Annotated in this window: 58 protein-coding genes (1 of these 58 only partly in view); 39 read left to right on the top strand and 19 right to left on the bottom strand. The window is 60.5% G+C overall.

The features are described 5' to 3' along the window. On the bottom strand, positions 1–67 hold the 5' portion of the coding sequence (cydP, locus tag RCH09_RS10915) for a cytochrome oxidase putative small subunit CydP (RefSeq protein WP_326941118.1). The gene continues 146 nt to the left of window position 1, outside the view; the window shows 67 of its 213 coding nt (coding positions 1–67); its start codon is at positions 65–67; its stop codon lies beyond the left edge, outside the window. Between the two features lie 277 nt (positions 68–344). Here cydP and RCH09_RS10910 point away from each other — a divergent pair, with 277 nt between their 5' ends. Then, the gene (locus RCH09_RS10910) at positions 345–1,163 is read left to right on the top strand and encodes a DUF4198 domain-containing protein (RefSeq protein WP_326941117.1); all 819 of its coding nucleotides are present in this window, start codon (positions 345–347) and stop codon (positions 1,161–1,163) included. 28 nt (positions 1,164–1,191) lie between these two features. Here RCH09_RS10910 and RCH09_RS10905 read toward each other — a convergent pair whose 3' ends face one another. Beyond that, positions 1,192–2,226, bottom strand: a complete 1,035-nt coding sequence (locus RCH09_RS10905) for an NADP-dependent oxidoreductase (protein ID WP_326941116.1) — start codon at positions 2,224–2,226, stop codon at positions 1,192–1,194. Positions 2,227–2,547: 321 nt separating this feature from the next. Here RCH09_RS10905 and RCH09_RS10900 point away from each other — a divergent pair, with 321 nt between their 5' ends. Together RCH09_RS10900 and purU are read left to right on the top strand one after the other, a co-directional pair. After that, positions 2,548–3,108: a bactofilin family protein gene (locus RCH09_RS10900; protein ID WP_326941115.1), complete on the top strand. Its 561-nt coding sequence runs from the start codon at positions 2,548–2,550 to the stop codon at positions 3,106–3,108. Positions 3,109–3,313: 205 nt separating this feature from the next. Then, positions 3,314–4,183 carry a formyltetrahydrofolate deformylase gene (gene purU, locus RCH09_RS10895; protein ID WP_326941179.1) on the top strand — a complete coding sequence of 290 codons (870 nt, stop codon included), beginning with the start codon at positions 3,314–3,316 and terminating at the stop codon, positions 4,181–4,183. A 20-nt stretch (positions 4,184–4,203) separates the two neighbouring features. On the opposite strand, the gene RCH09_RS10890 is transcribed toward purU, so the two are convergent. From RCH09_RS10890 to yjgA, 4 genes are all read right to left on the bottom strand, one after another. Beyond that, complete coding sequence (locus RCH09_RS10890; RefSeq protein WP_326941114.1) at positions 4,204–4,596, bottom strand: hypothetical protein; 393 nt, start codon at positions 4,594–4,596, stop codon at positions 4,204–4,206. Positions 4,597–4,800: 204 nt separating this feature from the next. Beyond that, the gene (locus RCH09_RS10885) at positions 4,801–5,478 is read right to left on the bottom strand and encodes an alpha/beta hydrolase (protein WP_326941113.1); all 678 of its coding nucleotides are present in this window, start codon (positions 5,476–5,478) and stop codon (positions 4,801–4,803) included. 33 nt (positions 5,479–5,511) lie between these two features. Further along, positions 5,512–6,132 carry a molybdopterin adenylyltransferase gene (mog, locus tag RCH09_RS10880; RefSeq protein WP_326941112.1) on the bottom strand — a complete coding sequence of 207 codons (621 nt, stop codon included), beginning with the start codon at positions 6,130–6,132 and terminating at the stop codon, positions 5,512–5,514. Beyond that, positions 6,113–6,697 carry a ribosome biogenesis factor YjgA gene (gene yjgA / locus RCH09_RS10875; RefSeq protein ID WP_326941111.1) on the bottom strand — a complete coding sequence of 195 codons (585 nt, stop codon included), beginning with the start codon at positions 6,695–6,697 and terminating at the stop codon, positions 6,113–6,115. Before yjgA ends, mog begins: the two co-directional genes overlap by 20 nt. Positions 6,698–6,778: 81 nt before the next feature. On the opposite strand from yjgA, the gene pmbA reads away from it, so the two are divergent. The 13 genes from pmbA (at position 6,779) to serA (ending at position 20,725) form a co-directional block, all read left to right on the top strand. After that, on the top strand, positions 6,779–8,143 hold the full coding sequence (gene pmbA / locus RCH09_RS10870; protein WP_326941110.1) for a metalloprotease PmbA: 1,365 nt from the start codon (positions 6,779–6,781) through the stop codon (positions 8,141–8,143). A gap of 431 nt (positions 8,144–8,574) precedes the next feature. After that, a complete protein-coding gene (locus RCH09_RS10865) occupies positions 8,575–8,919 on the top strand; it encodes a HesB/IscA family protein (RefSeq protein ID WP_326941109.1) in 345 nt (114 codons plus the stop codon). A gap of 115 nt (positions 8,920–9,034) precedes the next feature. Next, a complete protein-coding gene (gene sufB, locus RCH09_RS10860) occupies positions 9,035–10,471 on the top strand; it encodes a Fe-S cluster assembly protein SufB (RefSeq protein WP_326941108.1) in 1,437 nt (478 codons plus the stop codon). After that, entirely contained in the window at positions 10,468–11,274 is an 807-nt protein-coding gene (gene sufC / locus RCH09_RS10855; protein ID WP_326941107.1) for a Fe-S cluster assembly ATPase SufC, read from the top strand. The genes sufB and sufC overlap by 4 nt, the downstream gene beginning before the upstream one ends. Then, positions 11,271–12,575, top strand: a complete 1,305-nt coding sequence (sufD, locus tag RCH09_RS10850) for a Fe-S cluster assembly protein SufD (protein WP_326941106.1) — start codon at positions 11,271–11,273, stop codon at positions 12,573–12,575. The genes sufC and sufD overlap by 4 nt, the downstream gene beginning before the upstream one ends. After that, positions 12,572–13,816, top strand: a complete 1,245-nt coding sequence (locus RCH09_RS10845) for a cysteine desulfurase (protein WP_326941105.1) — start codon at positions 12,572–12,574, stop codon at positions 13,814–13,816. The genes sufD and RCH09_RS10845 overlap by 4 nt, the downstream gene beginning before the upstream one ends. Beyond that, positions 13,816–14,301 (top strand): Fe-S cluster assembly sulfur transfer protein SufU, encoded by a 486-nt coding sequence (gene sufU / locus RCH09_RS10840; protein ID WP_326941104.1) that lies wholly within the window; start codon positions 13,816–13,818, stop codon positions 14,299–14,301. Before RCH09_RS10845 ends, sufU begins: the two co-directional genes overlap by 1 nt. Before the next feature lie 33 nt (positions 14,302–14,334). Next, on the top strand, positions 14,335–14,895 hold the full coding sequence (locus RCH09_RS10835; RefSeq protein WP_326941103.1) for a NifU family protein: 561 nt from the start codon (positions 14,335–14,337) through the stop codon (positions 14,893–14,895). Positions 14,896–14,918: 23 nt separating this feature from the next. Beyond that, positions 14,919–15,908 (top strand): lipoyl synthase, encoded by a 990-nt coding sequence (lipA, locus tag RCH09_RS10830; protein ID WP_442785030.1) that lies wholly within the window; start codon positions 14,919–14,921, stop codon positions 15,906–15,908. A gap of 74 nt (positions 15,909–15,982) precedes the next feature. Beyond that, positions 15,983–16,333 carry an iron-sulfur cluster insertion protein ErpA gene (gene erpA / locus RCH09_RS10825; protein WP_326941101.1) on the top strand — a complete coding sequence of 117 codons (351 nt, stop codon included), beginning with the start codon at positions 15,983–15,985 and terminating at the stop codon, positions 16,331–16,333. Between the two features lie 77 nt (positions 16,334–16,410). Further along, positions 16,411–19,152, top strand: coding sequence for an aconitate hydratase AcnA (gene acnA, locus RCH09_RS10820; protein WP_326941100.1), 2,742 nt, complete (start codon positions 16,411–16,413; stop codon positions 19,150–19,152). Further along, positions 19,149–19,409, top strand: coding sequence for a hypothetical protein (locus RCH09_RS10815; RefSeq protein ID WP_326941099.1), 261 nt, complete (start codon positions 19,149–19,151; stop codon positions 19,407–19,409). Before acnA ends, RCH09_RS10815 begins: the two co-directional genes overlap by 4 nt. An 86-nt stretch (positions 19,410–19,495) precedes the next feature. Continuing rightward, a complete protein-coding gene (gene serA / locus RCH09_RS10810; protein WP_326941098.1) occupies positions 19,496–20,725 on the top strand; it encodes a phosphoglycerate dehydrogenase in 1,230 nt (409 codons plus the stop codon). 26 nt (positions 20,726–20,751) lie between these two features. Here the strand turns inward: serA and RCH09_RS10805 are convergent, their stop codons facing one another. From RCH09_RS10805 to argH, 8 genes are all read right to left on the bottom strand, one after another. After that, on the bottom strand, positions 20,752–21,465 hold the full coding sequence (locus RCH09_RS10805; RefSeq protein WP_326941097.1) for an ABC transporter ATP-binding protein: 714 nt from the start codon (positions 21,463–21,465) through the stop codon (positions 20,752–20,754). Then, complete coding sequence (locus RCH09_RS10800; protein ID WP_326941096.1) at positions 21,462–22,220, bottom strand: ABC transporter ATP-binding protein; 759 nt, start codon at positions 22,218–22,220, stop codon at positions 21,462–21,464. The genes RCH09_RS10805 and RCH09_RS10800 overlap by 4 nt, the downstream gene beginning before the upstream one ends. Next, positions 22,220–23,083 (bottom strand): branched-chain amino acid ABC transporter permease, encoded by an 864-nt coding sequence (locus tag RCH09_RS10795; protein ID WP_326941178.1) that lies wholly within the window; start codon positions 23,081–23,083, stop codon positions 22,220–22,222. Before RCH09_RS10795 ends, RCH09_RS10800 begins: the two co-directional genes overlap by 1 nt. A 4-nt stretch (positions 23,084–23,087) precedes the next feature. Next, positions 23,088–23,969 (bottom strand): branched-chain amino acid ABC transporter permease, encoded by an 882-nt coding sequence (locus RCH09_RS10790; RefSeq protein ID WP_326941095.1) that lies wholly within the window; start codon positions 23,967–23,969, stop codon positions 23,088–23,090. An 82-nt stretch (positions 23,970–24,051) separates the two neighbouring features. Next, positions 24,052–25,221 carry an ABC transporter substrate-binding protein gene (locus tag RCH09_RS10785; protein WP_326941094.1) on the bottom strand — a complete coding sequence of 390 codons (1,170 nt, stop codon included), beginning with the start codon at positions 25,219–25,221 and terminating at the stop codon, positions 24,052–24,054. Positions 25,222–25,446: 225 nt separating this feature from the next. Beyond that, the gene (locus RCH09_RS10780) at positions 25,447–25,680 is read right to left on the bottom strand and encodes a hypothetical protein (RefSeq protein ID WP_326941093.1); all 234 of its coding nucleotides are present in this window, start codon (positions 25,678–25,680) and stop codon (positions 25,447–25,449) included. A 40-nt stretch (positions 25,681–25,720) separates the two neighbouring features. Beyond that, entirely contained in the window at positions 25,721–27,214 is a 1,494-nt protein-coding gene (locus tag RCH09_RS10775; protein ID WP_326941092.1) for a DUF4331 domain-containing protein, read from the bottom strand. Positions 27,215–27,351: 137 nt separating this feature from the next. Beyond that, on the bottom strand, positions 27,352–28,749 hold the full coding sequence (argH, locus tag RCH09_RS10770) for an argininosuccinate lyase (RefSeq protein WP_326941091.1): 1,398 nt from the start codon (positions 28,747–28,749) through the stop codon (positions 27,352–27,354). 136 nt (positions 28,750–28,885) lie between these two features. Here argH and RCH09_RS10765 point away from each other — a divergent pair, with 136 nt between their 5' ends. Both RCH09_RS10765 and RCH09_RS10760 read left to right on the top strand, forming a co-directional pair. After that, on the top strand, positions 28,886–29,926 hold the full coding sequence (locus RCH09_RS10765) for a sensor histidine kinase (RefSeq protein WP_326941090.1): 1,041 nt from the start codon (positions 28,886–28,888) through the stop codon (positions 29,924–29,926). Beyond that, the gene (locus RCH09_RS10760) at positions 29,923–30,711 is read left to right on the top strand and encodes a LytR/AlgR family response regulator transcription factor (protein WP_326941089.1); all 789 of its coding nucleotides are present in this window, start codon (positions 29,923–29,925) and stop codon (positions 30,709–30,711) included. Before RCH09_RS10765 ends, RCH09_RS10760 begins: the two co-directional genes overlap by 4 nt. Positions 30,712–30,718: 7 nt before the next feature. Here the strand turns inward: RCH09_RS10760 and RCH09_RS10755 are convergent, their stop codons facing one another. The 3 genes from RCH09_RS10755 to RCH09_RS10745 all read right to left on the bottom strand — a co-directional run bounded on the left by RCH09_RS10755 (position 30,719) and on the right by RCH09_RS10745 (position 33,973). After that, complete coding sequence (locus tag RCH09_RS10755) at positions 30,719–32,173, bottom strand: ATPase domain-containing protein (protein ID WP_326941088.1); 1,455 nt, start codon at positions 32,171–32,173, stop codon at positions 30,719–30,721. After that, the gene (locus tag RCH09_RS10750; RefSeq protein WP_326941087.1) at positions 32,170–32,589 is read right to left on the bottom strand and encodes a hypothetical protein; all 420 of its coding nucleotides are present in this window, start codon (positions 32,587–32,589) and stop codon (positions 32,170–32,172) included. The genes RCH09_RS10755 and RCH09_RS10750 overlap by 4 nt, the downstream gene beginning before the upstream one ends. Before the next feature lie 100 nt (positions 32,590–32,689). Then, positions 32,690–33,973 (bottom strand): hybrid sensor histidine kinase/response regulator, encoded by a 1,284-nt coding sequence (locus RCH09_RS10745; protein ID WP_326941086.1) that lies wholly within the window; start codon positions 33,971–33,973, stop codon positions 32,690–32,692. Between the two features lie 582 nt (positions 33,974–34,555). Here RCH09_RS10745 and RCH09_RS10740 point away from each other — a divergent pair. The 19 genes from RCH09_RS10740 (at position 34,556) to RCH09_RS10650 (ending at position 51,686) form a co-directional block, all read left to right on the top strand. After that, a complete protein-coding gene (locus tag RCH09_RS10740; RefSeq protein ID WP_326941085.1) occupies positions 34,556–36,382 on the top strand; it encodes a sensor histidine kinase in 1,827 nt (608 codons plus the stop codon). After that, positions 36,379–36,783, top strand: coding sequence for a response regulator (locus tag RCH09_RS10735; RefSeq protein WP_326941084.1), 405 nt, complete (start codon positions 36,379–36,381; stop codon positions 36,781–36,783). The genes RCH09_RS10740 and RCH09_RS10735 overlap by 4 nt, the downstream gene beginning before the upstream one ends. Further along, entirely contained in the window at positions 36,773–38,290 is a 1,518-nt protein-coding gene (locus RCH09_RS10730) for an HD domain-containing phosphohydrolase (RefSeq protein WP_326941083.1), read from the top strand. The genes RCH09_RS10735 and RCH09_RS10730 overlap by 11 nt, the downstream gene beginning before the upstream one ends. After that, complete coding sequence (locus tag RCH09_RS10725) at positions 38,283–40,313, top strand: ATPase, T2SS/T4P/T4SS family (protein WP_326941082.1); 2,031 nt, start codon at positions 38,283–38,285, stop codon at positions 40,311–40,313. Before RCH09_RS10730 ends, RCH09_RS10725 begins: the two co-directional genes overlap by 8 nt. A gap of 4 nt (positions 40,314–40,317) precedes the next feature. Next, complete coding sequence (locus RCH09_RS10720) at positions 40,318–41,439, top strand: type II secretion system F family protein (RefSeq protein ID WP_326941081.1); 1,122 nt, start codon at positions 40,318–40,320, stop codon at positions 41,437–41,439. A 117-nt stretch (positions 41,440–41,556) separates the two neighbouring features. Further along, positions 41,557–42,129: a type IV pilin protein gene (locus RCH09_RS10715; protein WP_326941080.1), complete on the top strand. Its 573-nt coding sequence runs from the start codon at positions 41,557–41,559 to the stop codon at positions 42,127–42,129. A 23-nt stretch (positions 42,130–42,152) separates the two neighbouring features. Beyond that, complete coding sequence (locus RCH09_RS10710; protein WP_326941079.1) at positions 42,153–42,725, top strand: pilus assembly FimT family protein; 573 nt, start codon at positions 42,153–42,155, stop codon at positions 42,723–42,725. A 4-nt stretch (positions 42,726–42,729) separates the two neighbouring features. Further along, complete coding sequence (locus tag RCH09_RS10705; protein ID WP_326941078.1) at positions 42,730–43,140, top strand: hypothetical protein; 411 nt, start codon at positions 42,730–42,732, stop codon at positions 43,138–43,140. Further along, on the top strand, positions 43,137–43,616 hold the full coding sequence (locus tag RCH09_RS10700) for a type II secretion system protein (protein WP_326941077.1): 480 nt from the start codon (positions 43,137–43,139) through the stop codon (positions 43,614–43,616). Before RCH09_RS10705 ends, RCH09_RS10700 begins: the two co-directional genes overlap by 4 nt. After that, positions 43,613–44,548, top strand: a complete 936-nt coding sequence (locus RCH09_RS10695; RefSeq protein WP_326941076.1) for a DNRLRE domain-containing protein — start codon at positions 43,613–43,615, stop codon at positions 44,546–44,548. The genes RCH09_RS10700 and RCH09_RS10695 overlap by 4 nt, the downstream gene beginning before the upstream one ends. A gap of 22 nt (positions 44,549–44,570) precedes the next feature. After that, the gene (locus tag RCH09_RS10690; RefSeq protein WP_326941075.1) at positions 44,571–45,731 is read left to right on the top strand and encodes a GGDEF domain-containing protein; all 1,161 of its coding nucleotides are present in this window, start codon (positions 44,571–44,573) and stop codon (positions 45,729–45,731) included. Beyond that, the gene (gene pilM / locus RCH09_RS10685; RefSeq protein ID WP_326941074.1) at positions 45,731–46,828 is read left to right on the top strand and encodes a pilus assembly protein PilM; all 1,098 of its coding nucleotides are present in this window, start codon (positions 45,731–45,733) and stop codon (positions 46,826–46,828) included. The genes RCH09_RS10690 and pilM overlap by 1 nt, the downstream gene beginning before the upstream one ends. Beyond that, a complete protein-coding gene (locus RCH09_RS10680; protein ID WP_326941073.1) occupies positions 46,821–47,486 on the top strand; it encodes a PilN domain-containing protein in 666 nt (221 codons plus the stop codon). The genes pilM and RCH09_RS10680 overlap by 8 nt, the downstream gene beginning before the upstream one ends. Beyond that, positions 47,483–48,049 carry a type 4a pilus biogenesis protein PilO gene (pilO, locus tag RCH09_RS10675; RefSeq protein WP_326941072.1) on the top strand — a complete coding sequence of 189 codons (567 nt, stop codon included), beginning with the start codon at positions 47,483–47,485 and terminating at the stop codon, positions 48,047–48,049. The genes RCH09_RS10680 and pilO overlap by 4 nt, the downstream gene beginning before the upstream one ends. After that, the gene (locus RCH09_RS10670; RefSeq protein WP_326941071.1) at positions 48,046–48,372 is read left to right on the top strand and encodes a hypothetical protein; all 327 of its coding nucleotides are present in this window, start codon (positions 48,046–48,048) and stop codon (positions 48,370–48,372) included. Before pilO ends, RCH09_RS10670 begins: the two co-directional genes overlap by 4 nt. Then, positions 48,369–49,682 (top strand): type II secretion system protein GspD, encoded by a 1,314-nt coding sequence (locus RCH09_RS10665; protein ID WP_326941070.1) that lies wholly within the window; start codon positions 48,369–48,371, stop codon positions 49,680–49,682. The genes RCH09_RS10670 and RCH09_RS10665 overlap by 4 nt, the downstream gene beginning before the upstream one ends. A 68-nt stretch (positions 49,683–49,750) precedes the next feature. Further along, entirely contained in the window at positions 49,751–50,353 is a 603-nt protein-coding gene (locus RCH09_RS10660) for a LemA family protein (RefSeq protein ID WP_326941069.1), read from the top strand. Beyond that, positions 50,350–51,189 carry a TPM domain-containing protein gene (locus RCH09_RS10655; protein ID WP_326941068.1) on the top strand — a complete coding sequence of 280 codons (840 nt, stop codon included), beginning with the start codon at positions 50,350–50,352 and terminating at the stop codon, positions 51,187–51,189. The genes RCH09_RS10660 and RCH09_RS10655 overlap by 4 nt, the downstream gene beginning before the upstream one ends. Then, entirely contained in the window at positions 51,189–51,686 is a 498-nt protein-coding gene (locus RCH09_RS10650) for a TPM domain-containing protein (protein WP_326941067.1), read from the top strand. Before RCH09_RS10655 ends, RCH09_RS10650 begins: the two co-directional genes overlap by 1 nt. A gap of 15 nt (positions 51,687–51,701) precedes the next feature. On the opposite strand, the gene phbB is transcribed toward RCH09_RS10650, so the two are convergent. Next, positions 51,702–52,421 carry an acetoacetyl-CoA reductase gene (gene phbB / locus RCH09_RS10645; protein WP_326941066.1) on the bottom strand — a complete coding sequence of 240 codons (720 nt, stop codon included), beginning with the start codon at positions 52,419–52,421 and terminating at the stop codon, positions 51,702–51,704. A 183-nt stretch (positions 52,422–52,604) separates the two neighbouring features. On the opposite strand from phbB, the gene RCH09_RS10640 reads away from it, so the two are divergent. Together RCH09_RS10640 and RCH09_RS10635 are read left to right on the top strand one after the other, a co-directional pair. Then, a complete protein-coding gene (locus RCH09_RS10640) occupies positions 52,605–53,474 on the top strand; it encodes a universal stress protein (RefSeq protein ID WP_326941065.1) in 870 nt (289 codons plus the stop codon). 661 nt (positions 53,475–54,135) lie between these two features. Next, entirely contained in the window at positions 54,136–55,047 is a 912-nt protein-coding gene (locus RCH09_RS10635; RefSeq protein WP_326941064.1) for a Crp/Fnr family transcriptional regulator, read from the top strand. A 260-nt stretch (positions 55,048–55,307) separates the two neighbouring features. Here RCH09_RS10635 and RCH09_RS10630 read toward each other — a convergent pair whose 3' ends face one another. Next, a complete protein-coding gene (locus RCH09_RS10630) occupies positions 55,308–55,751 on the bottom strand; it encodes a hypothetical protein (RefSeq protein WP_326941063.1) in 444 nt (147 codons plus the stop codon). Positions 55,752–55,851 lie beyond the last annotated feature (100 nt).

Here is a 55,851-nt window from a genome sequence, read left to right as displayed (position 1 = left end):
GCAGCGCCTTGCACATCAACACGATCGTGATTTCCAGCCAGAGCGGCAGTGCCGTCAGGCGTCTCATGGCGGCGTCCGTGCAGCCACGGCTTTGACGCGAACCAGGTTGCGCAGCGCCAGCAGTGTCCGGCTTGGCGAATCCATGTTCATCAATGACGTCACCTTGTTCTGACTTTTCAGTCTCTGGTGGAAGCGGGAAGACAAGGAGATGGTAAGCGACAAATGTAACTATGCCATTGATAACGCAGAATCACGCTCGCGAAAAAAAGGCGCATCCGGGGACGCGTGCGCGCCGTATAGAGATCCATACCGGATCGGTATGGTCACGTTGAATCGGGAAGCGCATGGACAACTGGTTGAAAAAAGTATTGCCAACGCTGTTGCTGCTTGTTCCCGGCGTGGGAATGACGCACGAATTCTGGATCAGTGCGACGCCATTTTCCGCCGCGGTCGGCGCGCAGGCGCAGCTGCAGATGGCCGTGGGCGAATACTTCGAGGGAGTCCAGGCAGGTTTTCTCACCAGCCATACCGCGGCGCTGCGGCATTATGCGAACGGTCAGTTGGTCGATTTGATGCCCCTGGTGCCCACCACCGAGGCGGTCGGAGCAATTCCCGTCACGCTTGCGCGAGCGGGGACACATCTGATTGCGTTCGATAGCCATCCGGCGCAAATTACCCTCGCTGCGGACAAGTTCGAGGCCTATTTGCACGACGAAGGACTGGACCGATTGATCCTGCAGCGCAAGATCGGCAACAAATCCGCCGAGCCGGGGCGCGAACGATTCCGTCGCAACACCAAGACACTGCTGCGTGCCGGCGGCAAGACAGACGACACCTTTGCCGTGCGCACCGGCCAGCGGTTGGAAATCCTGCCGCTGAACGACCCGCTATCGCAACCGGTGGGAGCGCCACTGCGGCTGAGGTTACTGTTCGACGGCAAGCCGCTGACGAATGCATTGCTCAGAGCCTGGCACCATCAGCAGCAGCAAACCGTTTCGATTCGCGCCCTGACCGATGCCAATGGCGAAACGAGCTTCAATTTGCCCTACAGCGGCGTCTGGATGATCAGCACGGTGCAGATGATCGCGGCCACCGATTCGGCGGAAGTGGATTGGGACAGTTTCTGGGGCAGCCTTATGTTCGAGGTGCCGGCCCGAAAATAGGCGGGCCGGCCAGCACCCGCCAGGCGTATCAGGCTTCCGGCGCGACCTGCAGCACCAGTTTGCCGAAGTTGCCGCCTTCGAACAGCATCAGCAACGCCTCCGGGAATTTCTCCAGGCCGACGACGATATCCTCGCGCGTCTTGAAGGTTCCCTCCTGCATCCACTTGCTCATGGCGTCGACGCCTTTGTGATAGCGGTCGGCGTAGTCGAACACGACGATCCCTTCCATGCGGGCCCGATTGACGAGAAGCGACAGATAGTTGGCGGGACCCTTCACTGGCGTCGTGTTGTTGTACTGCGAGATCGCGCCGCAGATAACGATCCGGGCCTTCTGGTTGATGCGGGTCAGCACGGTGTCGAGAATCTCACCGCCGACGTTATCGAAATACACATCCACGCCTTTTGGACAGTGCTCCTTGAGCCCGTCCCGCACCGAACCGCTCTTGTAGTCGATACACGCATCGAAGCCGAGTTCATTGACGACGAAGTCGCATTTTTCCTTGCCGCCGGCAATCCCGACCACGCGGCAGCCCATGTGTTTGGCGACCTGTCCGACCGTTTGTCCGACCGCGCCGGCGGCGCCGGATACCACCACGGTTTCGCCCGCCTTGGGCTGGCCCACTTCGAGCAGGCCGAAGTAGGCGGTCATGCCGGGCATGCCGAGTGCGTTCAGGTATTTTGGCAGCGGCGCCAGCTTCGGATCGACCTTGTACAGGGCAGCGGTCTTGTCGTCGGCGGCGCCGGTCCAATAGCGCTGCACGCCGAGCCCGCCGGAAACGAAATCACCGACGGCAAATTTGGCTGACTTCGAGGCAATCACCTGGCCGATCCCGCCAGCCCGCATGACTTCATCAATCGCAACGGGCCGGATATACGATTTCGCGTCGTTCATCCAGCCGCGCATGGCCGGATCAAGCGACAGGTACAGCGTTTGCACCAGCACTTCACCGTCGGCCAGATCGCGCACCGGTTCGGTGGTGAAATGCCAGTCGGTGGCTTTGGGCAGACCCACTGGCCGCGCGGCCAGGCGGAATTGCTGGTTCATCATTGTGCTGGTGGTCATTTGGGTCTCCGGGACAGAAATAAGTGCGAGGACTATAGCGTAATCTGGAACGATCGTGCTTTTTTACTGAAATGTAACAATCTCGGAACTTTTTGATGTAACACAAGCCCAATTTGCGGGCCGGCCTATGGGGCGGCTTGTGCCCAGACTTGTGCACAGAATCACCGTCGTTATCGCTCGTCAAACAGGCCAAATGCATCCTTCGCATCATCCAGTAGTTATCAATACACAGCGGCGAACCGCCTGCGTGTGCGATGGTTTGTCGGCGCGGCCTGTGTTCCTCCATTTTTCTTGACTCATCACGCACTTACAGGAGATACCATGCTTCGATCCGAAACGCTGTTTGGGAAACGCGAAACCAACACACCCAATTCACCGTTTAGCACGGGCAGTAATCTGTCTGGCAACAACACTGGCATTTCCAAGACCTCCGGCCCGGGCAGTACCGCATCGGCCGGCACGTCGCCAGCGTCGCCGAATCCTGCGCCGGCCAGTCCCAACAGCGCATCCAGCACCAATGAAGGTGGCAGCAAATTGATCGTCGGCCCGAACATCAAGCTCAAGGGCGTCGAAATTACCGACTGCGACACACTGGTCGTCGAAGGACGGGTCGAGGCAACCATGGATTCACGCGTGATCCAGATTGCGCAGAGCGGTGCGTTCAAGGGTTCGGCCGAAATCGACATCGCTGAAATCCGCGGCGAATTCGATGGCGAACTGATCGTGCGACAAAAGCTGGTGATTTATTCCACCGGCAAGGTGTCCGGCAAGATCCGTTATGGCAAGGTCGTCATCGAAGAAGGCGGACAGTTGTCGGGTGATGTCCAGGTCGGTGGCGTTGATGCGGCCCGACCACTTGCCGTGGCGAAGTCGGTGGTCTGACACCGCAATACCCACCCGGCAGACCCGCGCGCACATGCTGCGGGTCAGGCCGTTGATCGGCGGTCCTTCGGGCCGTCGAGTGGTTCGTCCGTGAGGCGTCGCCGCACGATCCTTGCCGTGTGCGAATAGCTGTCCAGGAATGCTGGCGGGGCCGTCGCGCCATGCGACAATGAAGCCCGTTTCTCCAACATCCTGCGCTCCGACCATGACTCATCCGGAATATATCCTGACGCTTTCCTGCCTTGATCAACGTGGCATTGTTCATCGTGTTTCCGGCTTTCTGGTCGAGCATGGCTGCAATATCATTGACTCGGCACAGTTCGGCGATGACCAGTCGCAGTTGTTTTTCATGCGGGTACATTTTTCAGCGGACGATCCGTCGGTTAGCGAAACTGCGCTGCGTGCAAATTTCGACGCGCTGGCGGCCAGCATGCAAATGACCGCACAGCTCAATGACGCCCGCAAGAAGCCGAAAATGATGCTGATGGTGTCGAAGATCGGTCACTGCCTCAACGATCTGTTGTTTCGCTACCGCAGTGGCTTGCTGCCGGTGGAGATTCCGGCGATCGTCTCGAACCACATGGATTTTTATCAGCTGGCTGCCAGCTATAACATTCCGTTCCACTACCTGCCTTTGGCTGCCGGCGCTTCGGATGCTGACAAAACTCGACAGGAGCAAAAGCTGCTGGAACTCGTCAGCCTGCACGACATTGACCTCGTGGTACTGGCGCGTTACATGCAGATTCTGTCACCGGCCGTGTGCGAGGCGTTCCGCGGCAAGGCCATCAATATCCACCATTCGTTCCTGCCCAGCTTCAAGGGCGCCAAGCCCTATGCGCAGGCGCATGTACGCGGCGTCAAATTGATCGGCGCGACCGCCCATTTCGTCACCGGCGATCTGGATGAGGGTCCGATCATCGAGCAGGATGTCGAGCGGGTGGATCATGCGATGGGGCCGGAGACGCTGACAGCGATCGGCCGTGACGTGGAATGCGTTGTTCTTGCGCGCGCGGTGAAATGGTTTATCGAACACCGGATCTTGCTCAATGGCGGAAAAACCGTCGTTTTTCGATAACGACGGCTTTCCAGGGCAACTTATTCGACAGTGTTGTCGCCGCCGAACGAAGCCATATCCCCGAAACCGCCTCCGAATCGGTATGGATTACCTCCAATACCGTAGCCGCCACCCCCACTACCGGAGTCGCCACCCGAACTACCGTAGCCGCCACCCGAGCCATTTGAGAGCATTCCGAACAGCATGGATAGCAGTTGCATGATCATATTCATCATCGAGCCCATGTCGCTACTGCTTTTGTCGCCGAATGAACCAGACCCTTGAGAGGGGTTTCCACCCCACTGTCCTTGATCGGGCTGACCAAACCGCCAATCACTTTGAGCCTGGGTTGCCCCATAGCTCAGTCCGCCGCTACCGTAGCTACTTCCCGCATAGTTCCGGTAATCCATGTTGTTGTATGTGCTATTAATCATTTTTTCACCTTATCGGTTGGATGACTGAATGCGACGCGAACTGCGTCATTTCAGGGTGCGAAATGAAGGCGGTCCGGTTCCATGTCCGGCAGAATCAGGGTGGGCAGAGGAGCGCGAGTGCCGCTGGATCGCTGGGGCACACTGACAAACAATCGGGGCGGCGTACTGGAAGAGGCGTCTTGTGAGGCCTTTCCGTTACCCGGATCAGGTAGAACGCAGCAATGTCCTGAACCAGTTGCCGATATCGTCGACTTCCTGCGGGCAAACGGAATGCTGCATCGGGTAGTCGTGCCACTCCACGGCATAGCCCAACGCGATGAGCAAATCGCGCGACTGCTCCGCCCGAGCGAACGGAATCACTGGATCGCCACGCCCATGGGCAAGGAAGATCGGTGTGGCCTGGTTGGCCGGATGACGCTCGCTGGCGAGGTGCGTATGCAACGGGACGTAGCCTGACAGGCACAGCAGCCCCGCCAGCGTTTCCGGATAGCGCAAGCCGGTTTGCAACGCCATGGCACAGCCTTGTGAAAAGCCGGCGAGGATGGTGCGATTGGCTGGGATGCCGAGCGATTTCTGGCGATTGATCAGCTGCTCCACGGCGAATTGCGACTTGCGCAACCCGGCCTCGTCTTCACGCTTGACCAGATCGGTACCGAGAATGTCGTACCAGGCCCGCATCACATAACCGTTGTTGATCGTCACCGGCATGGTCGGCGCGTGGGGAAAGATGAACCGAATCGGCGGACACCCCATCAATTCGAGTTCCTTCACGATCGGCACGAAGTCATTGCCGTCGGCGCCAAGGCCATGCATCCAGATCACGGCCACGGTCGGATTCGGGCCGGTTTCGATTTCGATACTGTCGAGCGGAAAGTGGGTCATGGCGAGTTGAGTAGTCAGTGAGGCAGTGCAGGTTCAGGCGGGCGGGTTGCGCAGCGCGGATTTTGGCCGGAATACCTTGCATACCGCCGCATCGGTCTCGACGTAGGGTCCGCCGATCAGATCGATGCAATACGGGACGGCGCTGAAGATGCCCGGCACCAGTTGCTTGCCGTCGGCGTCTTTCAGGCCCTCAAGCGTTTCGCGAATGGATTTGGGCTGTCCCGGCAGGTTCAGGATCAGTGCCGCATGCGCCGGCGTCTCGCGAATCACCGCGACCTGGCGCGACAGGATCGCGGTTGGGACGAAGTGCAAGCTGATCTGTCGCATCTGCTCGCCGAAGCCGGGCATGACCTTGGTGCCGATGGCCAGCGTCGCCTCGGGCGTGACGTCGCGTCGCGCCGGGCCGGTGCCGCCGGTGGTGAGGATCAGGTCGCAGCGATGCACGTCGGCCAGTTCGATCAAGGCCGCTTCGATGGCGGCCTGGTCGTCGGCAATCAGACGGGTTTCCATCTGCCACGGGCTGGTCAGGGCGCGGCCGAGCCAGTCGCGCAAAGCGGGTAGGCCCTGATCTTCGTAGACGCCGGTTGCGGCGCGATCGGAAATCGAAACCAGTCCGATCCGCAGCGATGCGGGATCAGTCTTCGTCGTCGGCATCGTCGTCGCTTGCAGCAGGGGTGTTTTTGGCCTGGACCTGCTTGAGAATCTGAAACAGCTCGCGATAGGCCTTCGGTGGTTTGTTCTCGGCCTGCTCCTTGCGGGCGTTGCGAATCAGGCCGCGCAGATGCTGGGCATCGAGTTCGGGATTCTGCGACAGCAGGTCGGTCAGGACTTTTTCATCGGTGAGCAGCTTGTCGCGCCGACGTTCCAGCGCATGCATCGCATTGGTGTCGGCTTTGGACAGGCCACGCCAGCTATCGAGCGTGCGCTGGATGGCAGCGAGTTCTTCTTCGTTGAGGGTGCGCATTTTCTTGCCAACGTATTGCAGTTGGCGGCGGCGGCCTTCGTGGTCCTTGATCAGCTGGCATTCGAGGATGGCTTCGCGCACATCCTCCGGCATCGGCACGCGCTTGACGCGGTCGCGCGCTTCGGCGACCAGTTCGGCGCCCAGTTTTTGCAGCGCGGTCATGTCGCGCTTGAGCTGGGATTTGGAAGGGCGGTCGTATTCCTGCTCAAATTCGGTGGATTGAAAGCCGCAGTTTCCGCGATTGGGATTAGGCATGATGAAATGTTAAGGCAGTAAGCCATTCTGTAAACGACTGCTATGATAACCGCTTTAATGTCTCGACCCAGAAAACAGCCCATGAGCAATACCGTGTTTAGCTACAGCCCGGATCAGATGAAACAGCTGGCACAGGACGTGTTGCGCTACGCCCGGGAACGCGGGGCCTCCGATGCCGCCGTCGAAATCAATGAGGGGTTTGGCCTCGGTGTGACGGTCCGCAAAGGCAAGGTCGAGACCATCGAGCAGAATAAGGACAAGGGCATTGGCGTCACGGTGTATCTGGGCGGCGAGCGCCAGACCCGGCGCGGCAACGCCGACACGTCGGATTTTTCCCAGCAAGCCCTGAAGGAAACGGTCGAGGCCGCCTGGAACATCGCCCGCTTCACCGCCGAGGATGACTGCGCCGGCTTGCCCGATCCGGACATGTTCGAGAAGAATCCGCTGGATCTGAAGCTGCACTATCCGTGGCACATCAGCGCGGAACAGGCAGTCGCCATCGCACAACGCTGCGAAGCCGCCGCATTCGCGGTCGATCCGCGCGTGACCAACAGCGAAGGCGCCAGCGTGTATGCGCAGGAATCGCATTTCATCGCCGCCAATTCGCGCGACTTCATGGGCGGCTACGCCTTTTCACGGCATTCGATTTCGGTGTCGCCGATTGCCGGTCGCGGCGCAAAGATGCAGCGCGATGACTGGTACACCACGTCGCGTGATCCCCGCAAACTGTCAAAACCCGAAGCAGTGGGCCGCTATGCGGCTGAGCGTGCGCTGGCACGCCTGAACGCACGCAGCCTGGGCACCCGCAAGTGCGCCGTGCTGTTCGAAGCGCCGCTGGCAGCCGGGCTGGTCGGCACGTTTGTGCAGGCGGTATCGGGCGTGTCGTTGTACCGCAAGTCGAGTTTCCTGCTTGATTCGCTGGGCACGCAGGCGCTGTCAAACCACATCCAGATCGTCGAAGATCCGCATGTGATCGGAGCCGTTGGTTCGGCGCCGTTCGATGACGAAGGATGCCGCACGTTCCGCCGCGAAGTGGTTCGCGACGGGATTGTGCAGGGCTATTTCCTGTCGACCTATTCGGCCCGCAAGCTGGGCATGAAGAGCACCGGTAACGCCGGCGGTTCGCACAACCTGACCTTGACCTCGACGCTGACAGCGCCAACCGATAATTTCAAGGCCATGCTGAAGAAGCTCCACACCGGTTTGCTGGTGACCGAGCTGATGGGCGAGGGGACCAATTACGTCACCGGCGATTATTCGCGCGGTGCCTCGGGTTTCTGGGTCGAAAATGGCGTGATTCAATATCCGGTGGAAGAAATCACGATCGCCGGCAACATGAAAGAGATGTTGCTGCAAATCGTCGCGGTCGGTGCCGATACGCTGCGGCGCGGTACCAAGCAGACCGGCTCGATCCTGATCGAGAGCATGACGGTGGCCGGCACCTGATTCTTGTTACTCGCCAGGGGCTTGCTCGCCGCAAGCGCCTGGCGAGGCCGCCGTTCGTGGCGAGGCGCCTGTTACGCAACAGCGGGTTCCATCGCGAACCCGCCCGTCAAGAGCGGCAGCCTTCCGTTTGGCAGGCCTTGGCGCAGTCGATGACCCGCGCCTGAGCAGTCTTCGGATTTTATTTTCCTTGGTGGATTCCCACCAATTCCCATCAACGCATTCCTGGGTCCTGTGAGACCGCGTGCGCCTGCGCCATGCGGCCACGGCGCGTATGGGCAATCGTTTTCCGGTCCTGATGGCAGTCGTCCAGGTCACCCTTGACGGTCGATACCCACTACGACCACAAGGTTGAGTATTTTACTCAAGTATTGTAGGATGAATTCCCGACTGAATTAGTCAGGTATTGCAGATGACCCCAAAGGCAAATCACGATGGCGATTTCATTTTCAGAACATGCAGCAAAAAAAATCAGCGCCCAGATTGAAAAAAATCGCAAAGGCTTCGGTATCCGGCTAGGCGTCAGGAAAGTCGGTTGTTCCGGCTTTGCCTACACCCTTGACTATGTCGACGCAGCCCAGGACGGCGACCTGCTATTTGAGTCGGGGAATATCAACGTAGTGGTTGATCCCGTTAGCCTGCCAATGATCGACGGTTCTCATGTCGACTTCGTCAAGCAGGGCTTCAACGAAACATTGAAAGTCACGAACCCGAATGCCGAGAGCGAGTGCGGTTGTGGCGAGAGTTTCAACCTGAAAGGAAAAAGCATGGCTGTCTGAAGCGTGACCGAACAGCAGTAAAGGCCATTGCAGGAAATCTTCTTCCTGACGCGGTTCTGTCGGGGCAGTGCAGGATTTTGCTCCCGACCCAAGAAAATGGCGAGGGTTATCACCCATGAGTGCAGTAATTCAACAACTGGTCAACCGACCTTATCCACACGGATTTGTCTCCGATATTGAATCGGACGTGGCGCCCCAGGGGCTGAGCGAAGACACGATCCGCTTGATCTCAGCAAAGAAAAAAGAGCCTGCCTGGCTGCTCACCTTCCGTCTGGAGGCCTACCGGAAATGGCTCACGATGACCGAGCCGCACTGGCAGAGTTGTCACCATCCGAACATCGACTTCCAGTCCATCAGTTATTACTCGGCGCCGAAGTCCAAACCGAGGCTCAACAGCATCGACGAAGTCGATCCGGAGTTGCTGCGCACCTTCGAAAAGCTCGGCGTCCCGCTGCATGAACGCATGGCGCTGGCGGGTGTGGCGGTTGACGTAATTTTCGACAGTGTGTCCGTGGCGACGACCTACAAGCACAAACTGGCGGAGGCCGGCGTGATCTTTTGTTCCATGTCCGAAGCGGTGCTGGAATTTCCTGATCTGGTCAAAAAATACCTGGGCTCGGTGGTGCCGAGCGGCGACAATTTTTATGCCGCGCTCAATTCCGCGGTCTTTACCGATGGCTCGTTTTGCTACATCCCGAAGGGCGTCAAATGCCCGATGGACCTGTCGACATATTTTCGTATCAATACCGAAGAGTCGGGGCAGTTGGAACGCACACTGATCGTTGCCGAAGAGGGTGCCTCCGTGGTCTATCTCGAAGGCTGCACCGCGCCCGCATTCAGCAGTAACCAGCTGCATGCAGCGGTGGTCGAACTGGTGGCGCTTGACCATGCCGACATCAAGTATTCGACCGTACAAAACTGGTATGCCGGTGATGAAAACGGCGTCGGCGGCATCTACAATTTTGTGACCAAGCGCGGTCTGGCGAAGGGCGTGGGTTCCCGGATTTCCTGGACCCAGGTCGAAACCGGAGCGGCGATCACCTGGAAGTATCCGTCGGTCGTCCTGCAAGGCGACAACTCGGTCGGTGAGTTTTATTCGGTAGCCGTGACCAACAACTACCAGCAGGCGGACACCGGCACCAAGATGGTCCATATCGGAAAAAACACGCGCAGCACGATCGTCAGCAAGGGGATTTCCGCCGGCAAATCCAGCAACAGTTATCGCGGCCTGGTCAGGATCACGCCTGGCGCCACCGGCGCACGCAACTATTCCCAATGCGACTCAATGCTGATCGGCGAGGAATGCAGTGCAAATACGTTTCCGTACATCCAGGTGCGCAATCCTTCGGCGCAGGTCGAGCATGAAGCCTCGACCTCGAAGATCGGGGAAGACCAGCTGTTCTATTTTTCACAGCGTGGTATCGATGCAGAGGCTGCGGTATCGATGATCATCAACGGTTTTTGCAAGGATGTATTTCAACAATTACCCCTGGAGTTCGCAGTCGAGGCAACCAACCTGCTGAGCTTCAAACTGGAAGGGAGCATCGGATGACACATCAGACGAGAAGCAGCGACAGCAAGATACTGCTGGAGGTGCGCAGCCTGTGCGCCAGCGTGAACGGTACGCCGATCCTGAAGGATCTCGACTTCACGGTGCGCAGTGCCGAAGTGCACGCGATCATGGGGCAAAACGGTTCCGGCAAGAGCACCTTTGCCAAGGTGCTGGCAGGGCATCCCGCGTATGAGGTCACCGGCGGATCGGTCCTGTTCATGGGACAGGATCTGTTTGCGCTCAAGCCCGAACAACGGGCGCGGGCCGGGCTGTTCCTGGCGTTCCAGTATCCGATCGAAGTACCGGGAGTGATCAACAGCCAGTTCCTGCGCCTGACCTACAACACGGTGCAAAAGGAACGCGGCAATGACGAACTTGATCCGCTGGAGTTCGACGATTTCGTGCGCGAAAAAATGCAGTTGCTGGAGATGAGTCCTGACTTCCTGGATCGCAGTGTCAACGAGGGCTTTTCCGGCGGCGAAAAAAAGCGCAACGAGATCCTGCAAATGGCGCTGCTCGAACCGCGCCTGGCGATCCTCGACGAGACCGACTCCGGCCTCGATATCGATGCCTTGCGTATCGTCGCCCACGGCGTCAACCAGCTTTCGACGCGCGATAACGCGATCGTCATGGTCACGCATTATCAACGCCTGCTTAACTACATCGTGCCGGATTTCGTGCATGTGATGGACGCCGGCCGCATCATCAAGACTGGTGGAAAAGAGCTGGCGCTCGAACTCGAGGAGCGTGGCTACGAGTGGGTCAGCGACGCTTACGAAGCTGCGCAAAAGGTGGTTGCATGAACGCCACTGCCATCCTGGCGCGGGATCGGGCCGCCGACGCCGGCGTCGGCGCGCAGTCATGGCTGGATGCCCTGCGCGCACGGGCGAGCCGGCGCGTTGCCGTCCTGGACAAGCCAACTACGCGTGACGAAGAATGGCGCTTTACCGACCTGTCGCCGTTTGCAACGACGACGTTTGCGCCAGCAATGGGCGCAAGCCCGCTACAGCTTGAGGACATCGCCGGACTTTCTGTCGAGGAAGCGCATACGCGGCTGGTGTTCGTCGATGGCATCCATGCACCACGGCTATCGGTCGTGCCGCCAGAACACGGTATCGTCGTCGCTGACCTGCCGACCGCACGAGCGCATCACGTGCACGCGATCGAGACGCATCTCGGCCGCCATGCCAGCATCGACGATGCGTATTTTGCCGCACAGAATACGGCCGCCCTCGATGACGCCGCCGTCGTCATTGTCCAGCGCGATTGCGCCATTGCCGCACCCATCCATTTGCTGTTCATCGCCACCCGGAAGGATGTTGTCAGCCACCCGCGCTGCCTGATCGTGGCGGAACCTGGCAGCAGTGTTACCGTGGTCGAGGATTACGTCGTGCTGTACCCGCCGGGCGTGCAGGAAGAAGTGCATTTCACGAATACGGTGACCGAAATCGCGCTGGGCGATTCTGCGCAGGTCAATCACGTCCGCCTGCAGCGCGAAGGCAATCTGGCCCTGCACATCGGTCTGTGCGCGGTGTCGCTCGGACATGCCAGTCATTTCGCATCGGTCAGCATCGCACTGGGCGCGCAGATTTCGCGTGTCGACCTGGATGTCGTCCACGCCGGCGAAGGCGCGACCTGCACGCTCGACGGACTGGCGATGATCGCAGGCCGGCAACTGGCAGACACGCACACGTTCGTCGATCACGCCAGGCCGCACGGCACCAGTCGCCAGCTGCATAAATGTATCGCCGGTGGAAGTGCCCATGCGGTGTTCAACGGCAAGGTGATGGTGCGGCCCGGCGCGCGAAAAATCGATGCGCGCCAGTCCAATCGCAATTTGCTGTTGTCCGGCAAGGCGCACATCGACACCAAGCCGCAACTTGAAATTTTCGCCTCCGATGTCAAGTGCACGCACGGCGCGACGGTCGGCCAGCTTGATCCCGACGAAGTGTTTTACCTGCAAAGTCGCGGCCTGAGCGATGTCGCAGCGCGCAAACTGCTGACCTACGCATTCGGCGCCGAGATCATCGAACGCATCCCGGTCGCGTCCGTGAAGCGGCGACTTGCACACCAGTTGCTCGAACAGACGGGTCGCCAGCCATGAACCATGACCGCACCGGCTTCGATGCCCTCGATGTGGCGCGCATTCGTGCGGATTTCCCGATCCTTGCCTTGCAGGTGAACCAGCATGCGCTGGTCTATCTCGACAACGCGGCATCCAGCCAGATGCCACAGCAGGTGATCGACCGTCTTGTGCGGTACCAGACGACGCAGCACGCCAACATCAATCGCGCCGTGCACACGCTGTCCGGCATCGCGACCAATGAATACGAAGCGGCGCGGCGCACCCTGCAACAATTCATCCACGCGCGCGAAGACCGTGAAGTGATTTTTACCAGCGGCACCACCGATGCGATCAACCTTGTCATGCACGGCTACGGCCGCAAGTTCATCGGCCCCGGCGACGAGATCATCCTGACCACGCTGGAGCACCATGCCAACATCGTGCCATGGCAAATGCTGGCCGAAGAAAAGGGCGCGATCATTCGTGTCGCGCCGATCAATGATGCTGGCGAAGTGCTGATGGAGGCGTACCAGGGCCTGTTCAATGCGCGCACCAGATTCGTCGGCCTCACGCACGTCTCGAATGCACTCGGCACCGTCAATCCGGTGAAGCAGATGATTGCGACCGCGCATGAACATGGCGTGCCGGTGCTAGTCGATGGCGCGCAGGCTGCGCCGCACATGGCGATCGATGTGCAGGATCTCGATTGCGATTTCTATGCCTTCTCGGGGCACAAATTATGCGGGCCGACCGGCATTGGCATCCTGTATGGCAAGGCTGCGCTGCTGGAGCGGATGCAGCCCTTCAAGGGTGGCGGCGACATGATCCTGTCGGTGACATTCGACAAAACCACCTACAACACCATTCCGCACAAGTTCGAGGCCGGCACGCCACCAATTGCCGCAGCCATTGGCCTGGCGGCTGCGGTCGATTACCTGTCCGGCATTGGCATGCAGGCGATCAGCCGGCAGGAACAGTCACTGCTCGAGTACGCCACCGGCCGGTTGCAGCAACTGCAGGGCGTGCGCATCATCGGCACCGCTGCGCACAAGGCGGCGGTGCTGTCGTTCGTCATCGATGGCGTGCATCCGCACGACATCGGTACCTTGCTCAACGAGGAGGGCATTGCGGTGCGCACCGGCCATCATTGCGCGCAGCCGGTGATGCAGCGGCTGGGCCTGCCGGCCACTTCACGCGCCTCGTTCGCGTTCTATAACACCATGGCAGAAGTCGATGCCCTGACTGCCGGCATACGGGCCGTGCAGAAAGTATTTTTGTAATGACCGATCCCAGAGCGCTCTACCAGGAAGTGATCCTCGATCACAATCGCAAGCCGCGCAATTTCGGCGTGGTCGAGCACGCCACGCATCACGCGGCGGGACACAATCCGCTGTGCGGCGACCATATCGAAGTCAGCCTTGCGATGCAGGGCGAGACGATCGACCAGATCGCGTTCGAGGGTGCCGCCTGTGCGATCTGCAAATCCTCGGCATCGATGATGACTGTGGCAGTCAAGGGCAAGTCCCAGGCTGATGCCGAGACGCTCGTGCGTGAATTCGTCGCCATGACCACCGGCAAGCTCGACATGCATAGCGAGCATCACCTCGGCCGGTTGAAGGTGTTCGCCGGCATCGCCGCGCTGCCGGTCCGGGTCAAATGCGCAGTCCTGCCCTGGCACACCTTGCATGCTGCGTTCCATGCCATCGGCAGCCTGTCGACCGAAGCCGAGCACGACCCGGTGCACGCGATGATTGGCGACGCGTGATGGCGCCCGACCATTTTTTTGCAGGAGGCAAACATGCCAAAGATTGCTGAAATCGACGACACGCCGAATCCGAACGCCGTCAAGTTTACGCTGCATGAACCCTTGAGCTGGGGTATTGCGCATTCGTACGAAAGCGCGGAGCAGGCCGTGAATGACCCGCTGGCGACCGCCCTGTTCGCGCTCGACCATGTCACCAATGTGTTTTATACCGACCGCTGGCTGACCGTGACTCAGGATGGCGCGGCCGACTGGCCGGCGCTGGTGCGCCAGATTGCAGTACCGCTGCGCGCCGCGCCTGCCGCCGCGGCCCAGTCTGCACAAAGGGTGACTGCCGCCCGCCTTGCCGTGCATGACATGAGCGAGCAGGAGCAGGTCCGCTTTGCCCGCATCAACGACTTGCTGGACCAGCATATTCGTCCGGCATTGCAGGCCGATGGCGGCGACCTGCATGTGCTGGGACTGGCGGGCGACACGCTGAGCATTCACTACCAGGGCGCATGCGGCACCTGCCCGAGCTCCATCGGCGGCACGCTCGCCAGCATCGAAAACCTGCTGCGCTCGATCGAGCCGGAACTTGCCGTGGAGGCTGTGTAATGTCGAATCCAGAAAGTCACGCCATGAGCGTTGAAACCATCACCTTCCGGAATGTCGTCTCGATCCTGCCACCGGCCTTGCCCGGCGACCGGCCCGACCAGCAACGCGGTTCCCTCAAGACCAAGCGCGACGCGACGCTGCCGTCGGCCAGGCTGGCCAAGCCTGACTGGATCCGAGTCAAGGTCGCTTCATCGGGCCGCTTCAGCGACACCAAGGAGATTGTCCACGCCAACCGGCTGGTGACGGTCTGCGAAGAAGCATCCTGCCCGAACATCGGCGAATGCTGGAGCAAGGGCACCGCCACCTTCATGATCATGGGTGACAAATGCACGCGCCGCTGCCGCTTCTGCAATGTCAGCACCGGCCGGCCCGATGCGCTTGATGCCGACGAGCCGGCCCGTCTGGCGCAGACCATTGCGCTGATGAAGCTCAGTTACGTGGTCATCACGTCGGTCGACCGCGATGATTTGCCGGACGGTGGCGCCAGCCATTTTGTCGAATGCATCCGCCGGATCCGGGCCGCCGCACCGGCTACCCGGATTGAAATTCTCACGCCGGATTTTGGCGGCCGGCTCGACCTGGCACTGTCCATCCTTGGCAACGCTCCACCGGATGTGCTAAACCACAATATCGAAACCGTTCCACGCCTGTACAAGGAGGCCCGTCCAGGCGCTGATTTCCAGAACTCGCTGAACCTGCTGGAGAATTTCAAGGCCATGCATCCGTCGATCCCGACCAAGTCCGGCCTGATGGTCGGTCTTGGCGAGACTGATGACGAAATCCTGCAAGTCCTGCGTGATTTGCGCGCCCATGGCGTAAACATGTTGACAATTGGCCAATACTTGCAACCGTCGGCTGGCCATCTGGCGGTGCAGCGTTACGTGCATCCGGATGGATTCCGGATGTATGAGGACGAGGCGCACCGGATGGGCTTTGCCAATGTCGCATCCGGACCGATGGTGCGCAGTTCTTACCATGCGGACGTGCAGGCGGCAGGCGCAGGCGTTGTTTGAACCAGCCTGCCAGGTCGAGTACCAGAATACCCAATATCGCTTCATTTGAACGTTGCACCTACCCGGAGTCCACCATGAATGCCATCGCCGAAATGCCTGCACCGATCCTCTTTACGGATAACGCAGCCGCCAAGGTTGCCCAGTTGATCGCAGAAGACGGCAACCCCGAACTGAAGCTGCGCGTGTTCGTGCAGGGCGGCGGCTGTTCCGGTTTCCAGTACGGTTTTACGTTTGACGAAGTCGCCAATGAAGACGACACCACCATGGAAAAAAATGGCGTGCAATTGCTGATCGATTCCATGAGCTACCAGTATCTGGTCGGCGCCGAGATCGATTACAAGGATGACCTCGAAGGCGCGCAGTTTGTGATCAAGAATCCGGGCGCAACCGCTACCTGCGGCTGCGGCTCGTCGTTTTCGGTATAACTACGGTTGACTGTTGGCTTGTGCTGCCGGTGCAAGCTGCAGCAGTGTGCAGGTCAAGGTAATTTGAAGGAGCTCCAATGAACGACTCATTCGCCACGCGTAACACCCTCGCCATCAATGGCACCGATTACACCATCTTCAGCCTGGCCCGGTTGGGCCAGCAATTCGACCTCGCACGATTGCCGTTTTCGATGAAGATCCTGCTGGAGAATTTGTTGCGTTGCGAGGACGGTATCTCGGTCACCAAAGACGCGATCGCCGCCATCGCACAATGGGACGCCAAGGCCGAACCAGCCACCGAAATCGCCTTCATGCCGGCGCGCGTGGTACTGCAGGATTTCACCGGTGTGCCGTGCATGGTCGACCTTGCCGCCATGCGCGACGCCGTGGTGAAGCTGGGCGGATCGGTCGACAACATCAACCCGCTGATTCCGGCGGAGCTGGTGATTGATCACTCGGTGCAGGTCGATTCGTTCGGCCAGCCCGATTCGCTGGAGATCAATGGTCGGATCGAATTCAGCCGCAACGGCGAGCGTTACAGCTTCCTGCGCTGGGGCCAGAAAGCCTTCGATAATTTCAAGGTGGTGCCGCCGAACACAGGGATCGTCCATCAGGTCAATCTGGAAAACCTCGCGCGTGTGGTGATGGTGCGCGAGATCGACGGTGTCCAGTATGCCTTCCCCGATACGGTCTTCGGTACCGATTCGCACACCACGATGGTCAATGGCCTTGGTGTGCTGGGCTGGGGCGTCGGCGGTATCGAAGCCGAAGCGGCCATGCTGGGTCAGCCGAGTTCGATGCTGATCCCGCAAGTGATCGGCTTTAAGCTCACTGGTCAATTGCCCGAGGGCGCTACCGCGACAGACCTGGTGCTGACCGTCACGCAGATGCTGCGCTCGCTTGGCGTGGTCGGCAAGTTCGTCGAATTCTATGGCGACGGCCTGGCAATGCTGCCCGTGGCCGACCGTGCAACGATTGCCAACATGGCGCCGGAATATGGCGCGACCTGCGGTATTTTCCCGATCGACGACGAGGCCTTGCGTTATCTGCGACTCTCCGGGCGCAGCGAAGAGCAGATCACGCTGGTGGAGACCTATGCCAAAGCGCAGGGCCTGTGGCGCACCGATCAGGAAGCCGAGTACAGCGCAACTCTGCACCTCGACATGGGCGATGTGCGTCCTTCGCTGGCGGGGCCGAAGAGGCCGCAGGACCGCGTGCTGCTGTCGGACATGAAAGGCAACTTCACCACGAACCTGGTCGGCATGATCGCCGGCCGCAAACCGGCCGAACCGGCGGTGCAGCGCTTTGAAGGCGAGGGCGGTACTACGGCGATCGAGCATGAGGCATCGGTGATGGCGTCGAACGTGACGCTTGCCGACCCACAGGATTTCACGCTCAAGGATGGCGCGGTGGTGATTGCCGCTATCACGTCCTGCACCAACACCTCGAACCCGGCAGTCATGCTGGCCGCCGGCCTAGTCGCACGCAATGCGCTGGCCAGGGGCCTGAAGCCGGCGCCCTGGGTCAAGACTTCAATGGCGCCGGGTTCGCTGGTGGTGACCGATTACCTGACCAAGGCCGGCCTGCTGGCGGACCTCGAACAACTGGGATTCTTTATCGTCGGTTACGGTTGTACGACCTGTATCGGCAATTCGGGACCGTTGCCTGACGCGGTATCGCGCGGCATCGAACAAGGCGACCTGGCGGTCGCGGCTGTGCTATCCGGCAACCGCAACTTCGAAGGCCGGGTCCACCCGGAAGTCAAGATGAACTACCTGGCATCGCCGCCGCTGGTGGTAGCGTATGCGCTGGCCGGCACCGTCGACATCGACCTGACCACCGAACCGCTGGGCATTAGCGCCGACGGCAAGCCCGTCTTCCTGCGCGATATCTGGCCGTCCAACAAGGAAATCGGCGATCTGATCGTGCGCAGCATCGGTCCCGAGATGTTCAAGCGCAATTACGCCAATGTCTTTGCCGGCGACAACCGCTGGAACCAGATCGACTCGCCCGACGGCGCAATATTCGCCTGGGATGCCGACTCGACCTACATCAAGAATCCGCCTTATTTCGAGGGCATGCAGATGGCCGTCGGCAGCATCCAGGATATCCATGGTGCGCGCCTGCTCGGCCTGTTCGGGGACTCGATCACGACCGACCATATTTCACCGGCGGGCAATATCAAGGCAGATTCACCGGCTGGACGATTCCTGCAATCGCGCGGCGTCGCGCCAGCCCATTTCAATTCATACGGCTCGCGGCGTGGCAATGACGACGTGATGGTGCGCGGCACCTTCGCCAACATCCGCATCAGGAACCTGATGCTGGGCGGCGTGGAAGGCGGCGATACGTTGCACTATCCCACCGGGCAGAAGCTGTCCATCTACGACGCCGCCGTGCAGTACAAGGCCAGCGGCGTCCCGCTGGTGGTCATCGCCGGCAAGGAATACGGCGCCGGTTCGTCGCGTGACTGGGCCGCCAAGGGCACCATGATGCTGGGTGTTAAAGCCGTGATCGCCGAAAGCTTCGAGCGTATTCATCGCTCCAACCTGGTGGGCATGGGCGTGCTGCCGCTGCAGTTCCTCGACGGGCAGGATGCGACATCGCTGGGTCTGAAGGGCAACGAGATATTTGACATCACCGGCCTGCACGATGGCGCCAGCCGGATTGCCGATATCGTTGCCAGCAGTGATGACGGTAACGAAGTGGCTTTCCAGGTGCAGGTGTTGCTGATGACGCCGAAAGAAGTCGAGTACTTCCGCCACGGCGGCATCCTGCATTACGTGCTGCGCCAGCTGGCGGCGAAGGCGGCGTCATGAGCGAGGCGGCGCTTCTGGGCAAGCTGGTTCTGCATCCGGTCAATGAGCGCGTCTACCGCGTGCAGACCGAACATGGCGAGCATGTGGGCAACCTCAAGCGCAATGCCGGGCTATGGAAATTCAAGGCGATCGGCCATGACCGGCACGGTAATGTCATGCCGGGCTGGGGTCCGCTGACGGAGATGCACAATACCGTGTTCGATGCGCCCGATGAGGCACGCGTCAATTCCATCCTTGCCCCAATGCCGCAAGAATAATCACGGCGGGACTTTCACCTGACCTGCCGTAATCCCTGAAATCCGACGGGTAGTTACCTGACCGTCACCACACATCGGAAATGCGCATGACCCAACTCTCGCTGGAAAAAGACAAGATCCGCTTTCTGTTGCTGGAAGGCGTACACAAGAATGCGCTCGATGTCCTCGCGCGCAACGGTTACATGAATGTCGAATCGTTGCCGACAGCGCTCGACGATGCCGCCCTGATCGACAAGATCCGCGATGTCCACTTCGTCGGCATCCGTTCGCGCAGCCAGATCACGCAAGCGGTGATTGAAGCGGCTGACAAACTGGTGGCGATCGGTTGCTTTTGCATCGGCACCAACCAGGTCGATTTGCGCGCAGCCATGCTGCGCGGCATCCCGGTTTTCAACGCGCCGTATTCCAACACCCGCTCGGTCGCCGAACTGGTGCTGGCCGAGACCATCCTGCTGCTGCGCGGCATTCCTGAAAAAAATGCACTGGTTCATCGCGGCGGCTGGTCGAAATCGTCCGAAGGGTCGTTCGAGGCACGCGGTAAAACGCTGGGCATCGTCGGATACGGCAACATTGGCAGTCAACTGTCCGTGCTGGCCGAGGCGCTTGGCATGCGGGTAATTTACTTTGATGTCATCACCAAACTGCCATTGGGGAATGCCCATCAGGTCGACTCCCTCGATGATTTGCTGGCGCAAGCCGACGTAGTGACCTTGCACGTTCCCGACAACGAGTCGGCCCGGAACATGATGGGCGCGGCACAATTTGCCAGGATGAAGAGCGGCAGCATTTTCATCAATGCCGCACGCGGCCAGTGCGTCGATATCGATGCACTGGCGGCGACGCTGGAAAGCAGGCATCTTGGCGGCGCTGCCGTGGACGTGTTTCCGAATGAACCGAAATCCAACAGCGAAGAATTCCTGTCGCCGCTGCGCCGGTTCGACAATGTGATCCTGACGCCACATATTGGCGGCTCGACACAGGAAGCGCAAGCCAACATCGGCCTCGAAGTCGCCGAGAAGTTTGCCCGTTATTCCGATACCGGCTCGACCCTGTCGGCCGTGAATTTTCCGGAAATCGCGGTGCCGCTGTTTGGCGGCAGGCATCGCTTGCTGCATATCCACCAGAACATACCGGGCGTGCTTTCGGCGATCAACCGGATCTTTGCGGAGAATGGCATCAACATCTCGGCCCAAAGCCTGTTGACGAATGAATCCATCGGCTATCTGGTGATGGATGTGCCGGCCGGATGTTCGACTGTCGCGCTGGAGAAGTTGCACGGAATTGCCGGGACCATACGGACGCGGGTGTTGTATTAGGAACGAATGCCGCTGGGTCTTGCGCCTCAGCCCCCCAGATACGCCTCCACCACCTTTGGATCATCCAGCAAATCCTGGCCGCTGCCGGACAGCACGATCTTGCCGGTTTCGAGTACATAACCACGCTGGGCGATCTTCAACGCCTGCCGCACGTTTTGTTCGACCAGCAGGATCGTCAGGCCGGTCAGGTTGATTTCCTTGAGGATGCGGAAGATCTCCTGCACCATCAGCGGCGCCAGTCCCATCGACGGCTCATCCAGCAGCAACACGCGCGGCTTGGCCATCAAGGCGCGGCCGATGGCCAGCATTTGCTGTTCGCCGCCCGAGAGGTTGCCGGCCAGTCCATCACGCCGGCTGCGCAGCACCGGAAACAACGCATACACCCATTCCAGATCGGCAGCGACGCCCGATTTGTCCTTGCGTGCGTAGGTGCCGAGCGCGAGATTCTCGGCCACTGTCAGCGTGGTCAGGATCGCCCGTCCTTCGGCCACCTGTACCACGCCGCGCGCGACGATCTGATGCGGCGCCAGTTTGGTCAGGTCGACGCCGTCGAACAGCACCGCGCCGCGGCTGGCTTTCAGCAAGCCGGAAATCGCCAGCAGCGCCGTACTTTTTCCGGCGCCATTGGCGCCCACCAGCGCCGTGATTTCACCGGCATGCAAGACCAGATCGATGCCCTTGACGGCCTCGATGTGGCCATACGACACCGCCAGGCCGGTAACTTGCAACAGCGCGCTCATGCGTCTTCCTTGCCGAGATAAGCTTCGATGACTTCGGGGTTGTTCTTGATTTCGTCGGGCGTGCCTTCAGCGATGATGCGGCCGAAATTGAGCACCGCGATGCGGTCGCACAATCCCATCACGAAGCGCATGTCATGCTCGATCAGGAAGATCGAAAAGCCGCGCTGCCTGATGTTGACGATCTCGGCCATCAATTCGGTTTTTTCGGCCGGATTCATGCCCGCCACCGGCTCATCCAGCAACAGCAATTTCGGCTCGGTCGCGAGGGCGCGGGCGAATTCAAGCCGGCGTTGTTCACCATACGACAGGCTTTCGGCCAGCAGCATGGCGTTGTGATCGAGCTTGACCCACGATAGCAATTCGAGCGCACGCTCGCGCGCCTTTGCTTCGGCCTGGCGGAACGTGCCAAGATTGAGCAGCAGGTCGCCAATGCCGTAGTCAAGATGCGCATGCATGCCGACGATGACGTTTTCGAGCAGCGTCATTTCCTTGAAAATCCGGATGTTCTGGAACGTGCGCGCGATGCCGAGTTCGGTGATGCGATGCGGCGCCACGGCGCCCAGATTCTGGCCATTGAAAGCAATGCTGCCGCCTGACGGTTGCAGCAATCCTGTGAGCAGATTGAACACCGTGGTCTTGCCGGCGCCGTTGGGTCCGATCATGCCGAAGATGCCGCCCGCAGGCACGGTAAAGCTGACGTCCTGCAGCACTTTCAGACCGCCGAAATGCTTGCTGATTTGATTAAACTGAAGCATCAACGTGGCCCTCCGGTGAGACGGCGCCAGAAGCCGCGAATGCGGCGCGGGTCCCAGATGCCCTTGGGCAGATACAGAATCACCAGCACCAGGATCAGCCCGTTGAACGCCAGCCGGAAATCCTTCAGCTCGCGCAGTACCTCGGGCAACAAGGTCAGGATTGCCGCGCCGACGGTTGGCCCGATCAGGTTGCTGGTGCCGCCGAAGACCGCCATGGTCAGAATCTCGACCGCGTTTTCGAAGGCGTAATTGCCAGGACCGATGGTGAAGGTGTAGTGCGCATTGAGGCCGCCGGCGACACCGGCGATGACCGCGCCCATCACGAATGCCAGCAGCTTGTAGGCCGAGACATTGATCCCCATCAGCCGTGCGGCGACTTCATCGGCCTTGATGGCTTCAAAGGCGCGGCCGATTTTCGAGCGGCGCATCCGTGCCAGCACATACAGCGTCGCGCCCAGCAGCAGCAGGATGTGCCAGAACTCGGTTTTTTGCGGAATCCCGTTGATGCCCATTGGCCCGCCGGTGATCGACATGTTCAGCACGATCACTCGCACCACTTCACCGAATCCCAGCGTGGCCATGGCCAGATACACGCCCGACAGGCGCAGCGTCGGGATGCCGATGATCAGCGCCACCAGCGCCGGCAGTGCGCCGGCGGCTGCCAGCGCGACCGGAAACGACAGGCCGGTTTGCATGCTGATCATCGACGCGGCATATGCGCCGATGCCCATGAAGGCCGCATTGGCCAGCGACAGCAGTCCGCATGACAGCGTGATGTAGATCGACAGCGCCAGCATCGCATTGACGCCAATGCTGAAAATGACCGTGTTGTATGTCGACCAGAAGGCTTCCCACCATTCCATCATCTCAAGCCTTCCTTTCCAGGACTTTGCCAAACATCCCGGAAGGGCGCACCAGCAGAATCAGAAACAACAAACCAAATGCCACCGCGTCGCGCAAATCGGACGACAGATAGGCCACGCTCATGACTTCGGCGAAACCGAGGAACAGCCCGCCGATCATGGCGCCGCGAATGTCACCCATGCCGCCCAGGATGATGACGGCAATCCCCTTGTGCAGCATCGGCTGGCCCATGAACGGCGAAATCGCGTTGAATGAAAGTCCGACCAGCACGCCGGCGACGCCGCCCAATGCGGCTGCCGCAAACGAGGTCAGCAGAAACAGTCCTTCGACATGAATGCCCAGCAGCGCAGCGGCTTTGGGCGACTCGGCGATCGCGCGCAGGGCACGGCCGAGCTGGGTGCGGCGCATCACCATCAGCAACACCAGCATCAGGATGAACGAAATCGCCACGATGCCGATCTGCACCGCGGTCACATGCACGCTGCCGAAGCTGATGCTCTCTTCGGGGATGGTGCCGGCCGGGAAGCGTTTGTTCTCTGCGCCAAACAGGCCCTGGGCCAGGTTGGTCAGCATGATCGCCACGCCAATCGAGGCGATCATCGGCGCCAGATGCGGCGCATTACGGGCCCGCAGCGGTCGCAGCACCAGGAAATCGACCACCAGCCCGATCAGGCCGGTGACCAGCATGGCGGCCAGCAGCGCCAGCCAGAGCGGCATTGCCAGCTTTTGAATCAGCATCAGCGCGACATAACTGCCCAGCATGAAGATCGCGCCATGCGATAAATTGATGACGCCAAGGACGCCGAAGACGAGCGTAAAGCCAAGTGCAAACAGGGCGTAGACACTACCCAGCGAGAGGGCATTAATGAGTTGTTGTTCGAGCATGGCCATTGCCTGAATGTGATCGCGGCATTTTCAGTGGAGATGAAAATGCCGCGTGGGAGTACTTCTGATCAGACTGGGGATATCACTTCAGCAGGACGAATTTGCCGCCCTTGCCGACATTGACGATGGCTTCCTGTTCGGCATCATAGCCACTTTCCTTGCCATCCTTGGCGGCGGCACGGCGGAACGCAAAGGCACCGGTGGCGCCGTCGATCTTCACTGCCGGCAAGGCATCCCGCAACGCCTGGCGATCCTTGTCGAGCGCACCGCTCAGCTTCACATTCTTGAGCGCATCAGCAACGATGTGCACCGCGTCATAGGCCTGCGCCGCGAACTGGTCCGGATCGCTGCCGAATTTCGCCTTGTAGGCAGTGATGAACGCCTTGTTCGCCGGGGTCAGGTTCTCGGCCGACCAGGGGCTGCCGAGCACGGTGCCTTCGGCGGCGTCCTTGGCGATTTCAAACAACTTCGGCGAATTCAAGCCGTTGCCGCCGATGAACGGCTGCTTCATGCCCAGCGTGCGGGTTTGCAGGATGATGCCGGCGGCTTCTTCGACCAGGCAGGAACAGACGATCGCATCCGGATTGGTCGCCTTGATCTTGGTCATCTGGGCCTTGAAATCGACATCGCCCTTGGCGTAGGTTTCAGTCGCCGTGACGGGGATTTTCTGCGCTTCCAGCGTGGCCTTGAACACGTCGTAACCATTCTTGGTGAAGGCATCGTCGTTGCCGTAAATGATCGCGACCTTCTTGATGCCGTACTGCTTGACGGCGGCCTTGGTGGTCACTGGCAGCACGTCGGCTTCCATCACCGAGTTGCGGAAAATGGTGGGGCCCATCGCACTGATGCCTTCGGCGGTGTTGCTGGTGCCGAAAACGACGACTTTCGAGGCCACTGCAATCGGGTCGGCGGCGAAGGCCGAGTTCGACAGGGTCGGGCCAAACACCATCAGGACCTTGTCCTGGAAGATCAGTTTCTTGAAGACGTTGATGGCTTCTTCCTTCTTGCCCTGTTCGTCTTCGATCACCAGCACCAGCTTGTTGCCGTTGACGCCGCCCTTGGCATTGACCTCATCGGCCGCCAGTGTCAGGCCATTCTTGATGGCCACGCCATACTTTGCTGCGGGGCCGGTCAACGCCTCGGCCGCGCCGAGCTTGATATCGGCCGCATGGGCGGCGGGCAGCGTGGAACAGCCAATTCCTGCGACGAGCAGGGCGAGCGACAGTGTTTTGAATGGGAATGCGGTGCGCATGAAGTCTCCGGAGGATGAAGTGTCTCGATCGTTATTGGGTCGCTGTTGCGCGCTGGTGCAATGCGGCAGCGTATTTTTTGCAAGCACGGGCAAGAGGGTAGCAGGGTCGGCCGGATGCATCAACTACGGTTATCCGATAGCTTGGCCGCACGCAAAAAAGCCTGCGCACTCGGGGAAGTGCACAGGCCGCGTCCCAATTTGCATTGGACGACAGAAAAACTGCAGTTACATGATCGTCACCGGCGCCGTATTGTCCGGTGTCGTCACGCCGACGGCATCGATCGACTGGTCGGATGCGTCATCGGTAGCCGATCCGATCAGGCTGAAGATCGCGCTGACAAACGAGTCGTCGGGCGCCGCCGCCGAGGTTTCGCCGGTCGTGGCATTGCCGCTGCCGCCACCGCCGCCACATGCCGACAGCAGGCATGCCGTGGCACAAAACAGAATGAATTTTTTCATGATGCTCTCCTGATGAAAATGCCGTGAGGGTTCGGGTGAATCAATGCTTGAGCGAACCGGCGATCGGTGTTTTCAGATACGGAAAGGTGGTGTCGAAGAACGCACTGTCCAGATAGGCACCGTCGGTGAAATCGATATCGCCCGCTGGCGCATCGCCCGGCACGCAACCGATGCTGAGCTTGCACAGACGACCCATGGCTACGCGCAGCGTGATATCCACCACGTCATCGCCTGGCCGGCGGCCGTTCGGGAAGCCGGCGCTGTCGCCACCAATCACGCCCAGACGGTTCTGCGTGGCGCTCACAGGGGTAGTCGTATTCAGGCGCAGCATCTCGGAGGCAACCACATTGGCCGGTTGATTGACGCCCTTGACACCGGTCAGGAACGCCGCGACCAGATCGCTGCGCGGGAAGTTGGTCGGCGCCTTGACGCCGGCCGAGCCGAACAGGATCTGCACCAGCGCCGGCAGGGTCGGGTTGGTCACGTAATCGATGAACTGGCCGTCGCCGGTCGGTTTGCTGTGGTTGAACTGATCCTTGTCCTTCAGGCCGATCACCAGTTCATTCACCAGCGGCATGCCCAGACGCGACACCTGCGACCACGCGCCGCCTTCCTTGGAGGCCTTGCTGGAGTTCGGCGTCGGATTGATCAGACGACCCTGACGCACGCTGGCGGTGGTCCAGGCGCCGATGACTGGCTCGCTGCCGTTGGTCAGGCAGGCGATCGGCAGTTCGAGTTCGATCGCCGTGACATTCTTGTCGGCCAGATCGTCATGTCCGGCACGCTCGGCGTTCGGATCGAAGGCGGTGGCGGGCGCCTTGATGTTGATCAGGTCAAAGGTTTCGCCGAGGTTGACCACGAACGGGTCCTTGCGCTGCCCGACAAACATCTTGCCGGGGGTGCTGCAACCAGGGATGTTGATGGCCACAACATGCTTGGCGGCATAGCTGGCGTAATCAGAAATCGACTTGTTGCCGATATTGTCGAGCGGCTTGTCAAACACCGCGGCGCCGCCGCTGGCGTTGGTGATCGCCGTGCGCTGACCGCCGCGTCGATCGCCCTTGACCATCGTGACCGAATAGGTTTCACGCACATTGGCGGCGGCCGAGTTGACGCTGTTGATGTCGGAGGCGCCATTGATAACCAGCGGGATCGCAACTTTCTTGTCGCCGACAGTCAGCTGGGTATTCTTGTTTTCGGTATTGAAACGGAACTGGAAGGACAGGTCTTCCTTGCCATCGCCGTTGTTGTCGATGTGGATTTCATACAGGGCATCCGGGTCCATCGAAAAATAATTCGGGCCGCCGTAGGCATCCTGCAGGGGCGCGTAATTGGCAATCAGGGTGACGAAGCTGGAGCGGTTGGCTTCATAGCTGCGGAACAGGTACAGATCGGTGCCATCGACCTTCGGCATGCGCGTGATGAACGGCGCTTCGCGATGGCTGGAGGCGACTGCGGGAACGGCAGTCAGGGATGCAATGGCGCTGGCGACAAGTGCGGCGCAGCAAGAACTTTTGGCGAACAATGACGGCATGACAGTCTCCTTCATAAAGTGGTTTGCTCGATCGAGCAGGGAATACAAATCACTTTACGCAGGAGAGCTGTGGCCGGATTCAGCTTTCCAGAAATAGTTCAGGAATTTCTTGCAACGTCCTGTAGCGCTGAAATATGTCAGTCGGCAAGTTCTTGCCGCAGGCGCGCAATGGCAGCGCGAACCTGACGCGGCGCGGTGCCGCCGATGTGGTCGCGCGCCGCCACCGAGCCTTCCAGCGTGAGCACCTGATAGATATCGGCTTCGATCAGCAGCGAAAACGCCTGCAGCTCGGCCAGCGTCAGGTCGCTCAGATCGCAACCCTTGTCGACGCAGACCCGCACCGCGTGGGCGACCGCTTCGTGGGCGTCGCGAAACGGCAGGCCCTTCTTGACCAGATAGTCGGCCAGATCGGTGGCGGTGGCGTAGCCCTGCAGGGCGGCGGCGCGCATCGCCTCGGGCTTGACGGTGATGCCGCGTGCCATGTCGGCAAAGATGCGCAGCGTATCGGTGAGGGTGTCGACGGTGTCGAACAGCGGCTCCTTGTCTTCCTGATTGTCCTTGTTGTAGGCCAGCGGCTGGCCCTTCATGAGCGTGAGCAGGCTCATCAGATGGCCGGTCACGCGACCGGTCTTGCCGCGCGCCAGCTCCGGTACGTCGGGATTTTTTTTCTGCGGCATGATCGACGAGCCGGTGCAGAAGCGGTCGGCGATGTCGATGAACCCCACCCTCGGGCTCATCCAGATCACCAGCTCTTCGGACATGCGCGAAATATGCGTCATGACCAGTGCGGCGGCGGCGCAGAATTCAATCGCAAAATCGCGATCCGACACCGCATCGAGCGAATTGGTGCAGACCGCATCGAACCCAAGCAGCGTCGCGACCAGTTCGCGATCGATCGGAAAAGTGGTGCCGGCCAGCGCGGCAGCGCCAAGCGGCAGGCGGTTGACGCGCTTGCGGCAGTCGGCCATGCGCTCGGCGTCCCGCCCGAACATCTCGACGTACGCCAGCAGGTGATGGCCAAACGTGACCGGTTGCGCCACCTGCATGTGGGTGAAGCCCGGCAGGATGGTGTCGGCGTGCTGTTCGGCCAGGTCGACCAGCGCCAGGCGCAGTTCGCGCAGCAGCAGGGTCAAGTCGTCAATCGCGCCGCGCAGGTACAGCCGGATGTCGGTGGCTACCTGATCGTTGCGCGAGCGCCCGGTATGCAGGCGTTTGCCGGCGTCGCCGACCAGCTCGGTGAGGCGCTTTTCGATATTCAGGTGCACATCTTCGAGATCGAGCAGCCAGGTGAACCGGTCTTCGGCGATCTCCGTGCTGATCTGTCCGAGGCCGCTGCGGATGGCCTGCAGGTCGGCATCGGTGATGATCGCTTGCGTCGCCAGCATCTGCGCGTGCGCCAGCGAACCCTGGATGTCGACGGCGGCGAGCCGCTTGTCGAAGAACACCGAGGCGGTGTAGCGCTTGACCAGATCGGACACCGGTTCGGAAAAGCGGGCCGACCAGGCTTCGCCTTTTTTGGAGAATTGAGCTGTCATAATTGGAGTCCGAAAAGTGAGTGCGCAAAAAGTGAGTGCGCCAAAAGTGAATGCGCCAAAAAGAAAGTGCGCCGAACGCAGGATGGTTCGATTATAAAACAAGCATTGCCGTCAACCTCAGGGAATCCGTCTCGCCATGCCAGCTGCTGCCAACACCGATCCGCCTGAGGTCGTCATTCCCGATTGCTGCAACACCGGCGTGATCCTGCGGGTGCTGGCGGCGGTCAACCTGGTCGTCATCGTCGGGATTCTGATGCAGCACCGCGATCGCAGCGCGGCCTTGCTGGCTTTTGTGCAAACCTCGATGGTAGTTGAGCTGATCTGCATGAGTTCGCTGGTGGCGTTGTGTGGCGTGCGCCGGATCGCCGCGCGCCTGACGCCACGCAGTCAGCGCGTGTTGTGCGCTCTGGTGCCGGCCCTGGTGGCAGCGCTGGTGGTGCGCCTGATGGCGCGGCTGGACTGGTTTCTGGCCAGCGTGCCGAATCTGACGCCGGTCGAGGCAATGCTGATGGCGGCGCTGTTCGGGCTCGCGCTGCAGCATTATTTCGAGCTGCGCGCGCGCGCCTTTTCGCCGGCGCTGGGCGAAGCGCGCTTGCAGGCGCTGCAGGCGCGCATTCGGCCGCATTTTCTGTTCAACAGCCTCAACGCGGTGCTGGCGCTGATTCGCAGCGATCCGCGCCGGGCCGAGACCGCCCTCGAGGATCTGGCCGATCTGTTTCGCGTGCTGATGCGCGACAACCGCGACATCACCTCGATGGAAGACGAGATTCGGCTATGCCGGCAATATCTGTCGATCGAAACGATCCGTCTCGGCGAGCGCCTGCAAATCGAATGGGACACCACGGCGATCCATGCCGACGTGCTGCGCCAGGCCAGGATGCCGTCCCTGCTGCTGCAGCCGCTGCTGGAAAACGCGGTGTATTACGGCGTCGAGCAAACCGGCACGCCGGCGCTGATCCGGATTGTGTTGCGGCGCGCACGCGACACGATTCACATTTTGATTACCAATCCGTATCATGGCAACGCGCCGGTCTCGTTGGGCAACCATATGGCGCTGGACAATATTCGCGGGCGCCTGCGCCTGCTGTACGACCTCGAAGCGCAGTTGAGCACGACGGTGGTCGAGGGCAGGTTCGAAGTACGACTGAGCATTCCTTACGTGAAGGTGGACGGATGACGGTACGTCTTTTTCTGGTCGATGATGAAGCGCCGGCGCGGGCGCGGCTGCGCGATGTGTTGTCCGATATCGCGGCCGGGTGCCCGCACGTGATCGTGGGTGAAGCCGATAACGCCCAGGCTGCCATGGATGGCATCGTGGCGCTCGATCCGGACATCGTGCTGCTGGATGTGCAGATGCCGGGCATGAACGGCATCGAGTTGGCGGCCCATCTCGGCAGCCAGCTGGCAGCCCCGCCGGCGATCATCTTCATCAGCGCGTTTGACGACTATGCCCTGAAGGCCTTCGAAGTGCGGGCGCTCGATTACCTGCTCAAGCCGGTGCGGGCAGCGCGTCTGGCCGACGCAATCGCGCGTGCCGCCATGCGCCCGAACCGGCAGCAACGCGATGCGGTGACGGATGCAGCCCGGTCGTTGCAAAGCGCACGGCAGCATTTTGCCGTGCAGGAGCGCGGACGGCTGTTGCTGGTGCCGGTGGCCGAGGTGATTTATCTGAAAGCCGAAACCAAGTACGTCACCGTCCGCACCGGCAGCGCCGAACACCTGATCGAGGAATCCCTGCTGTCGCTTGAAGAAGAGTTGGCGCACCGGTTCGTGCGGGTGCACCGCAACGCGCTGGTGGCGCGCGATGCGATTGCCGGGGTCGAGCGGGCCCGGCTGGCGGTAACAGGGCAGGGCGAGGAAGAGCGCGGTCAGGATACCTGGCAGGTCATCCTGCGCGGGGTCGAGCAGCGCCTGCCAATTTCACGGCGGCAGTGGGCCACGATCAAGGCCCTGGTGCGTTAGCCGGCGTTCAGTCCGGCAGCAGGGTCGGCAAACCGGACAGGATGCCTTCGTAGGCCCCGGCCTTCGCACCGATCTGAATGCTGTCTTCGGTAATGTCGTAGAAGCGGATGTCCTTGCTGTGGCCGCTGGAGCGCACCTTGACCACCGACAGGACGCGCTCGAACTGCCCCTCGATTTCGACGTAGCGCTGCATCACGATCGCGTCGGCCAGGAAGGCATTGCCATACGAACTGAAGCGCAGCATTGTGTAGTGATCTTCCAGCTCGGCCGTCATCAGCACCGTCACCCCCATGCCGGTCAACACGGCCACCATCCGGTACAGCGCTTCGCGGAAATCTTCGCGAAATACCGACGCCAGCGCCAGTTCGAACCCGGACAATGAGTCGATCACAACCCGCTTGGCCTTCATGCGATTGATCATCGCGACGATGTCGTGCAGGATTTCATCGAGCGACAGATCGAGCGTACGCGTATTGATCATGCCCACGTCGCCGCTGCCGACGAGTGCATTGAGTTTGTGGCTGAGCAGCTGGTTCGGGCTCTTCTCGAATGCCGCCACCACGCCCGGCTCGCCATTGCGCACGCCTTCGGCCAGGAATTGCGTTGCCAGCACGGTCTTGCCAGAGCCGGACGGCCCCACCACCAGCAGCGAATAACCGACCGGCAAGCCGCCGCCCATCATCGCATCGAGCCCGGGCACGCCAAGCGACAGGCGCTTGTCGCCGGGAATGCTGATTTCTTCACTCGCTGCATAACGAATCACTGCGCGCGGGAAAATTTCGACGCCCTCATTGCCGATGCGGAAGGTATGCACGCCCGGGCTTTGCGCCTGGCCGCGCATCTTGACGACCTGAATCTTGCGAATCATCGCATCACGGTGCACCAGCTGCGACATCCAGACGATGCCATCGGCCACGGTGAAGATCGGGCTTGATTCTGCTTCGGGAGCGAGGTATTCGCCGATCAGGAAGGTGGTCGCCTGCCAGCTGGTCATCTGCATGCCAAGCTGCTGCACAAAATGCGACAGGCCGGCCATACCGGAATCCATCGCCTTGGCCGATTGCACTACCGAGCGGAACGAATCGACAAACACCAGGCTGGGAGAAAAGTTCTGCACTTCCTCGGCGATGCGCTCCATCACGCGATCGAAATTGCCTTCCAGCAGATCGGCCGCCAGATTGACGAACTTGATCGAGTCATTGATCTTGTCGATATCGAAAAACGGGAACTGCTGCTGGTAGCGCAGCATTTTCAGTGGCGGCTCGCCCAGGACGGTAAAAAACAACGCGCGCCGGTCCGGGTTTGCCAGCGAAAACATGATCTGGTGCGCCAGCGTGGTTTTGCCACTGCCGGGCGTGCCGGCGATCAGGTTGAACGAGAATTCCGGCAGCCCGCCTCCGAGCAGATCGTCAAGGCCCGGCACACCGCTCGCCAGTCGGCGGATGATTACTTTAGTTGTCATTGTTGTGGTTCCTTGCCTGCCTGGTTCGATTGTGCATTGCTCCACGCGGATCGCAAAATACTGCTGGTCAGGAGTTCCCCGATCAACGTGGCGATGATATCGATTAGCGTAATCAGTAAAAGAATACTGGCTTCACCCGCTTCTTCATCGGCCCGATCCTGCAAGCTGCCTTGCAGATCGGCGAAGTGGATCTCGATGCGATCCTGGCTCGAGCTCGCGCGCAACCACGGATGGACCCGGCGCGCCAGATGGCAACTGCGCGCGAACAGCGATTGAAAACCGAGTTCGCCAATGATGGGCACCAGTTCATGCGCCAGCCCCAGCCATAGCTTCATTGTCACCGCAACGATGGCGTCAGGTTGTGCAAGGATGGTTTGCCGGATCAGTTGGTGGCGTTGGACGTCAGGTGTTGGCATGGTCAATATCGGCTCGCATTTCGACGCAGTCCTGTCATGGGCGCGTTGCGGCTGGCGTGTACGCTGGCATCCATTGGTCGCATTCGGGTGTGGGGCATCATCAATGTTGTGTGCCCAGGGAGATGAGATGCAGCAAAAGTTCAATGGCAACCGGCTTGACCAGATAATGGTTGAATCCGGCATCGATGGCCTGGAGGCGGTCTTGCAACTGATTGTAGCCGGACACCGCAATGAAGCACGGCGCTGGCGTCAGCAAAGGGCGCAAGTGGGCGATCAGGTCGTAGCCATTCATGCCCGGCAGGCCGATATCGCACAGCACGATGTCGAACGGATGCGTTTGCGCCAGCGCCAGAGCGGCGGGGCCGTCGACCGCACAATGCACGGTATGGCCTTCGAGGGTCAGATATGTTTCAAGGGTGGCGCTGGCATCAGGGTTATCTTCGACCAGCAAGATCCGGCGCGACTGCGGCGCTGCGTTGAGCAATGCCGACGCGTTGCGCGGCGCCACCGGCGTTGATGACAGGGGCAGCGTGACAATGAATTCGCTGCCCAGTCCCGGGCCGTCACTCTGCACCCTGGCCGTGCCGCCGTGCATTTCGACGATCGAACGCACCAGCGAGAGGCCAATGCCGAGCCCGCCCTGAGCCCGCTCGACGGCCAGCGGTCCCTGCTTGAACAGATCGAAAATGAACGGCTGCACTTCGCTGGCGATGCCGACGCCGCGGTCTTTGACCGATATCGCGACGTGACCGTCCAGCACGCCGACACGAATCGCGATCGCTTCCCGTTCGGCGCTGAATTTGGCGGCATTGACCAGCAGGTTCGAAAACACTTGGGTCAGTTTGCCGGGATCGCCGTCGATCACCACGGGCTGGTCGGGTATGTCGAGCTGCAGCGTTTGCAGGCGTGCGTCGATGAACGGCTGCACGATTTCGACCGCGTTGGCGATGACGTCGAGAAAATCCATGGCAATTTTTTGCAGCGAGATCTGTCCGCTGGAGACGCGTGAAGCATCCAGCAAGTCGTCCACCAGGCGGGTCAGATGATTGGTCTGGCGCTGCAGGATGCCATGCAGTTTGGGCAGAATCGCATGGGCTTCGACTACCTTGCCCAGCACTGCGTTGGCCATCACGATGGCGGCCAGCGGGTTGCGCAATTCGTGCGCCAGGGTGGACAGGAATTCTTCCTTGGCGCGGTTGGAGGCTTCTGCCGTGGCCTGCAAATCCTGCGCCCCGAACGTGGCCAGCATTAAATTCGTGTTGGCTTCGCGCAAGCGTGCAATCAGGTCATCCTGCTCCGGCGACGCCTCGCTGACGGCATGCAACTGATCGGCCTCGTCCAGCAGTGCCGTGATGCGATGGCGCAGTTGGTCGGCTGCTCGCATGCGCAGCGCGGTCTTGTTTGGTTCCTGGTTTGTAAAATGCATCGTCGCCGCCCCGGTCCGGATTTCGTCTGGAAAATTATCGACCATTGGATGCTGTGTTGCGTCTGTCGGCTTCAACCGCGCTCCCCCGGTGGGCGTCTTACTGAAAACTTATCTTCCCGAAGTATGCCCGACGGCGCTCCGAATCGGGCAGTACAGTTAGTATTTGATTATTTGTAAAAAAAAGTAATTGCTATACGCGGTACATCATGACCTGATCGCCGGAGGTCCCAAGGTTGTCCGGCAAGGCCCGCTGCAAACGCCATTTTCACCCGGCATGCCAGTCCCGCGACAGGTGATGCACACGAGTGCGACAAATCTCGTTAGATTTCCCGTTATTTGTTTGATCTGTTGTGACGAAACCCCTATAGTTGCGTTCAGGAACAATCGGCAGGGCGATCACAGTTTGTCCAGCATCTCACTTCCAGCGCTAGCGGTTTTTGGCGCTGTTTGTTTGACGGATAGCGTAGAAGAATCGCCCGCACAGGGCAGCATTACCACCCGGTACGACCATGTCGAACCGCCACCAGGCCTGAATGCATCATGAAAAACAATCGCCTGGGTATTCTGCTCATCGTCTCCTCGCTGCTGATCATCGCGCTGGTGGTCGGCCTCCTGCTGCAGCGGCAACAACGTGTTCACGCGGCGCAGATCCGGGTCCAGGGCGTGGCGGCGACGCGCTCGCTGACGGCACTGTCGCTGGCCGCGCTGGCGCCCACCAACGGTGAACGCAGCGTGTTGCAGTCGCTGCTGATGAACTACGAAAATCCGGATTTCGGCTACGTCGCCGTGACCACGCCGGCCGGCGCGATCCTGGCTGAAGTCACCAGCCCGGGCACGCTGGTGCCGGGCGGTCCGCTGCCAGCGGGTACCGCGTCGCTGTATGGTGAGCGCGCGCTGCTGTCGCCGCATGAGGATCGCCGCATACGGGAATTCTATGGACCGGTGATGGAGGGTGGCAATCCGAAGGCGTTCGTGCGGGTCGGCTACTTCGAGCCGGAGCGCATGATCGCCTTGAAGGACTTGCCGTTCTTTGCCTTGCTCGCGCTGGCGATGTTCTTGCTGGTGCCGCTGGTGTATTTCGGCATCAAGCGCGAACTGGCCCCGCTCGGTTCGATTGCGCGCCAGCTGCAGGCCATGCGCCAGGACGCCGCCGCGCCGCCCGCGCCCGCCAGTATTGATGTGCGCGTGCTGGCCGAGACGCTGCATCGTTATCTCGACGACGCCACGCGCCGCATCCGCGAGCTGGAGCAGGATGGCATCAAGTCGCTCGCCAATGGTCGCCTGCTGGAATACAGCGGCAACAAGATGAATGCGGTACTGCAGTGTTTGCCGGATGGTCTGCTGATCATGGACCCTGCCGGCGAGATCACCTTCGCCAGCGGCAAAATCGAACCGCTGCTGGGCGTCGATATCCAGCAGGTCCTGTCGACCGGTATCGAGGCCTGGTGCCAGGACTCCGCGTTGCTCGCGCTGTGCGCGCGTTACCGCCACGACAGCGCCGATGCGGGCCGTCAGGTATTGATCGATTTTTCGCCACTGCAGGTGCCGCACAAGCGCGTGTGCGCCACCGCACAGCCATTGGTGGGCGGGGCCGGCATGATGGCGTTCGGCACGCTGATCGTGCTGCGCGATGTCACGCGTGAACATCTGGGACAGCAGGCCGGCAACGATTTCGTGGCGCACGTTTCGCATGAACTGAAGTCGCCACTGAACGTGCTGGCGATGTACAGCGAAATCCTGCAGGGCGCCAGCGCCGACGACGATGCATTGCGCATCGAAGCCATCAATGTGATTCGGGATGAAACGGAACGAATGAATTCGCTGGTCAACAACCTGCTCAATGTGAGCAAGCTCGACATGGGCAGCCTGGCGCCGGAGCGCAGTCGCGTCAAGCTCGATGACCTGTTGCGCGACGCGTTCAACCAGGCCTTGCCACGCGCCGAAATCAAGTCGATGACGATGGAGATCACGGTGCCGCGCGACATGGCGGCGGTCTCGATTGACAAGGACCTGTTCCGGATTGCGCTCAACAATCTGCTCAACAATGCCATCAAGTACAGCGAAAACGGCGGACGGGTCGCATTGATCGCCGAAGAGGGCGACAACAGCGTCGTCATTACCGTCACCGATAGCGGCATTGGCATCGCGCCGGAAGACCAGCTGCATGTGTTCGAAAAGTTCTACCGGGTGCGCGAGGGCGATGTCAATCCGCGCGGCGGACATGGCCTCGGCCTGTATCTGGCGAGTCAGATCGTGGAGCTGCATCACGGTCGCATGACGCTGGCCAGCACGCTTGGCGCCGGCAGCCAGTTCGCGATTCACCTCAAGAAAATGCCGGCCTTGATGCAAGGCGAGAACGTGTTATGACCATCCGAAAAATCCTGCTGGTCGATGACGAGCCGCATGTCATCCGCATCCTGCGGCTGATGCTCGAACGCGAGGGCTACCACGTCGAAAGCGCCAACGACGGCAACCAGGCGCTCGACAAGATGGTCGACTTTGCGCCGGATGTGATGATCACCGACATCCAGATGGCCGGCATGGATGGCCGCACCCTGTGCCGCACCGCGCGCGAGCGCTATGCGCAGCGTACCTTTCTGATTCTGGTCATGACTTCCATGACCGCCATGGAGGAGCGCGGCTGGGTGCGCGAACTGAGCAATATCGATTTCCTCGAAAAGCCGTTGTCGCCACGCCAGCTGGTGGTGCGCCTTGCCAAACATTTCGTCGCCCTGGCGAGCGATCCGGAGACCAGCAATGCAGGATAAAACCCTGTCCGAAATGGACTTCGACGTTTATGCGCGCTGGCTCAAACGGGCCACCGGGGTGACCTATCCCATGGCGATTTGCGACGGCGACGGCAAGCCGGTCTGGTGCAATGAGACCGAGCCCGGTCTGGGCGAATGGTTGAAGGGTTTGCAGCAGAACGGCTTTGCCTGGCCCTGCGTCGGCGCCGGCATGCAACGCTATGACAGCGGCGACGCGACCCTGCTGTACGCGCCGATCGACGGCAACAACCACCCACTCAGCTTTCTGGCGATAAAAACCGCAAGGCTCGACGCCGCGCCGTTGTCCTGGGACGTGCTGGCCGAAACGCTGGAAGACCTCGGCGCCGGCATCGCCGACGAATACCGCCTCAAGTGCGAACTCAACACCATGGCGCGCGAGCTGTCGGAGCGCTACGAAGAGCTGCATCTGGTCTACGCGGTCGACCGCCAGGTGCGCGAAATGAAAAACAGCGCCGACCTGTTCGAAGGGTTGCTGCGCAGCTGGGCCGAGCAAATGAACGCCGATGTCGCCGCGTTCGTCAAGCCGGGCGAAAACCTGTGCCTTTCGGCCACCAACCTGAGCAAGCCGATTCACAACCTCGATCTGGTGCTGGTCGAAATGCGCGGCGACCTGTTCCGCTTTGCCAATTCGTCGCGCCAGTCGGTGGTCATCAACGAGATGGACGATCCGCGCCGGGCCTACATTTTTACCGACCTGCCATTCAAGATCCTGTGCTGCCCGGTGTATCACGAACGCGTGGTGGTGGCGATCCTGGTGCTGGTCAATCATAACGACAAACCCAATTTCAGCAACAGTGACCGCAAGCTGGGCGAGATGCTGGCCAACCAGTTGTCGGGTCTGTCGCGCATGTACAGCATGCTGTCCGAAACCAGCAAGTTCAATACGCAGATGGCGGCGGCATTGATCGAAGCGGTCGAAGCCAAGGACCCCTATACCCGCGGCCATTCCGAACGGGTGCATCACATTGCGATGGAAATTGGCGCAGCGATGAATCTGGCCCCGCGCGAACTGGACAACCTGTTCTGGGGCTCCTTGCTGCACGATGTCGGCAAGATCGGGATTCCCGATGCGGTGCTGTGCAAGCCGGGCCGCCTGACGCGCGACGAATTCACCTTCATCATGGTGCATCCGGAGCGCAGCTACGAAATCCTGCGCCACATCGACCGGCTCCAGGGCGCCGTGCCGGGCGCGCGCCATCATCAGGAAAAATACGACGGCGGCGGCTATCCGCACGGGCTGATCGGACAGGATATTCCGCTCAATGCGCGCATCATCGCGGTGGCCGACACCTACGATTCGATCACCAGTTCGCGCGCCTATCGGGCCGGCCGCAGCCATGAAGCGGCAATGACCGAAATCCTGCGTTGCGCCGGCAGCCAGCTCGATCCCGACATCGTCGCAGTGTTCCAGAAAATCTGCCTGACGGAGCCGGCCTGGTTGCAGACGTTCTCAATTCAGCGCGATGTGGTTGTGACGCATGCTTGACGACGCCGTCACCATGAACCGGATCGGTGCGATGACGTATCTCGCACCGACCATGGCGCTGGTGGCGGACGAAGCGATTGCGGCGCTGGAAGCAGCCATCGCCAATTGCGTGGCGATGCACCGCATCACCATCGTGATCGACCTCGGCAAGGTGGCGCTGCTGTCGGGCCGCGCCCTGGAACTGATGGTCGCCACCGCAGCGCGGCTGGGGGCGCTGGGCGGCTGGCTGAAAGTGGCCTACCCGAGCGTGCTGGTACAGGACATCCTGACCGTCACCGGCCTGGCCGAGCAATTGCCGCTGTATGACGCGCCGGTGTCCGCGCCGCGCCCGCCGCGCGCGCCGGGCCAGCGCAAGCTGGGCGACATCCTGCTCGAACGCGCGGTGGTCACCGCAGCGCAGTTGGCCGAGGCAGCGCGCCTGCAGGACCAGACCGGCAAGCGCATGGGCTTCATCATGGTCGAGAAAAAATGGCTGACCGAAGCGCATCTGTTTCAGGCGCTGGCCGAACAGTTGGGCCTGCCCTACGTGACGCTGCGCAGCGGGTTGTACGACCCGGTTGCCGTGGCGCTGCTGGACCGCGACGTCGCCAAACGGCTGAATGTGATCCCGCTGTTCGTGGTGCACAACACGCTGACACTGGCCACCGGCGAGCCGCAGGCGATCCACAGTTTTGACGATATCAAGGCGCGCACCGGCTGCAAGATCCGGGTGGTGCTGGCCGCCCCCGGCGAGATCAACCGGCTGCGCGACGATGCCTACGGCGGCGCCAGCATGCCGGACTTCATCCACAGCACCGCCGACGATCTGGAGCTGATCGAAAACCAGATTCCGGACGACTATACCCAGATCGATGTACAGGCTGGCGCGAGCCCGGTCATCAACATGGTCAACGCGGTGATCCAGCGCGCCATCCACGACGGCGCCAGTGACATTCACATCGAGATCTCGCGCAACCGCGCCCGCATCCGGCTGCGCATCGACGGCATCCTGTACGAAGTCATGTCGCCGCGTCCCGAGCTGCATCCGGCGATTGTCTCGCGCCTGAAAGTGATGGCCAACCTCGACATCGCCGAACGACGCCTGCCGCAGGACGGCCGCATCCAGGTCGCCACGCAAGGACGCACGGTCGATCTGCGTTTCAGTTCGCTTCCAGGCATTTACGGCGAAAAAGTCGTGCTGCGCGTGCTTGACAAGAACCAGTCGATCCTGGATGTCGACAAGCTCGGCATGACCGCCGATGCCGTCACGCTGTTCAAGAAGCTGCTGGGCCGCAGCCATGGACTGATTCTGGTCACCGGACCGACCGGCAGCGGCAAGACCACCAGCCTGTATGCCGCCGTCAGCCATTTGCGCAGCATCGAAAAGAATATCGTCACGATCGAAGACCCGGTCGAATACCAGCTCGACATCATCAACCAGAACCAGGTCAACGACGCCATCGGCCTGACCTTTCCAAAGATCCTCAAGCATGTGTTGCGACAGGACCCCGACATCATCATGGTCGGCGAAATCCGTGACCGCCAGACCGCCGAAATTGCCGTGCAGGCCGCGCTCACCGGCCATCTGGTGCTGACCACGCTGCATACCAACGACACCCTCGGCGCCGTGGCGCGGCTGGTGGAAATGGGCGTCGAGCCGTATCTGCTGTCGTCGGCGCTGATCGGCGTGATGGCGCAGCGGTTGGTGCGGCGCATTTGCGGCACCTGCAAGACCAGCTATCTGGCGCCGCCGGCGGTGGCCGCAGCCTATGGCTGGAAGGGGCAGGGCGACCTGAAGCTGGCGCGCGGACGCGGCTGTCCGTCCTGCTACGACTCCGGCTACAAGGGCCGCATGGGGATTTACGAGCTGCTGGAAGTCGATGGCGAACTGCAGCGCATGATCATCGCCAACGCCAGCAAGGAAGACATGGCCGCGCACGTCGCGCGACGCGGCCATCATGATCTGTACGCCGACGGCATGGCGCACGCTTTCCAGGGCGAGACCACGCCCGAGGAAATCGCGCGCGTGGTGCATTCGGTCTAGCCGTATGGCGCTCGAACTCGACGACGATAGCGCGGCCGCGTCTGCTGCACCGCGCCGCGCTGCGCGCTCCTGGCTGCAGTGGTCGTCGGCACGCATTGGTGCGCAGGACCGGATTTTGTTTACCGAACGGTTGTCGCTCCTGCTGGAAACCGGCGTGCCGTTGCATGGCGCCCTGAAATCACTGTACGAGCAAACCGTCAATCCGCGACTGCAGGACATCATTGCAGAGATGCTCGACGACATCGTCGCCGGACGGCGTTTTTCGGAGGCGCTGGTGCGCCATCCGGATTTGTTTCCGACGACGTATATCAATCTGATCGCGGCCAGCGAAGCCGGTGGCTTTTTGCCTCAAGTTCTCGATCAATTGGTCGATATGGATGAGAAGCAGGAGAAGCTGCGCAGCACGCTGGTATCGGCCTTGTCGTATCCGGCCTTCCTGATTGTGTTTTCGGTAGCGGTGGTGGTGTTCATCCTGATGTTCGTGTTCCCGAAATTTTCGGTGCTGTTTGCCTCGATATACAACGAGCTGCCGGTGACCACGAAAATCCTGATTGCCGCCAGCGATCTGCTGACCAAACACGTGACCGAAGTCCTGGCCGGCCTCGGCGGGCTGATCGCGGCAGTAATGCTGTTGCTGCGCCGGCCAGCCACGCTGCTTGCACTAGATCGCCTCAAGCTGCGCGTGCCGGTCATCAGGGACATCTACGCCAAGATTTATCTGACGCGCCTGATGCGGGTGATGGGTATTTCGCTGGAGCGCGGCGTGACGATTCTGGCGACGCTGGCGGCCTGCCGCGAAGTGGTGCCGAACGCCGAGTTCCAGCAGTTCCTGCTGCAGCTGGAAACCGAAGTCACCGAAGGCAAGGGCATCGCCGAAGGCTTCAAGCACAGCTACTTCATTCCGGTCAGCGTGCGGCAGATGATCAGCACCGGCGAAGAAACCGGCACGCTGGGCCGGGTGATGGGACGCATCGCCGATTTTTATGACCGCGAATTGACCAAGCAGCTTAACCAGATGGCGCGACTGGCCGAGCCGGTCATGCTGCTGGTGATGGGCGTGCTGGTGGGGACCATTGTCAGCTCGCTGATTCTGCCGATTTTCAAATTGTCACGGGCGGTGCACTAAGTTTTTACAATGGGCGGTTTTTCCACCACATAACTGATGGTTTGTTGCTCTGCTGACTGACACTTACTACGCATTCTTCTATTTTGTTTTATCAACTTTTAATCTGACGAGATCACCATGTACAAACAGTTCAAGCGCTCCGCAGCACTCGGCTTTACCCTGATCGAGTTGCTGATCGTCGTCATCATCCTGGCGATTCTGGCAGCGATTGTGATTCCGCAATTCACCAACACCACGGTCGACGCCAAGGAGTCCACGCTGGACGCCAACCTGGGCGCAATGCGCTCGGCCATCGAGCTGTACAAGATCCAGCATAACGGCCTGTATCCGGGCGCAGCACTGTCGAATGCCGGCGCCGGGTGCGCCTCACCAGGTGTCAAGGGAACGGCGACGGCAATTGGCGCGCAGGCCTTCATCGATCAGTTGACCGCGGCCACCGATGCGGCCGGCAATTCATGCACCATCGCTGACACCACTTACAAATACGGGCCGTATCTGCGTCAGAATATTCCGGTCGAACCGATCGGCAACAAGGGTTCGCTGGCAGCTGAAATCGTCGCCACCGCGACCGGCGCGGCGATCGTGCCGACAGCGGCGACCGGTGGTTGGGCCATCGATACCAAGTCGGGCCAGATCGTCATGAACAGCAATGCCACCGACAGCAAGGCCACGCCTTACTACAAGCATTAACCAGTCCGGCGCGCGCGCTCGTCATGGCAACCAGGCCACCCCCGCAGCACGGCCATACGCTGGCCGAACTGCTCGCGGTGCTGGCGATTGTCGGCATCGCGTCGGCATTTGCCCTGCCCAGTGCCGAACCGCTCAAGCAATCGATCCTGGATGCGGCGGTCAAGGAAGTCGCGCAGGCGGTGCGCTTTGCGCAGGCCGAGGCAATCCGTACCGGTGATTATCGCGTCGTGCGGATCGACCCGGCGACCGAAACGGTGCGGGTGTTCGCGCTCGACATGGGACCAAAGCCGCCGGTCGAAGACGTCGGCAACCCGGTCAGCAATCCTGTCGATAAAAAAAATTACAGCGTTTCACTGACGACTACGACGGGTATCAAGGGTAGCCAGATCATTACTTCAGTTTTCAATTTTTCCGGCGGCTCAAGCGCCAGCCAGCTTGGCTTCGGTCCCGATGGAGCGCCGGTGAATGTGCTTGGGCCGAATCCGCCTGATCTCAAGGCTTTGCTCGGGGTTGGCCAGGTGGTACTGGCCTATGGCAATTTGCAGCGCACGCTGAGCGTCGATGCCTCGACCGGTCGCGTCACTGCGTCGCCCTGAACCGATGAAGCGCCGCGCGGCTGGTTTTTCGTATGTCGAGGTGGTACTGGCGACAGTGCTGCTGGCGGTCTGCATCGTGCCGGCCACCAACGCATTGCGCAATGGTGCGAGCGCACCGCAAATCGTCGCGACGCAGGGGCACGCGATGCTGTGCATCAAAAACCAGATGGAAAAAGTCATCGCCGAGCCGTACCACAATCTGGTGCTGGCTTCCGGTACGCTGGCCACGCCCTCGGCCACGTATTCTTTGGCAGCTGACAGCCAGTGCCCGGCCCGCAATATCTATATTGCAAAATACAATCCGGATGGTTTCCCGAATTTTCCGAACGCCGATACCGGCCTGCTGTACATCAATGCCTCGGTGCCTGATGGGGCCGTTGCGCAGTTTCCGCTGACCACGCTGGTGGCGCGATGATGCGCGCCCGCCAGAACGGGGTGACTTTGATCGAATTGCTGGTCGGCCTAGCAATTGCGGGGCTGCTGATGGCGCCGCTAATGCGTCTGCTGTCGAACACCGCCGCGCTCGGCGCCGTCAACGCCGACCAGCAGGCTCTGCAACAGCAGGTGCAATTTGCCATGCAGCGCATCGCGCTGCAGGTGGGGCAGGGCACCAACAGTCTGCTGCCGCCGAAGGCCGACAACACCAGTTCCGGCACCTGGCTTAATCCGGCCCTGTATGACTTGCGCGCCGGTTCTGTCGCCGGCACGCTGGCGTTGACCGAGACCATTGCTGGTGTCAGCCATGTGCTGGCCGAGCCGGTCGGCAGCTTCAGCATTACGTCGCCGCCGGTGACGGCCGGGCAGACCCTGATTGTGGTCAGCATCACGCTCGCGCGCGGGGACTTGCAAGCTAGTGCGACGCAGCAAATGCGACTCGGCGGTGCGCGATGAGGGCGCCGAAAAATGCACAACACGGCGTGGTCCTGCTGTGGGTCGCCGCCACGCTGGCGATCATCGCCGCGCTTGCTTATGCGATGAGCCACGAAGGCGCAATGACGGCACAGAACGCCGAGACGCAACGCGATACCGATATCGCACGGTATCTGGCCGAGGCCGGCTTAAGTCTGGCCAAGTGGCGCAACGAGCAGGCTGGCTGTAAAAATTATAACGACGTCGCTACCACTCCGATTGCGGGGATTGGCACTTACGCTGCAGTGGTCAGCAAGGGCAGCAGCAAGACCCTCAATATTGTCGCCACCGGTATCTCGGCGGGCGGCGCGCGGGTTCAGCTCACGCGTTCGAGTGTCGTCGTGCATGATCTGGGCAACGACGTCAATACGACCTTGCAGAGCGGCGGCACTTCCGGTGACATCTGGATCAGCAGCGCTTCGCCAACCACACCGATGACGGGTACGCCGTATCTCGAACTGAACCAGGGAAGTTCGAACGCGCTGCTCAAGTTTGACGCGCCAAAACCAAACATCCCGACCGATGCCGTGATTCTGCAGGCCGATCTGAAGCTGACCAAGTATCAGGACAACTCCAGCCTCGGCGGCAAAGTCATTAGTGTTCACCGCATGCTGCGCGACTGGGACTCCGGGGCGGCGACCTGGAATAACGCTACGGCGGGCACGGCATGGGGCAGCAGCGGCGCCGATTATGATGCTGGAAACATCGCGGCAATCACGGTAACAACCAATTTTTTGTATAGCTGGGACATCACCACGCTGGTCGACGGCTGGTACGCCAAGGGCTTGCCCAATTACGGCTTGCTGGTCAAGCCCGACGGACCGCTGGTCGGCGCGCGCTTTTATAGTTTTGAATACGGATTTATCCCGACGCTTCGACCACAAGTCGCGATCAGTTTCGCGCCGCCCTGCTAATGCATTACCACCGGAACCGCGCATGAGCACACGCAGCACCTTCGATTGGCTCGACGCGCCGCGCGCTGCGCTGCGCAATGTCTGGTCGTCGACCACCTTTAGCGGCAGCGCATTGAGCGCCTATGCGGAACCACACATCACCCGCGACACCCGCGACGGCATCGCGCTGCTGAGTCTGGTGGCATTACTGTTTCTGGCAACGGCGGCGCTGCTGTGTTCGGTATTCCAGCTTGGCACCGGCTATGTTTACACGTATGCCGTGCTGACCGCGCTGGCGCTGCACATTCACTTGTCGGCCGGGCGCGTCGCACAAGTGCGGGCCTTGAATCTGCTCGGCATGCTGCTGCTGATCGTGTGCGGCTCCTCGCTGGTGCTGCTGGCGCAACGTTCGGGGCAACTGCACATGATGCTGCTGCTCAGCGTGGCGGTGCTGTTCATGCTGGTGCCGGTGGTTCCATGGGGATTGCGTGAAGCGGGCATGACCACTGGCGCCATTTACCTGATGTTTACCGCCTCGACCTGGTTGAGCCGCACGCGTTTTTCGGCGCTGGATTTGTGGGTGCTGCAATTCCTGATGCTGGTGGCGGCCTTGATCGCGCTGGCGCTGGTCAGCCGTGCGCTGGGGTTGCGCAAGCATGACCTGACCATGCGTTTTGGACTGGAGCAGGCTCATCTCGACATGTCGGAACTGGCCAATCGCGATCATCTGACTGGTGCCTTCAACCGGCGTTTTCTGGAACAGGACTTTGACCGCGTGGTCGCCGCCCATCACCGCGCTGGCTTGCGCAGTTGCTTCGGCCTGTTTGACCTCGATCGTTTCAAGGCCATCAATGACAACTTCGGTCATCTCCATGGCGACCGCGTCCTGCAGGCGATGCAGCAGGCCTTCGCAGGACTGGCCGGCCCGGACGAATATCTGGTGCGTCTGGGCGGTGATGAATTCGCGTTGCTGATGTGCGGTGACGCGGTCCGCCAGCGCATTCGCGCCGCACTGGACAGCCTGGCCGGGTTGGCCGTCGGCGGCGCGATGCCGACCGTCAGCCTCGGTTTGATCACCTTTGCGCCGCACACTGCAATCGATATTGACCAGGCTTACAAGCTGGCCGACGCGTTGCTGTATCAGGCCAAACGCGACGGCGGCAATCACGTCTGCGAGCAAGCCGCTGCGCTGGAGTGCGACTGATGGACTGGCGCTCTTTGTTGCGACGACCGCAAATGGCGCCGATTGGTATCGATTTCGGCGTGCACCGGCTCAATCTGCTGCAGCTTGGCGGCGACATCGCCATGCCAGAATTGCGCGCCGCCGTGTCGGTGCCGTATCCGGTTGAGCGCGAGCGCCTGTTCGCCGATCCTGCAGCATTGAAAAGCTTCGTGCGGCAGGCGTTGACGCAGGCTGCGTTCAGCGGCCGTCGGGTGTCGCCGGCACTGCCGCCGGGTCAAGTGCGCATTCTGCCGCTGACCGTGCATGTCGGCGCCGGTCAGAACGAGCAGCAGGCGGTAGCGCGCGCGGTACGCGATCAGCTGGGTGGCCCGGCTGCCGAGAGCGTGGTTGATTATTACCACGTGCGCAATGTCGAAGCCAATGAACCGGAGCGGCAGGTGCTGGTGGCGGTAGCGCGGCGTGACGACGTGCTGGCATACCTCGATGTCTTGCGCGCGGTCGGCTTCGATCCGGTTTCGCTCGATATCGGCCCGGCTGCGATTGCGCGCTTGCTGGCAGCGATGCAGCGCGACGATTACGAGCAGTCGGTCATGCTGATTAACTTCGGCGTCGCCAAGAGCTTTATCACGGTGGTGTGGGGCCGGCGCCTGATGCTCGACCGCGAAATCGATTTCGGCGAATTCCAGCTGGCCACCAAACTGGCCAAATCGCTCGGGCTGAGCTATGACATCGCGCACAGCCTGCTGTGCGAACACGGCATTGGCACCAAGACGCGCGGCGCCCATGCCAATGGCCTCGCGCAGCGCGATATCGGCCATACCATTCGGGAAATCCTGCATCCCGAATTTGCCCTGCTGGCCGATGAACTCAGCCGCACCCAGGTGTATGTCGCCTCGCGCACGCGCGGCAACTCGGTCAGCCGGGTTTACCTCAATGGCAGTGTGGCGCGCTATCCGAACATCCAGGATCGCATCGACGAACTGATCGCGCTGCCGGTCGAACTGCTCGATCCGTTGAGTGTCTTCGGCCGCGAGCCCGGTGTGCTCAGCGGCACCGAAATTGATCAGGGTTTTGCGCTGGCCGCCGGGTTGGCTTTGCGAGGTTATCGACATGGCTGAAATCGACATGATCCCGCGCAGTTATCGCGATGCCGTGCGGGTCGCGCGGGGCGTCAGGCTGTTTGGCGGCTGCCTCGCCGGCGTGCTGGTGCTGGGCGCGCTGCTGATCGCCGGACTGCACTGGCGCATTGCGGTGGAGGAGCCGCGCCTGGCGCAGCTGCGCGCGCGCACGGCGTTGAGCGATGCGGCCAGCAAGCAGCTGGCGCTGGCGCAAGTGGCCAAGGCGACGCTCGAGCAGCGCCTGGCGGCACTGGCTGCGCTGCGCGGTGCGGGCGAGATCGCGCGCGTTGGCGTGGCAATCGACCAATCCCTGAATCGCGGCGTCTGGTTCAAGCAGTTGCGCTTTTCGCGCGAAGAGCAGCTGCTGCCGGCGACACCGGTTGCCGCGCCACAAACCGGCTATCTGGTGGTCTTGCCGATGGAAGAAGTCGGCAAGCCGGCCGAGACGCGCACCTGGCAGCTGTCAAAGAACATTGAAATCAGCGGCGAGGCGATCGACCATGCGGCCCTGACCGCATTCCTGAACCGCCTGTCCGGCCAGCCTGCGATTGCCGATGTGCGTTTTCTCAACAGCAGCGGCCGCGCCGCCGAGGGCGCGCAGGTGATCGATTTCAATGTCACTGCCGCCACCCGCAGCCAGCGTGGAGCGACCCCATGAACAAGATACTCGACCTGCTCGCGCGCATCCCGGCACGGCAACTGACGCTGCTGTTCGCCGGCGTACTGCTGCTGGTGGCGGCGCTGCTCTGGGTGCTCGGGATTCAGGCGCCACTGGCGCGACTGGCGCTGATGCACGGCGAACAGGCACGGCTGACCGTCACGGCAACCGACCCCGGCGCATTGCGCCAGCAGAACGACCGGCTCGCCGCGCAAATCGCGCTGCTCTCGCGCGATCTCGATACGGCCGATCTGGCGCGCTCGCCCGACCAGATGCTAGTGCGCCTGATCAGCGAAGTCGACCGGATCGGGTTGCGGCACGCGGTCCAGCTCAGCGGCGCCATGCCGGGACCGCGCCGGCGCGTCGTGATTTTCGATGAAATCCCGTTCGACCTCGATGCGCGCGGCAGCTATGGCGCCCTGATGGCATGGATGGCCGACATCGAAAATTCGCTGCCGACGCTGTCGATCGTGCGGTTCGACATCCAGAGCACCGATGTGCCGCCGCAACTGGCGATGAAAATCCGCATCGCCGCCTATCGGCCACAGGAGCCCCGCCCATGAACCGGTGCGTACTTATTGCCGTGCTCGCGTTGTGCAGCGCAAGCACGCTGGCGCAAGGTTTGCGCGATCCGTTTGAACGGCCGGCGCAGGCACCGTTGACGCGTTCGGCCGTGCCCGGCTCCGCAGAAACGGACTGGAAGCCGGACCTGCGCGCCGTCATGCTGGATCGCGACCAGTCGCTGGTGAATATCGGCGGAAAAATCCTGGCGGTGGGCGAATCGGTCAATGGCTACACGCTGGTCACGGTGCGCGAACGCAGCGCCATTCTGATCAAGGACGGGATCCGGATCACCCTTATGCTGGACAAGGAAAGACTTCGATGACATTCAAATGCGTGATGGGCAGTGCGCTGCTGCTGCTGGCAATCTCGGCCGGGGCCCAGTCGGTGCCGGACAAAAAACCGGAGCTGATGTCGTTCGTGTTTCGCGACACGCCGATTGCCGAGCTGTTCGAAATGATCTCGCGCAAGGAGCGCGTCAACATCCTGCTGGCGCGCGGTGTCGGCGGCAATGTCTCGGTTAACCTCTATGACCTGACCGTGCGCCAGGCGATCTTTGCGATTGCCGAAGCCGGCGGCTACAGCGTGATCCAGCGCGGCGGCGGCTACGTCATCAGTGATGCAAAAGAGGCGCCGCTCGACGAGGTGTCCGGCAAGATGGAAGTGCGCTCGATGAAAGTGCAGTATTCCGATCCCCGGCTGATTGCCGACGTGCTGGCCAAGCATGTGTCGCGCGGCGGCAAGATCACGGTGCTGGACCAGCGCCGCATGCTGATCGTGGAAGACACCGCCGACGGCTTGCGCCGCATCGAAGGCTTGCTGCGTGAAATCGACGCCCAGCCGCAGCAGATCATGATCGAAGCCAAGATCCTCGAGATCACCCTCGATACCGGCGAAAATTTCGGCATCGACTGGACCCGCGTCTTCAGCGCCGATGGCGTCAACCGGGGTGGCACCACCGGGCTGGCCACACGCGGCGCGCCGGGGCTGTTTTTCAATGTGGTCAACCGCAATGTCGAGCTGTACCTGAGTGCGTTGTCCAACAAGGGCCGCGTGCATACGCTGGCCACGCCCAAACTGCTGACGCTTGAAAACCAGGAGGCCACCACCAATATCGGTGACAAGCTGGGATACCGGCTGACCACCACCATCAACAACGTCACCACCGAGTCGATCCAGTTTCTCGAAACCGGCGTGATCCTGCGGGTGACGCCATCGGTGGATGCCGCCGGACGGATCATGATGAAGATCCGGCCGGAGGTCAGTTCGGGCAGTGTGTCGGCCGGGATTCCCTCGAAAAAGACCACCGAAGTCACCACGCAACTGGTGGCCGACGATGGACAGGGCATACTGATTGCGGGTTTGATCAAGAATTCGAGCGGTTATCGACGGGTTGGCGTGCCGATTCTGGGAGAATTGCCCGGCATCGGGCGATTGTTCTCCAGCACCGAGGACTCCGGCGTGTCGACCGAGACCATCGTGCTGATCACGCCGCGCATCGTCGGCACCCGGGTGGCGCCGGCCGATCTGCCCAGCGTCGGCAAACTCGACAATGCCGAAGGGCGCCTGTTGCGGATCTCGGAGTCGTTGGGAGAAAAAATGGAGTTGCTGGAAGGTCCGGAAACGGGCCGGTAAGTTGGCAGACAAGCTGGCAGTTAAGTTGGCACGCAAGCGCAATCAAACAGAAATCCACGGAGAACATAATGCGTAAATTTTGGGCAATCCTGATACTCACCCTGAGTCTGAGTGGCTGCGGCTACAACACGCTGCAGAGCAACGATGAGCAGATCAAGTCCAGCTGGTCCGAAGTGCTGAACCAGTACCAGCGCCGGGCCGACCTGATTCCCAATCTGGTCAGCACCGTCAAGGGTTACGCAGCGCAGGAAAAGGACGTGCTGCTGGGTGTGACCAACGCGCGCGCCAAGGCCGGCAGTATCCAGATGACGCCGGAGCTGATCAATGACCCGGTAGCGTTCGCCAAATTCCAGGCGGCCCAGGCCGAATTGTCGGGCGCGTTGTCGCGCCTGCTGGTGGTGACGGAAAATTATCCGCAACTCAAATCCGACGCCGGATTCCGCGATTTGCAGGCGCAGCTTGAGGGTACCGAAAACCGTATCACGGTCGCGCGCAACCGCTATATCCAGGCGGTGCAGGGCTACAACCTGACGGTGCGTTCGTTCCCGTCCAACCTGACGGCAATGGTGTTCGGCTACAAGGTCAAGCCGAATTTCACTGTCGAGAATGAAAAGGCCATCTCCGCGCCGCCGAAAGTCGATTTTGGTGCGACGCCGGCCACGCCAAAATGACCATGTTGCGCACGGCCTTGCTGGCGCTGCTGCTGTGCGCGCCGTTCCAGCTGTTCGCGCAGGTCGCCGTGCCGCCGCTCGGCGCCCGCGTGACCGATCAAACCGCGACGTTGACGGCGCAGCAGACGGCCACGCTGGAACAGACCTTGCAGGCGTTCGAAGCCGCCAAAGGCAGTCAGCTCGCCGTGCTGATCGTGCCGACCACGGCACCGGAGCCGATCGAGCAATACGCGTTGCGCGTGGCCGAGCAGTGGAAGCTGGGCCGCAAGAAGGTCGATGACGGCGCGATCCTGGTGATTGCCAAAGATGACCGCGCCTTGCGCATCGAAGTTGGCTACGGCCTCGAGGGCGCGCTCACCGACGTCACCAGCAAACGCATCATCAGCGAAATCATCACGCCACGTTTCAAGCAGGGTGATTTCTATGGCGGGATTGCGGCCGGCGTCGATCAGATGATCCGCGTCGTCAGTGGCGAAGCGCTGCCGCCGCCGACGCCGCGCAGTGCCGCTGGCGCGGCTGGCATTGAACACTTTGCGCCGGTCATTTTCATTGTGGCGCTGGTGGTCGGTGGCGTGCTGCGCGCGCTGCTCGGACGTCTGCCGGGTGCGCTGGTAACCGGCGGCCTGGTGGGACTGGTGGCCTGGTTTTTCGCCGGCGCGCTGTTCATTGCCATCATCGCCGGGGTGATCGCAATGGTGGTCACGCTGTTTGGCGGTGGCATGCGCAGTCTTGGCGGGTTCGGCGGCGGCGGTGGCTTTGGGTCGGGCGGGTCGGGAGGCGGTTTCAGCGGTGGCGGCGGCGGCTTTGGCGGCGGCGGCGCGTCTGGGAGATGGTAATGGGATTGGCACGCGTGGCACGACATCTGTTGATGACCGAGTGGCAGGTGCGGCGGGCGTTTCCGGCGCGCAGCCTGAGCCTCATTGAACAGGCGATCAAACGCAGCGAGAGCGGGCACCTTGGCGAGATCCGCTTTGTGGTCGAGGGCGCCTTGCCGGGCCGCGCGCTGCTCAGCGGGCAATCGGCGCGAGCGCGCGCCATCGAGGTGTTTTCGCAATTGCGGATCTGGGACACCGAACACAACAACGGCATCCTGATTTATTTGCTGCTGGCCGATCGCGATGTCGAGATCGTGGCCGATCGCGGCATTCACGCGAAGGTCGGTGCGGCGGCGTGGGAATCGATCTGCCGGGCGATGGAGCAGGCCTTCCGTCAGGGCGAGAACGAGGCGGCGGTGGTTGGCGGCATTGACGCCGTCACGCAACAATTGACGCGTCATTTTCCCGCTACTGCCGGCGGGCGCAACGAATTGCCCGACCGGGTGGTGGTGCTGTAAGCGTCTGGCGGCGACTTACATGTGCTGTCCGCCATTGATATCGAAGGTGGCGCCGGTGATGAATCCGGCCTCGTCCGCGACCAGAAAGGCAACCATCCGTGCCACTTCCTCCGCCGTCCCCAGGCGGCCAACCGGAATGCTTGCAATGATCGCCTGCAGCGTTTGCTCCGGTACCGACGCCATCATGTCGGTATCGCAGTAGCCGGGCGCGATGGCATTGACGGTGACGTTCTTGCGCGCGCCCTCCAGCGCCAATGACTTGGTAAAGCCGAGAATGCCGGCCTTGGCGGCCGCATAATTGGTTTGGCCAAGCTGGCCTTTTTCGCCGTTGATCGAACTGATGTTCACGATGCGCCCGAAGCCCCGCTCGCGCATCCCTTCGATGACGTGCCGCGACATGTTGAATACCGAACCGAGATTGGTATTCATGACGCGCCACCACTGATCCGCATCCATCTTGTGCAGGAAGCCGTCACGGGTGATGCCGGCGTTGTTGACCAGGATGTCAATCGGTCCCAATTGCTGCTCGACCTGCGCCACGCCGCTGCGGCATGCCTCAAAATCGGCTACATCCCATTGAAATACCGGTACGGAAGTCATTTTCTGAAAAGTCTGCGCGGCGTCGGTATTGCTCCGGTACACCGCGCCGACACGATATCCGGCCGCCTGCAATGCCAGCGAAACAGCCTTGCCAATGCCGCGGGTGCCACCAGTAACGAGTGCGGTTCTGGTCATGATCCAGCTCCTGTCCTGATTGTGAATGGAAAATAAATTATGACGAATGTGCACGGCGCCGTCGTTGCCGCGGGGTGATCTGCATCATGACCCTGGAAAATAAAATCGCCCCACCGAGCCAAGGAGTCCAGATCATCCCGAATTGATCCACATCAATCCAGCGTCACAATGCAAGGTCTACTGTTGTCTAAATATTACGCAATCGACATTGCGCAGGAGGATATCGTGGCCTCGATAACGATGATGGTGCAGATGGAATTGGGAAAAACCAGTCCGAACCTGTTGCGGGTTGCCGGCCAGCTGGCGGCACGTTTTGGCGCCGATGTGATCGGCATTGCGGCCTGCCAGCCGGTCCAGGTGGTCTACAGCGATGGCTTTATCTCGGCCGACATTTACGACAAGGACCGCACCGAAATTGGCGCCGAAATGAGCGCGGCGGAAGACGCCTTCCGCGCAGCGCTGACGCCGCATGCGCGATCGGTTGGCTGGCGCTCCCTGATTACCTTTCAGCCGCTGGCCGAATGTCTCGCCAGCGAGGCGCGCAGTGCCGACCTCGTCATCACCGCATCGTGCCAGACCGGCAATGCCAATCCCACGCGTGCGATGAATATCGGCGCGTTCGTGATGCAGGTCGGGCGCCCGGTTCTGATCGTCCCGGTCAATGTGGCGACGCTGTCGCTGTCGCATGTGCTGGTCGCCTGGAAGGACACGCGGGAAGCACGCCGTGCAATCTTTGATGCGTTGCCATTGCTCAAGCAGGCCGAGCGGGTGGTGGTGGTGGAGATTACCCGGGCCGTGAATGCCGATGAATCCAGCGCGCACCTGATCGAGATTGTCAACTGGCTCAAGCGACACGAGATCGCGGCGGAAGCACACACGGTGGTGTCGCGTGGCGACGACGCGGCGCAATTGCTGACCATCGCGCATGATCGCAATGCCGACCTGCTGGTGGCAGGGGCCTACGGACACGGTCGGCTGATGGAATGGTTCTTCGGCGGGATGACGCGCGATGTGCTGTTTTGTCCGGAGCGCTGTTCGTTCTTGTCGCATTAGAAAGACCGCTTCGCAGCAACGTTTTTTGGTAGTCAAGGCCAACTGAAAGTCGGCCTGATCATGCCGGGAAATTCTCTGTGCGCGGATAAATCCGGCGCCATTCCCGGTGCATTTCGCCCATGAAATTGCGCCATTCCAGATAATCCATTTGCGTGATTTTCGTTGCAAGGGTTCGTTGCGACGGATTATTCTTGGTAATTTCTACGGAATATAAAGGAAGTCATCGGTTATTTTAAAACCGACCGGTTTTAATTCGCTCCCCGCACGCCAATGTTTCTGTTGATTCATGTATTCAATTCTCCCGAGAAACATTTACTGTGGTTTTTCGGTGTGGAAAAATTAAATACCAAAAATATAAGATTTTTGTTTGCAAAAAGGTATTCCGTGTGAAATACTATTGGTAGCTGATGAGGAGTAATCGACAAATTTCTCGTTGGCGAAGCAGAATTTCTGTACGAGGTTGATGGTCATATGATGTTGAAATTCGTGACAGAAATAATGCGTTGATCGAGTTGCTGGAGTGAGTAATTGAAAGCGATGCCGAATGCATGCGGCGTGCTGTTATTTATTTTCAGATGCACCGTACTCGTCTCACGTGACGGCAAGCTTGTGCCGATTCAATTTCAAAATATGTCATTTCATCGTGGTCCAGGAGCTGCCCATGTTATCCAAGCAAATTTACCAAGTGTCATCCACCGGTATGCCAACATCAACGCCACTACAGAACATGGAACCTGGAAAGTATTGTGAACGAGGGCGTTGGACGAGCATTAATATTCTTGGTGAAGTCCTCCGGAATTTTCTGCCGCGCACATTGGTCCTGAGGGAAAACAGCATGTTGGTACAGCACATGCGGTTCAAGACAGGAGAGCGCATTCATACGGTTGGACAACCGTTCGATACGGTCTATGTGGTTTATTCGGGGTTTGTGCGGGTGAGTTCCTGCGACGATCTCGGTAACGAACAGGTATTGAGTTTTCCGATGCGCGGCGATCTGTTTGGTCTGGATGGCATTCATTCGGGCCACTACGTTTCCGAAGCGATCGCCCTGACTGAATGCAATCTCATCCTCTTGCCGTTCTATAAATTCAATGAGATTTTTCAGGCGCAACCGGAATTCGAACAGGCGATTTTCCGCGCCATGAGCCATGAACTGGTGCGAGAGCAAATGATGATCGGGGTACTGGGAACGCTGGGCGCCGATGCGCGCGTCGCACGCTTCCTGATGCTCAATTCCGAGCGCTTCCGCCAGCTGGGCTGGTCCGAAAAGTCATTCAACTTGAGCATGACCCGGCGCGATATCGGCAGTTATCTCGGACTGTCGCTGGAAACGGTGAGCCGGATCTTGTCGTCGTTTGACGAAGCCGGACTGATTCGCGTTGAAAACAGGACCATTACCATTCTCAATCCGCAATTGCTGAAATCGATGAGTAGTGTCGGGTCGAGAAAAAAACGGGGCGCATCAGCGCAGGACAGCAAGCCTGAGCGCGACCTCGACGGCGCCTTTCCTGCGGTTGCAGTCATGGCGGAAAACGCCAGGAAGCGTCCGGATCGGATTGATCTTTCGACCTAGATGTCGCCGCGCCGCGCCATCACGGGCGGCTATTCTTTCGGGGCGGTGTCGCGCTTGCGAAGGCTGCCCCGAATTCGAATGGATGATCCCCGATCCCGGTCAAAGGCGATCGGCATTGGCCGTCGATCATTCCGTCTGATGCATCCCCTGACGGTAGGCTGGTTGACCAACCGGGTTAGCCCGGGCATTCCGGCCATTCCCTGCGGATTGACAGTGACCCCTGATGCAATCCATTTCTGTTTCAACCAGGACTGGTCGAATCACGTCATTGACAGGTTGTTCCCGGCTGATGGCGGATGCGCATGCATCCGGTGTTCCGGTTGATCGGGTTTTTTGGCCTGCAATATTGAATACACTTCAAAGCACGAGAGAAACAGAATCTTCGCTTCCTTGGGCGTTAATGGGACAATGTTTTTTCCCAGTGGCGGAGGTGGTTTTGTGCAATATTCCGCATCACCGTCATTCTTTGTCCAGTTCACCAAATCGCGTTTTTCGGTTGCCTCAATCAGTAAATCAGCCGTGCGGATGACATTGGATGTCAGCATCGGAAGATTGAATCTCTTTGCAATGACAGATTCGATTTTTGATTCGATTTCAATAAAACTGGGCAATAAGGATTTCAATGGGGCAGGAATATCTCCCAGATAAGCAGCAGGTGCGTGATAAAGCAGCGCCTGTAATTTCAAATGCGCCGGAACGGTCATTGATACCACCTCGTTATACACAAGTGCGCCCCACCCACGCCACACGAGAATTCCCGCATACGTTCAATAAATTAGCGCATCCCTTGTAAACTGGGCAGAA

This window comes from Actimicrobium sp. GrIS 1.19, from assembly GCF_035984655.1.
Classification (GTDB): Bacteria; Pseudomonadota; Gammaproteobacteria; order Burkholderiales; family Burkholderiaceae_D; genus Actimicrobium.
The sequence above is the reverse complement of the archived record's forward strand: the minus strand, read 5'-3'. Positions and strand labels throughout refer to the sequence as shown.

Coding starts and splice junctions, on each gene's coding strand:
- RCH09_RS10910 (WP_326941117.1), top strand. CDS start 345: ATGGACAACTGGTTGAAAAAAGTATTGCCAACGCTGTTGCTGCTTGTT.
- RCH09_RS10905 (WP_326941116.1), bottom strand. CDS start 2,226: ATGACCACCAGCACAATGATGAACCAGCAATTCCGCCTGGCCGCGCGG.
- RCH09_RS10900 (WP_326941115.1), top strand. CDS start 2,548: ATGCTTCGATCCGAAACGCTGTTTGGGAAACGCGAAACCAACACACCC.
- purU (WP_326941179.1), top strand. CDS start 3,314: ATGACTCATCCGGAATATATCCTGACGCTTTCCTGCCTTGATCAACGT.
- RCH09_RS10890 (WP_326941114.1), bottom strand. CDS start 4,596: ATGATTAATAGCACATACAACAACATGGATTACCGGAACTATGCGGGA.
- RCH09_RS10885 (WP_326941113.1), bottom strand. CDS start 5,478: ATGACCCACTTTCCGCTCGACAGTATCGAAATCGAAACCGGCCCGAAT.
- mog (WP_326941112.1), bottom strand. CDS start 6,132: ATGCCGACGACGAAGACTGATCCCGCATCGCTGCGGATCGGACTGGTT.
- yjgA (WP_326941111.1), bottom strand. CDS start 6,697: ATGCCTAATCCCAATCGCGGAAACTGCGGCTTTCAATCCACCGAATTT.
- pmbA (WP_326941110.1), top strand. CDS start 6,779: ATGAGCAATACCGTGTTTAGCTACAGCCCGGATCAGATGAAACAGCTG.
- RCH09_RS10865 (WP_326941109.1), top strand. CDS start 8,575: ATGGCGATTTCATTTTCAGAACATGCAGCAAAAAAAATCAGCGCCCAG.
- sufB (WP_326941108.1), top strand. CDS start 9,035: ATGAGTGCAGTAATTCAACAACTGGTCAACCGACCTTATCCACACGGA.
- sufC (WP_326941107.1), top strand. CDS start 10,468: ATGACACATCAGACGAGAAGCAGCGACAGCAAGATACTGCTGGAGGTG.
- sufD (WP_326941106.1), top strand. CDS start 11,271: ATGAACGCCACTGCCATCCTGGCGCGGGATCGGGCCGCCGACGCCGGC.
- RCH09_RS10845 (WP_326941105.1), top strand. CDS start 12,572: ATGAACCATGACCGCACCGGCTTCGATGCCCTCGATGTGGCGCGCATT.
- sufU (WP_326941104.1), top strand. CDS start 13,816: ATGACCGATCCCAGAGCGCTCTACCAGGAAGTGATCCTCGATCACAAT.
- RCH09_RS10835 (WP_326941103.1), top strand. CDS start 14,335: ATGCCAAAGATTGCTGAAATCGACGACACGCCGAATCCGAACGCCGTC.
- lipA (WP_442785030.1), top strand. CDS start 14,919: ATGAGCGTTGAAACCATCACCTTCCGGAATGTCGTCTCGATCCTGCCA.
- erpA (WP_326941101.1), top strand. CDS start 15,983: ATGAATGCCATCGCCGAAATGCCTGCACCGATCCTCTTTACGGATAAC.
- acnA (WP_326941100.1), top strand. CDS start 16,411: ATGAACGACTCATTCGCCACGCGTAACACCCTCGCCATCAATGGCACC.
- RCH09_RS10815 (WP_326941099.1), top strand. CDS start 19,149: ATGAGCGAGGCGGCGCTTCTGGGCAAGCTGGTTCTGCATCCGGTCAAT.
- serA (WP_326941098.1), top strand. CDS start 19,496: ATGACCCAACTCTCGCTGGAAAAAGACAAGATCCGCTTTCTGTTGCTG.
- RCH09_RS10805 (WP_326941097.1), bottom strand. CDS start 21,465: ATGAGCGCGCTGTTGCAAGTTACCGGCCTGGCGGTGTCGTATGGCCAC.
- RCH09_RS10800 (WP_326941096.1), bottom strand. CDS start 22,220: ATGCTTCAGTTTAATCAAATCAGCAAGCATTTCGGCGGTCTGAAAGTG.
- RCH09_RS10795 (WP_326941178.1), bottom strand. CDS start 23,083: ATGGAATGGTGGGAAGCCTTCTGGTCGACATACAACACGGTCATTTTC.
- RCH09_RS10790 (WP_326941095.1), bottom strand. CDS start 23,969: ATGCTCGAACAACAACTCATTAATGCCCTCTCGCTGGGTAGTGTCTAC.
- RCH09_RS10785 (WP_326941094.1), bottom strand. CDS start 25,221: ATGCGCACCGCATTCCCATTCAAAACACTGTCGCTCGCCCTGCTCGTC.
- RCH09_RS10780 (WP_326941093.1), bottom strand. CDS start 25,680: ATGAAAAAATTCATTCTGTTTTGTGCCACGGCATGCCTGCTGTCGGCA.
- RCH09_RS10775 (WP_326941092.1), bottom strand. CDS start 27,214: ATGCCGTCATTGTTCGCCAAAAGTTCTTGCTGCGCCGCACTTGTCGCC.
- argH (WP_326941091.1), bottom strand. CDS start 28,749: ATGACAGCTCAATTCTCCAAAAAAGGCGAAGCCTGGTCGGCCCGCTTT.
- RCH09_RS10765 (WP_326941090.1), top strand. CDS start 28,886: ATGCCAGCTGCTGCCAACACCGATCCGCCTGAGGTCGTCATTCCCGAT.
- RCH09_RS10760 (WP_326941089.1), top strand. CDS start 29,923: ATGACGGTACGTCTTTTTCTGGTCGATGATGAAGCGCCGGCGCGGGCG.
- RCH09_RS10755 (WP_326941088.1), bottom strand. CDS start 32,173: ATGACAACTAAAGTAATCATCCGCCGACTGGCGAGCGGTGTGCCGGGC.
- RCH09_RS10750 (WP_326941087.1), bottom strand. CDS start 32,589: ATGCCAACACCTGACGTCCAACGCCACCAACTGATCCGGCAAACCATC.
- RCH09_RS10745 (WP_326941086.1), bottom strand. CDS start 33,973: ATGCGAGCAGCCGACCAACTGCGCCATCGCATCACGGCACTGCTGGAC.
- RCH09_RS10740 (WP_326941085.1), top strand. CDS start 34,556: ATGAAAAACAATCGCCTGGGTATTCTGCTCATCGTCTCCTCGCTGCTG.
- RCH09_RS10735 (WP_326941084.1), top strand. CDS start 36,379: ATGACCATCCGAAAAATCCTGCTGGTCGATGACGAGCCGCATGTCATC.
- RCH09_RS10730 (WP_326941083.1), top strand. CDS start 36,773: ATGCAGGATAAAACCCTGTCCGAAATGGACTTCGACGTTTATGCGCGC.
- RCH09_RS10725 (WP_326941082.1), top strand. CDS start 38,283: ATGCTTGACGACGCCGTCACCATGAACCGGATCGGTGCGATGACGTAT.
- RCH09_RS10720 (WP_326941081.1), top strand. CDS start 40,318: ATGGCGCTCGAACTCGACGACGATAGCGCGGCCGCGTCTGCTGCACCG.
- RCH09_RS10715 (WP_326941080.1), top strand. CDS start 41,557: ATGTACAAACAGTTCAAGCGCTCCGCAGCACTCGGCTTTACCCTGATC.
- RCH09_RS10710 (WP_326941079.1), top strand. CDS start 42,153: ATGGCAACCAGGCCACCCCCGCAGCACGGCCATACGCTGGCCGAACTG.
- RCH09_RS10705 (WP_326941078.1), top strand. CDS start 42,730: ATGAAGCGCCGCGCGGCTGGTTTTTCGTATGTCGAGGTGGTACTGGCG.
- RCH09_RS10700 (WP_326941077.1), top strand. CDS start 43,137: ATGATGCGCGCCCGCCAGAACGGGGTGACTTTGATCGAATTGCTGGTC.
- RCH09_RS10695 (WP_326941076.1), top strand. CDS start 43,613: ATGAGGGCGCCGAAAAATGCACAACACGGCGTGGTCCTGCTGTGGGTC.
- RCH09_RS10690 (WP_326941075.1), top strand. CDS start 44,571: ATGAGCACACGCAGCACCTTCGATTGGCTCGACGCGCCGCGCGCTGCG.
- pilM (WP_326941074.1), top strand. CDS start 45,731: ATGGACTGGCGCTCTTTGTTGCGACGACCGCAAATGGCGCCGATTGGT.
- RCH09_RS10680 (WP_326941073.1), top strand. CDS start 46,821: ATGGCTGAAATCGACATGATCCCGCGCAGTTATCGCGATGCCGTGCGG.
- pilO (WP_326941072.1), top strand. CDS start 47,483: ATGAACAAGATACTCGACCTGCTCGCGCGCATCCCGGCACGGCAACTG.
- RCH09_RS10670 (WP_326941071.1), top strand. CDS start 48,046: ATGAACCGGTGCGTACTTATTGCCGTGCTCGCGTTGTGCAGCGCAAGC.
- RCH09_RS10665 (WP_326941070.1), top strand. CDS start 48,369: ATGACATTCAAATGCGTGATGGGCAGTGCGCTGCTGCTGCTGGCAATC.
- RCH09_RS10660 (WP_326941069.1), top strand. CDS start 49,751: ATGCGTAAATTTTGGGCAATCCTGATACTCACCCTGAGTCTGAGTGGC.
- RCH09_RS10655 (WP_326941068.1), top strand. CDS start 50,350: ATGACCATGTTGCGCACGGCCTTGCTGGCGCTGCTGCTGTGCGCGCCG.
- RCH09_RS10650 (WP_326941067.1), top strand. CDS start 51,189: ATGGGATTGGCACGCGTGGCACGACATCTGTTGATGACCGAGTGGCAG.
- phbB (WP_326941066.1), bottom strand. CDS start 52,421: ATGACCAGAACCGCACTCGTTACTGGTGGCACCCGCGGCATTGGCAAG.
- RCH09_RS10635 (WP_326941064.1), top strand. CDS start 54,136: ATGTTATCCAAGCAAATTTACCAAGTGTCATCCACCGGTATGCCAACA.
- RCH09_RS10630 (WP_326941063.1), bottom strand. CDS start 55,751: ATGACCGTTCCGGCGCATTTGAAATTACAGGCGCTGCTTTATCACGCA.